Here is a 57,671-nt window from a genome sequence, read left to right as displayed (position 1 = left end):
TGTTCACGATGCGCGGCAGGGTGGACGGGACCTTCGTGTACTCCTGCACGAGCCCCGCCGGAGCGGGCTGGGCGGCGGCCAACTGGTCCGCCGTCGGCCGCACCTGGAGGCTGCTGACCTGGTACTGCGCGCCCTGGGTGGTCTGTCCGCGGTCGCCGACGAGGGTGCGCCCGACCGGCTCGAAGCGCCAGTGCCCGCCGATGTCGACCTTGGTCGCCGGGTAAGGCATCGGCAGCCAGTTCTGGGTGTACCAGCCGGCCGCCGAGACGCTCGTCCTGATCTCGGCGGTGCCGATCGCCGGGCTCAGCCCCTCGGGCTGGGGCAGCACGTCCGGTACGTCCTTGATCTTGCGCTCGGACGACTTCCAGGACGCCCCGTCGAACTGGTCGAGGGCCACGATCCGCAGATACAGGTCCTGGGTGTCCTGCGCGTTGGTGCGGTAGCGCAGCACTTCGCGGTCCTCGGGCTGGTTGAGGCTGTTCTGGAGCGAGACCAGCGGGTTGACCGCCGAGATCGTGCCGCCTCCGCCGCCCTCCCCGCTGCCGCCCCCCGTACCGCCGAGCAGTCCGGTGCCCATGGCGGGCAGCGCGGCCGGGATCACCAGGGCGATGCCGAGGGCGAGCGCCCCGATCCGGCGGCCGGTGCGGACCGGCGCGAGCGGGCCGCTCTCCGACTCGAACGGGGTCTGCGGCCGGTCGGAACGGGCCGCGCCGCCGAACACCCGCCCCCACTGGGAGAGCCGGTCGCGGCCCTCGGCGAGCAGGAGCAGCAGGTAGCCGGCGGCCGCGAGCAGGAACCACAGCCAGCTCGCCCCGCCGTTGGAGAGCCCCGCGGCCACCGAGTACAGCGCGAGCAGCGGCAGCCCGGCCGGGGCGGCGCTGCGGAAGGTCACGGCCAGCGAGTCCACCGCGAGCCCGATCACCAGCGTGCCGGACACGACCATCAGCCGGATGCCGTCGGTGGCGGGCGCCGGGATCGTGTAGCGCCCGACGTCGTCGGCGCCCTGCTGGAGCAGCCGGGAGAGCTGCTCGAAGGCCTCCGGGCCCGGCAGCAGCCCGCCGATGGCCTGTTCCCGGGCGAACACCAGGGTCAGCAGGACCAGCGTCACCACGGCCTGGGCCAGCACCGTCAGCGGCCGCGCCAGCGGCACCCGCCGGGCCAGCGCGCCCACCCCCGCCTGGAGGGCGAGCAGGAACGCGGCCTGCACGATCCAGGTCGCCCGGTCGACGAGCGGCAGCAGGGAGCACGACGCCATCACCGTGGCGCCGAAGGCGCACAGCGCCAGCCGTCCGCGCCCGCTCATGACCACGCCCCTGACATTCCCGCTATCCCCGACGTTCCCGAAGTTCCAGAAGTTCCCGACGTTCCCGAGGGCCACGAGGCGCCGCCCGAAGCGGCCCCCGCGCCCGTCCGTTCCTGCCCCGCCTGCCGCCACAGGTCCGCGAGACGCGCGCCCGGCGGCACGGCCAGCGCCGTCCACCCGGCCTCGCGCAGCAGCCGCAGCGACCGCTCGGCCGGGAGGGGGCCCCCGGGCGGCGGCGCGCCGTGCGTCCACAGGTCGCTGTCCAGTACGAAGGCGAGCGCGGCGCCGCTGCGCCGCCGCATCTTCGCCGCGACCGCGGCCTGCTCCTCGTCGAGGTCTCCGAAGAACCCGACGAGCAGCCCTTCGTTGCCGCCGCGCAGCACGTCGTACGCGCGCGAGAGGCCGCCGCCGTCGGAGTGGTCCACGACCGCGAGGGTGTCCATCATCAGTCCCGCCGAGTCCGAGGAGTCCTGGGTGGATCCGGCGAACCCGCCCGCCCCCTCGCCCGGCACCGAGCTTCCGGTGTCGGTCAGCAGCCGTACCGAATAGCCGCGCTCCAGCATGTGCACCAGCGCCGAGGCCGCGCCCGAGACCGCCCATTCGAAGGCCGAGTCGGGGCCCGCGCCCGCGTACGCGAGGTCACGGGTGTCCAGCAGAACCGTGCACCTGGCCCGCTGCGGCTGCTCCTCGCGGCGCACCATCAGCTCGCCGTAGCGCGCGGTGGAGCGCCAGTGCACCCGGCGCAGGTCGTCGCCGTGCCGGTACAGGCGCGGGATCACGTCGTCCTCACCGGCCAGTGCCAGCGAGCGCTGGCGGCCCTCGCCGTATCCGGCGGCCTCGCCGGAGAGGCGTACGGGAGGCAGCGGCTCGGTGCGCGGTATGACCGTGAGGGTGTCGTAGGCGCTGAACGCGCGCGTGAGCTCGCACATCCCGAACGGGTCGGTGAGGCGCAGCTGGAGCGGGCCGAGCGGATAGCGCCCGCGCAGGTCCGAGCGGACCCGGTAGGACACCTCGCGCTTGCCGCCCGCCTCCACCCGGTCCAGTACGAAACGGGGCCGCGGGCCCAGCACGTACGGCACCCGGTCCTGGAGCATGAGCAGGCCGGTGGGCAGCCGGGAGACGTTGTCGACGCGCAGGTGCACCCGGGCCTCGGAGCCCGAGGGCGCGCGCGCGGGGGAGAGGCGCCGGCTGCCCGCGACCTGGTAGCGCGTGCGGTACAGGACCGTCGTGCTGACCAGGGGCAGCACGGCGAGCAGCAGCCCGACCCGCAGCAGATCCTCCTGGCCCAGGACGTACGCGCAGATCGCGGCGGCGATCCCGGCGGCCAGGAACGACCGGCCGCGTGTGGTCAGCCCGGACAGGGCGGCCCGGGCACCGCCCTTCTCGGCGCTCTCCGGCCCTGCCCCGGCCGGGGGTTCGCCGGCCGCCATCACAGCCGCCGGGTGCCGGGCTGCTGCTGGCCGTAGAGCGGGCCGCCCGCCTGCGGCACGGGGGTGCGCTGGAGGATCTCCAGGACGACCTGCTCGGCGGTGCGGCGGTTCAACTGCGCCTGGGCGGTGGGCAGCAGCCGGTGCGCGAGGACCGCTACGGCGAGCGCCTGGACGTCGTCCGGCAGCGCGTACTCCCGGCCGTTCAGGGCCGCGGAGGCCTTGGCCGCGCGCAGCAGGTGCAGGGTGGCGCGCGGCGAGGCGCCGAGTCTGAGGTCGGGGTGGTTGCGGGTGGCCCCGACCAGCTGCACCGCGTACCTGCGGACCGCGTCGGCGACGTGGACCTTGCGGACCGCGTCGACGAGCTTGACGATGTCGTGCGCGTGCGCCACCGGCTGGAGGTCGTCGAGCGGCGAGACCGCGCCGTGCACGTCGAGCATCTGGAGCTCGGCCTCGGGCGACGGGTAGCCGATCGAGACGCGGGCCATGAAGCGGTCGCGCTGGGCCTCGGGCAGCGGGTAGGTGCCCTCCATCTCGACCGGGTTCTGGGTGGCCACCACCATGAAGGGGCTGGGCAGTTCGTAGGTCTGTCCATCGATGGTGACCTGACGCTCCTCCATCGACTCCAGGAGCGCGGACTGCGTCTTGGGGGAGGCGCGGTTGATCTCGTCGCCGATCACGATCTGCGCGAAGATCGCGCCCGGCTTGAACTCGAAGTCCCGCCGCTGCTGGTCGTAGATGGACACACCGGTGATGTCCGACGGCAGCAGGTCCGGCGTGAACTGGATGCGCCGGACCGAGCAGTCGATGGACCGGGCCAGCGCCTTGGCCAGCATGGTCTTGCCCACGCCGGGGACGTCCTCGATCAGGAGGTGCCCCTCGGCGAGCAGTACGGTCAGCGCGAGCCGTACGACCTCGGGCTTGCCCTCGATCACACCCTCCACCGACCTGCGGACGCGCTCCGCAGTGGCGGTCAGATCTGTGAGGCTCGCTCGCTCGTCATAGGTCGTCACCCGGCCCTCCTCGGCCCATCCCCCCGCTCATGGAGCGGGGGTTACCCCAGTTGCCTGCGGGCCGGCGCACTGGAAACGGAACGGCCCACCTCGAAATACGGACACCGCGCCCGAGGCGTTCGGACGGATGCCACACACCGCATTCTTGTTGCCGTCGCCGCGTTGTGTCACTCGCCTGTGGATAACTGGAGGGGATATGTCGGGAGTTGCCGTGTTTTTGTCCCCGAAGAGACCCCGAAGAGTCGCCGAAGAGTCTCCGAAGCGAGGCGGAAACGAGTCCAAACCCGCTCCGGAGCCACTCCGTGCGCGCTGAGGGGCCGCTCAGGCAGCCGGGTCTATTTCGCGCAGCAGGCCGGTGGTGACGTCGAAGACGAAGCCGCGTACGTCGTCGATGTGGAGCAGGAACGGCGAGGTGCGGACCCGCTGCATGGACTGGCGTACGTCCTGGTCGACGTCGCGGAAGGACTCCACCGCCCAGGCGGGGCGCTGGCCGACCTCGTCCTCCAGCTCGTGGCGGAAGTCCTCGGTGAGTGCTTCGAGGCCGCAGCCGGTGTGGTGGACGAGCATGACGCTGCGGGTGCCGAGCGCCCGCTGGCTTATGGTCAGCGACCGTATGACGTCGTCGGTGACCACACCGCCGGCGTTGCGGATGGTGTGACAGTCACCGAGTTCGAGACCCAGGGCCGCGTGGAGGTCGAGGCGGGCGTCCATACAGGCCACGACGGCGACGCGCAGGACCGGTCGGGCGTCCATGCCCGGGTCGCTGAACGCGTCCGCGTACCTGCGGTTCGCTTCGACCAGCCGGTCCGTGACGGTGCCCCGGTCGCGGACCGCCAGGTGAGGGCGGGCGGGGGGCTCTGCGGGGAGGTGCGCAGGAGTCGACATGTCTATGACGGTAGTCGCCGTAGATCGTTGAGTCTTGTCCTGGGGTCGGAAAAATCCCGTCAACTCGGTCGGTTGTGAGGTAACCCACAAGCGTGGTAATCGGCCACCCGTTCGGGTGAAAAGCGCACCCCGCGACGCGCTGGGCCGTTGATTGACCGAAAGGACCGGTGGACTAAAGTGACGCGAAGTGGGAGGGGCGACACGCTCCGGCCCCACTCGCGGGGACGGATTCCGTATCCACGGACTCTGTATCCACGGCACACGGAGCTCCGCAGCACAGAGCTCCGCGGTACACAGCAGTTGCACGAATTCCCCCCGCGTGCGCGGCGCGCGTACGGCTCGGCCTCCCCCCGCTCGCCGGTCGGCTGACGCCACTTCCCCGGCGCCGGCAGACCTTCCGAGCGGGTGGGGACCCGGCGGTATGCGCCCGGTGCCCGCCGGACCTGAGAGGGCCAAAGTGACAGGGCGCGAAGCGCTTACCGGCGAGGGCGACGGCGGGCGACCGGAGGGGCAGCAGCGACACGTCCCGGTGATGCTCCAGCGATGCCTGGACCTGCTGGCCCCGGCCCTCACCGAGCCGGGCGCGGTCGTCGTCGACTGCACCCTGGGCCTGGGCGGGCACAGCGAGGCCCTGCTCACCCGGTTCCCCGAGGCGCGCCTGATCGCCCTCGACCGGGACAAGGAGGCCCTGCGGCTCTCCGGCGAGCGCCTGGCGCCCTACGGGGAGCGCGCGACCCTGGTCCACGCCGTCTACGACGAGCTCCCCGAGGTCCTGGACCGGCTCGGCGTCCCACGCGTCCAGGGCATCCTCTTCGACCTCGGCGTCTCCTCGATGCAGCTCGACGAGGCCGACCGCGGCTTCGCCTACGCGCAGGACGCCCCGCTCGACATGCGCATGGACCAGACCACCGGTATGAGCGCCGCCGAGGTGCTGAACACGTACGCGCCGGGCGAGCTGGTGCGGATCCTGCGCCAGTACGGCGAGGAGAAGCAGGCCAAGCGGATCGTCTCGGCGATCGTCCGCGAGCGCGAGAAGGAGCCGTTCAGCAACAGCGCGCGGCTCGTCGAGCTGATCCGCGACTCTCTGCCGCAGGCCGCCAAGCGCACCGGCGGCAACCCCGCCAAGCGCACCTTCCAGGCCCTGCGCATCGAGGTCAACGGCGAGCTCTCGGTCCTGGAGCGGGCGATCCCGGCGGCCGTGGCGGCCCTGGACGTGGGCGGGCGGATCGCGGTCCTGTCGTACCACTCGCTGGAGGACCGCCTGGTCAAGCAGGTCTTCGCGGCGGGCGCCGCCAACACCGCGCCGCCGGGTCTGCCGGTCGTGCCCGAGCAGTACCAGCCGCGCCTCAAGCTCCTCACCCGCGGCGCCGAACTGCCCACGGACGAGGAGGTCGCCGAGAACCGGCGGGCGGCCCCCGCCAGGTTCCGCGGGGCCCAGCGGATCCGGGAGGACCTGCGGTGAGCGAACCGGCCAGGCAGCTGCGGGGGCGGGCCGCCCGGCTCGGCAGGCTGCTGCCCGCCGCGGGCGCCCGCGGCGCCGCCCGCACCCCCTTCGTGCTGCTGGTCGTCGTGCTCCTCGGCGGCGGTCTGATCAGCCTGCTACTGCTGAACTCCGCGCTGAACGAGGGCTCGTTCGAGCTGAGCGAGCTGCGCCGCGAGACCACCGAGCTCACCGATGAGCAGCAGGCGCTCCAGCACGACGTGGACGGCCTCTCCGCCCCCGACGCGCTCTCCCGCCGCGCCACCGAGCTCGGCATGGTCCCCGGCGGCAGCCCCCTCTTCCTCAACCCGGACGGCACGGTCAAGGGCGTGCCGTCCGCGGGCGCCGCCCAGCCGTCCCCGGCGCTCAGCCCCGAGCTGGTCCAGGGCGCGGCCGTGATCGTCCCCGCCCCGGCCACCGAGGCCCCGGCCGCCCCCGTGGCCTCCGCGGCGCCCAACGCCCAGCCGCACACCACCCCCGCGCCGGCGCCCGCGCTCACCCCCTCCGGCACGCCGCCGCGTGCCGCCGCTCCCGCCGCACCCCCGGCGCCCGCCCCCGCGAAGACCTCCCCGACCCCCGGCAGGTGACGCAGTGAGCCCCCAGGAACCGCCGCGCCGCCGGGTGCCAGGACCCGCGCGGCCGCGCCCCCAGGCCCGCCCGGGCCAGCGCCGCCCCAAGCCCCCCGCGCGCATAAGGCTCGGCAGCCCCCGGCCCCGGCTGCGCCTGGTCAGCCTGGGGCTCACCCTCGTCATGATCGCGTTCGTGGTCCGGCTGCTCCAGGTGCAGGCGGTCGACGCCAGCGCGTACTCCGCCAAGGCGGAGAGGAACCGGTACGCCAGCTATGCGCTGCCCGCCGAGCGCGGCGAGATCACCGACCGTGACGGCATCGCGCTGGCCACCAGCGTCGACGCGTACGACATCACCGCCGACCCGTCGATGTTCACGCCCGCGGCCAGCAAGACCGACGACGCCCCCGAGCAGGCCGCGGCCCTCCTGTCCCCGCTGATCGGCAAGGACCAGGACGAGATCGCCAAGAAGCTCAAGACGCCCAGGAGCCGCTATGTGGTCCTCGCCCGGCGCCAGACCCCGCAGGTCTGGAACCAGATCAAGGACCTGAAGAAGGTCTTCGCCGAGAAGGCCCGCGCCGGCCAGGCCAAGGGCGGCACCGGCGCCAATGTGCTCGGCGGCGTCTTCAACGAGTCCAGCAGCAAGCGGATCTACCCCAACGGCGACCTCGCCGCCGGGATAGTGGGCTACGTCAACGCCGAGGGACGCGGCGGCGGTGGCCTGGAGTCCCAGCTCGACAAGGTCCTGGCCGGTCAGGACGGCAAGATCACCTACGCCCAGTCCGGCGGCCGCCGGGTGCCCACGGCGGGCACCCGCGAGACCCCGGCGGTGCCGGGCTCGGGCGTGGAGCTGACCATCGACCGGGACATCCAGTGGATGGCCCAGAAGGCCATCACCGACCAGGTCCGCAAGTCCCAGGCCGACCGGGGCTATGTCGTGGTCCAGCGCCCCGACACCGGCGAGGTCCTCGCCATGGCCAACGCCCCCGGCTTCGACCCCAACGACCTCTCGCACGCCAACGCGGCGGCGCTGGGCAACGCGGCCGTCCAGGACGTGTACGAGCCCGGCTCCACCGCCAAGGTCATGTCCATGGCCGCCGTCCTGGAGGAGAACGCGGCGACCCCGCTGACCCATGTCACGGTGCCCAACCGGCTGCACCGGGGCGACCGGCTCTTCAAGGACGACATCGACCACGCGACCTGGAACCTCACCCTCAACGGCGTCCTCGCCAAGTCCAGCAACATCGGCACGATCCTCGCCGTGGAGCAGCTCGGCAAGACCGACGCCGAGGCCGACCAGGTCCTCTACTCGTATCTGCGCAAGTTCGGCCTCGGCGCGCCGACCGGCCTCGGCTACCCCGGCGAGACCCCCGGCATCCTGGCGCCGCCGCAGAAGTGGTCGACCTCCCAGCAGTACACGGTCCGCTTCGGCCAGGGCCTCTCGCTCAGCGCCATGCAGGCGGCCTCGGTGTACTCGACGATCGCCAACGGCGGCGTACGGATCGAACCGACCCTGGTGCGCGGCACCAGGGGCCCCGACGGCCGCTTCACCCCGGCCCCCGCGCCCAAGCAGTCCCGGGTGGTCAGCGAGAAGACCGCCAGGACCGTGGCGCAGATGCTGGAGTCGGTGGTCGGGGACGAGGAGGGAACCGGAGTCAAGGCCCGCATCCCCGGCTACCGGGTCGCGGGCAAGACCGGAACCGCCAACCGGGTCGACCCCAAGACCGGCCGCTACCACGGCTACACGGCGTCCTTCGCCGGTTTCGCCCCCGCCGACAAGCCGGCGATCACCGTCTACTGCGCCATCCAGAACCCGACCAAGGGGAGTTACTTCGGCGGCCAGATCTGCGGCCCGATCTACAGGCAGGTGATGGAGTTCGCGCTCAAGACCCTGCAGATCCCGCCGACCGGAGCCAAGGCGCCCAACCTGCCCGTCTCCTTCGGCAGCACCGACTGAATCCGGAACCATCGTGACAACCATCACCCCCGGTCCCGGGAACCAGGACCGCGACCACCACGCCCCGCCCCCCTCTTTTGGCGACCCGGCGGGTACGCCCGGTACGCTCACCGCCGTGCCACACGCTGATCAGTACCGAACCGCCCCGCAGGACGCCCCCGCGCATCAGCCGGGAGCGCCCCGCCCGGACCGGGTCCGCCCGACATCCCTGGGCGAACTGGCCGAGCGGCTGGGCGTCGACACCCCGGGGCCGGGAGAGGTCACCGGCATCACCCACGACTCCCGCGCGGTCCGCCCCGGCGACGTCTACGCGGCCCTGCCCGGCGCCCGCTTCCACGGAGCCGACTTCGCCGCCCAGGCCGCGGGCCTCGGCGCCGCCGCCGTCCTCACCGACCCGGCGGGCGCCGACCGCGCCGCCGCGACCGGCCTGCCGGTCCTGGTCACCGAGGACCCGCGCGGCGTCATGGGCGGGCTGGCCGCCGAGATCTACGGGCACCCCGGCCGCGACCTGCTCCAGCTGGGCATCACCGGAACCTCCGGGAAGACCACCACCGCGTACCTCGTCGAGGGCGGACTGCGCGGTGCCGGGCACCGTACGGGCCTGATCGGTACGGTCGAGATGCGCATCGGCGACGAGCGCATCAAGTCCGAGCGCACCACCCCCGAAGCCACCGACCTGCAGGCCCTGTTCGCGGTGATGCGCGAGCGCGGGGTCGAGTCGGTCGCCATGGAGGTCTCCAGCCACGCGCTGGTGCTCGGCCGGGTCGACGGCTGCGTCTTCGACGTCGCCGTCTTCAACAACCTGAGCCCGGAGCACATGGAGTTCCACTCCGACATGGAGGACTACTTCCAGGCCAAGGCGCAGCTGTTCACGCAGCGGCGGGCGCGGGTCGGCGTGGTGAACTTCGACGACGAGTACGGCCGCAGGCTGGTCGCCGAGTCGGGGATCCCCGTCACGACCTTCTCGGCCGAGGGGCACCCGGACGCCGACTGGCGCGCCGAGGACGTGGACGTACGCCAGGACGACTCGACGTTCACGGCCGTCGGCCCCAAGGGCGAGCGGATCTCCGCCACCGCCCCGCTGCCCGGCCCCTTCAACGTGGCCAACACCCTCGCCGCGATCGTCACGCTGGCCGTCGCGGGCATCGACCCGCAGACCGCCGCCGACGGCGTGGCCGCCGTGCCCGGCGTGCCCGGCCGGCTGGAACGGGTGGACGCGGGCCAGCCGTTCCTCGCGGTGGTGGACTACGCGCACAAGACGGACGCCGTCGAATCGGTTCTGCGCTCGCTGCGCAAGGTCACCCGGGGCAAGGTCCACATCGTGCTCGGCTGCGGCGGGGACCGGGACCAGACCAAGCGCGCGCCGATGGGCGCCGCCGCGGCCCGGCTCGCCGACACCGCCGTACTGACCTCCGACAACCCCCGCTCCGAGGACCCCCTCGGAATCCTCGCCGCGATGCTCGCGGGCGCCGCCGAGGTGCCCGCGCACGAGCGCGGCGACGTCCTGGTCGACGCCGACCGGGCCGCCGCCATCGCGGCGGCCGTGGCCCGCGCCGAGCCGGGCGACACCGTCCTGGTCGCGGGCAAGGGCCATGAGCAGGGCCAGGACACCAACGGGGTGATCCGCCCCTTCGACGACCGTCTGGTCCTGCGGGCCGCGATCGAACACCGCCAAGCACAGTCAGGGATGAAGCAGTGATCGCCCTCTCCCTCGCCGAGATCGCCGAAATCGTCGGCGGGCAGTCGTACGACATACCGGATCCGTCCGCCCAGGTCACCGGGTCCGTCGTCATCGACTCCCGTCTGGTGGCGCCCGGTTCCCTCTTCGCCGCCTTCGCGGGCGAGCGCGTCGACGGCCACGAGTACGCGCGCGTGGCCTACGAGGCGGGCGCGGTGGCCGTCCTGGCCACCCGGCCCGTCGGCGTGCCCGCGATCGTCGTGGACGACGTCCAGGGCGCGCTCGGGGCGCTGGCCCGCGAGGTCGTACGCCGCCTGGGCACCGACGTGGTGGCGCTCACCGGCTCGTCCGGCAAGACGTCCACCAAGGACCTGATCGCGCAGGTGCTCCAGCGGCACGCGCCGACGGTCTACACGCCGGGCTCGCTCAACAACGAGATCGGCCTGCCGCTGACCGCGCTCACGGCCACCTCCGAGACCCGGCACCTGGTCCTGGAGATGGGTGCGCGCGGCATCGGCCACATCCGCTACCTCACCGGTCTGACCCCGCCGCGGATCGGGCTCGTCCTCAACGTCGGCACCGCCCACATCGGCGAGTTCGGCGGCCGCGAGCAGATCGCCCAGGCCAAGGGCGAGCTGGTGGAGGGTCTGCCGCAGGACGGCTGCGCCGTGCTGAACGCGGACGATCCGCTGGTACGGGCCATGGCGCCGCGCACCAAGGCGCGCGTCCTGCTCTTCGGCGAGGCCGAGGACGCGGACGTCCGTGCCGAGAATGTCCGGCTCACAGCGGCCGGACAGCCCTCCTTCAGGCTTCACACACCCTCCGGGTGCAGCGTCGTGACCTTGCGCCTGTACGGTGAGCACCACGTGTCGAACGCGCTCGCCGCGGCCGCCGTCGCCCATGAGCTGGGCATGTCCGCGGAAGAGATCGCCCTCGCGCTCTCCGAGGCGGGCACCCTCTCCCGCTGGCGTATGGAGGTCACCGAGCGTCCGGACGGTGTGACAGTCGTCAACGACGCCTACAACGCGAACCCCGAGTCCATGCGAGCCGCCCTGCGCGCGCTCGCGGCCATGGGCAAGGGGCGCCGTACGTGGGCGGTGCTCGGTCCGATGGCCGAGCTCGGCGACGAATCGCTCGCCGAGCACGACGCGGTCGGACGGCTCGCCGTCCGGCTCAACGTCAGCAAGCTCGTGGCAGTCGGGGACCGGGAAGCGTCCTGGCTGCAACTGGGCGCATATAACGAGGGTTCGTGGGGTGAGGAGTCGGTGCACGTGTCCGACGCACAGGCGGCCGTCGACCTGCTGCGCAGTGAACTGCGCCCGGGAGACGTCGTGCTGGTGAAGGCATCGCGGTCGATCGGCCTGGAACGGGTGGCGCTCGCGCTGCTCGACGGTGGCGCCGAGGGCGAGGTCGCCGCCCGATGAGGCAGATCCTCTTCGCGGGAGCCATCGGTCTCTTCCTGACCCTGGTCGGCACCCCGTTGCTCATCAAGCTGCTCGCCCGCAAGGGCTACGGCCAGTTCATCCGCGACGACGGCCCGCGCGGCCACGCCGGCAAGAAGGGCACGCCCACCATGGGCGGCATCGCCTTCATCCTGGCCACGCTCATCGCGTACGCCGCCACGAAGGTGATCACCAGTGAGGACCCGACCTTCTCGGGTCTGCTGGTGCTGTTCCTGACCGCCGGCATGGGCCTGGTCGGCTTCCTGGACGACTACATCAAGATCGTCAAGCAGCGGTCGCTCGGTCTGCGGGCCAAGGCGAAGATGGCCGGACAGCTGATCGTCGGCATCGCCTTCGCGGTCCTGTCCCTCCAGTTCGAGGACAAGCGGCACCAGACCCCCGCCTCCACCAAGCTGTCCTTCATCACGGACTTCGGCTGGTCCATCGGCCCCGTCCTGTTCGTGATCTGGGCGCTGTTCATGATTCTCGCCATGTCCAACGGCGTGAACCTGACGGACGGTCTGGACGGCCTGGCCACCGGCGCGTCGGTGATGGTCTTCGGCGCGTACACCTTCATCGGGCTGTGGCAGTTCCAGGAGTCCTGCGCCAACGCGCAGACCCTGACCAACCCCAACGCCTGCTTCGAGGTACGCGATCCGCTCGACCTCGCGGTGGTCGCCTCGGCCCTGATGGGCTCCTGCTTCGGCTTCCTGTGGTGGAACACCTCGCCCGCCAAGATCTTCATGGGCGACACCGGTTCGCTCGCGCTCGGCGGCGCGCTCGCGGGTCTGGCGATCTGCTCGCGCACCGAGTTCCTGATCGCGCTGCTCGGCGGCCTCTTCGTGATGATCACCATGTCGGTGGTCATCCAGGTCGGCTCGTTCAAGATGACCGGGAAGCGCGTCTTCCGGATGGCCCCGCTCCAGCACCACTTCGAACTCAAGGGCTGGTCCGAAGTCCTTGTGGTGGTGCGGTTCTGGATCATCCAGGGCATGTGCGTCATCGTGGGTCTGGGTCTCTTCTACGCGGGATGGGCAGCCGACAAGTGAGTCAGAGCTGGCAGGGCATGCGGATCACCGTCGCCGGTCTCGGGGTGAGCGGCATCAGCGCCGCCCGCGCCCTGGCCGGTCTCGGCGCCGTGGTGACCGTCGTGGACGGCGGCGACTCCGGTACGCACCGGGAGCGCGCCGCGCAGCTGGCGGAGGAAGGTATCTCCGTCCGCCTCGGGGACGCGGAGACGCTCCCCGAGGGGACCGGCCTCGTCGTCACCTCGCCCGGCTGGAAGCCCGACTCCCCGCTGTTCGCGGCCGCCGCCGAGGCGGGCGTGGACGTGGTCGGCGATGTGGAGATCGCCTGGCAGTTGCGCGGCGAGAACGCCGCGCCCTGGCTGGCGATCACCGGCACCAACGGCAAGACCACCACCACCCAGATGCTGGCGTCGATCCTGCGCGCGGCGGGCCTGCGCACCGCCGCCGTCGGCAACATCGGCACGCCGATCATCGACGTGGTGCTCGGCGAGGAGACGTATGACGTCCTCGCCGTGGAGCTCTCCAGCTACCAGCTGCACTGGGCGCCCTCGCTGCGCGCCCACTCGGCCGCCGTGCTCAACCTGGCCCCGGACCACCTCGACTGGCACGGCTCCATGAAGGCGTACGCGGCCGACAAGGGCCGGATCTACGAGGGCAACACGGTCGCCTGCGTCTACAACGTGGCCGATCCGGCCACCGAGGACCTGGTCCGCGAGGCCGACGTGGAGGAGGGCTGCCGGGCGATCGGCTTCACCCTCGGCACCCCCGGCCCCTCCCAGCTCGGCGTCGTGGACGGCATCCTGGTCGACCGCGCCTTCGTCGCCAACCGGCAGAAGAACGCCCAGGAGCTGGCCGAGGTGGCGGACGTCGCTGCGTCTTCCCGGGGGACAACCCCCGGAGCCCCCGGGCCCGCGCCCCACAACATCGCCAACGCCCTCGCGGCGGCCGCGCTGGCCCGCGCCTTCGGCGTGGAGCCCAAGGCCGTACGGGACGGGCTGCGGGCCTTCCGCCCCGACGCCCACCGGATCGCGCACGTCGCGGACGTGGACGAGGTCGCGTACGTGGACGACTCCAAGGCGACCAACACGCACGCCGCCGAGGCCTCCCTGGCCTCCTACGAGCCGATCGTCTGGATCGCCGGGGGCCTCGCCAAGGGCGCCTCCTTCGACGAGCTCGTCCAGCGGTCGGCGAAGCGGCTGCGCGGGGTCGTCCTGATCGGCGCCGAGCGCCACCTGATCGCCGAAGCGCTGGCGCGACACGCCCCCGAGGTGCCGGTGGTCGACGTCGACCGGACCGACACTGGGGCGATGTCCGCGGCGGTCCGCGAGGCGGCCGGGCTCGCGAAGCCCGGGGACACGGTCCTGCTGGCCCCGGCCTGCGCCTCGATGGACATGTTCACCAACTACAACAAGCGCGGCGAGGCGTTCGCGGAAGCGGTCCGCGAACTCGCCGCCGAGCGCGCCTAGCCGGCCGGGACCCGTCCCGCGGACCGGCAGCGCCGGGCACGACTGGAGGGGACAGCACACATGCCGGCCGAAGCGACCCCGCCCGGGCTCGTCCTGCGCAGCCGTGCCGCCGGGTCCGTACGCCGCCCCACGGCCGGGCGCGGCGGCGGCAGCGGCACCCCCTCACGGCCCCGTGGCGGCGGCCCGCGGCGGCTGTTCGAGCAGGCCCGGCGGGCCTGGGACCGGCCGCTCACCGCGTACTACCTGATCCTCGGCAGCTCGCTGCTGATCACCGTGCTCGGTCTGGTGATGGTCTACTCGGCCTCGATGATCAAGGCCCTGGAGCTGTCGCTGCCGGCCTCGTACTTCTTCCGCAAGCAGTTCCTCGCCGCCATGATCGGCGGGGCGCTGATGTTCGCGGCCGCCCGGATGCCCGCCAAGCTGCACCGGGCGCTCTCGTACCCGATGCTCGTCGCCACCGTCTTCCTGATGGTCCTGGTGCAGATCCCCGGGATAGGGATGTCGGTCAACGGCAACCAGAACTGGATCTATCTGGGCGGCCCCTTCCAGCTCCAGCCCAGTGAGTTCGGCAAGCTGGCGCTGATCCTGTGGGGCGCGGACCTGCTCGCCCGCAAGCAGGACAAACGGTTGCTCACCCAGTGGAAGCACATGCTGGTGCCGCTGGTCCCGGTCGCGTTCCTGCTGCTCGGGCTGATCATGCTCGGCGGTGACATGGGCACCGCGATCATCCTCTCCGCCATCCTCTTCGGGCTGCTCTGGCTCGCCGGGGCGCCCACCCGGCTCTTCGGCGGCGTCCTCGCGGTGGCCGGAACCATCGCCGTGATCCTCATCAGGACCAGCCCCAACCGAATGGGCCGGCTCGCCTGCATCGGGGCCACCGACCCCGGCCCGCAGGACCAGTGCTGGCAGGCCGTCCATGGAATCTACGCCCTCGCCTCGGGCGGATGGTTCGGTTCCGGCCTGGGTGCGAGTGTGGAAAAATGGGGTCAACTCCCCGAACCGCACACCGACTTCATCTTTGCCATCACCGGTGAGGAACTGGGCCTGGCGGGCACACTGTCGGTGCTCGCCCTGTTCGCGGCTCTAGGCTATGCGGGTATCCGCGTGGCCGGACGCACGGAGGACCCCTTCGTGAGGTACGCCGCGGGAGGTGTGACCACCTGGATCGTGGCCCAGGCCGTGATCAACATCGGTGCGGTGCTCGGCCTGCTGCCGATCGCCGGGGTCCCGCTCCCGCTGTTCTCCTACGGTGGGTCCGCGCTGCTGCCGACCATGTTCGCCGTGGGGCTGCTGATCGCGTTCGCGCGGGACGACCCCGCGGCGCGGGCGGCGCTGGCCATGCGGCAGCCTCGGGTGAGTTGGAAGTCGATGAGACGGCGCGTCAAGAAGCGTCCGTCCGGAGAGCGGTGAATTTCGGTGCATGTCGTACTCGCCGGTGGGGGGACCGCCGGCCACATCGAGCCCGCGCTCGCCCTCGCGGACGCCCTGCGCAGGCAGGACCCGACCGTGGGGATCACGGCCCTCGGCACGGAGAAGGGCCTGGAGACGCGGCTGGTCCCCGAGCGGGGCTATGAACTCGCGCTCATCCCGGCCGTCCCGCTGCCCCGCAGGCCCACCCCCGAACTGATCACCGTCCCGGGGCGGCTGCGCGGCACGATCAAGGCCGCCGAGCAGATCCTGGAGCGCACCAAGGCGGACTGCGTGGTCGGCTTCGGCGGCTATGTGGCGCTGCCCGGCTATCTGGCCGCCAAGCGGCTCGGGGTGCCGATCGTCGTCCACGAGGCCAACGCCCGCCCCGGTCTCGCCAACAAGATCGGCTCGCGGTACGCGGCCGGGGTCGCCGTCGCCACCCCCGACAGCAAGCTGCGCGGTGCCCGCTACATCGGCATCCCGCTGCGGCACTCCATCGCCACCCTCGACCGCGCCCGGGTCCGCCCCGAGGCGCGCGAGGCGTTCGGCCTGGACCCCAACCTGCCGACGCTGCTGGTCTCCGGCGGCTCGCAGGGCGCCCGCCGCCTCAACGAGGTGATCCAGCAGGTCGCTCCGGTGCTCCAGCGCTCCGGCATCCAGATCCTGCACGCGGTCGGCCCGAAGAACGAAGTGCCGCGCGTCGACAACATGCCCGGAATGCCGCCGTACATCCCGGTACCGTACGTGGACCGGATGGATCTCGCGTACGCCGCGGCCGACATGATGCTCTGCCGCGCGGGCGCGATGACCGTCGCCGAACTCTCCGCCGTCGGGCTGCCCGCCGCCTACGTACCGCTGCCGATCGGCAACGGCGAACAGCGGCTCAACGCCCAGCCGGTGGTGAAGGCGGGTGGCGGTCTGCTGGTCGACGACGCCGAACTCACCCCCGGGTGGGTGCAGGACCAGGTCCTGCCCGTGCTCGCCGACCCGCACCGGCTGTACGAGATGTCCCGCGCCGCCTCCGAGTTCGGCCGCCGGGACGCCGACGACCTGCTCGTCGGCATGGTGTACGAGGCGATCGCCGCGCGCTGACGGAGCGGCAGAAGGCAGGGGACCGTGGCCGGACAGGCGACCGCTCGACGCGGAGCGGGGCAGGCGGGCAAGTCCGGCCCGTCCGGCCCCCGCCGCCCCGGCGCGGGACGGCCGCGGCTGCGGCCGCCCGCCCGGCGCCGGCTGCTGCTGATTCTGGCCACCGCCGTCGTCCTCGGCGCGGCCCTCGTCTGGGTGCTGTACGGCTCCGCCTGGCTGCGCGTCGAACGGGTGGAGATCACCGGCACGGAGGTGCTCACTCCTGCCGAGGTCGAAGCGGCGGCGGCCGTTCCGGTCGGATCGCCGCTGGTCTCGGTCGACACGGGGGCGATCGAGGCCCGGCTGCTGCGCAAGCTGCCGCGGCTGGACTCGGTGGAGGTCAGCCGTTCCTGGCCGCACGGCATCGCACTCGACGTGACCGAGCGCAAACCCGTTCTGCTGATGAAAAAAGGCGCGAACTTCACCGAAGTGGACGCCAAGGGTGTGCGGTTCGCCACGGTCGCCAAGGCGCCCGCACACGTTCCGCTGCTCGATGTGAACCCCGACAGCACAGCCTCTTTGCGCCGCTTTCCGGCCGACGCACTGGTGCGCGAGGCGGTCAAGGTGGCGGGCGAACTCCCCTCCCCCGTCGCCAAGGACACCCGCCTCGTCCGGGTCACCTCGTACGACTCCGTCTCCCTGGAGCTGAGCCGTGGGCGTACCGTCCTGTGGGGCAGTGACGAGGAGGGGGAGCTCAAGGCCCGTACCCTGGTCGCCCTCATGAAAGCGGCGCCCAGGGCGAGGTACTTCGATGTGAGCGCCCCCACCGCCCCTGCGGCATCGGGGAGTTGACGCACATATGCGCTGGCCAGCACCCTGGTTGGTCATCGCTACGGGTGATCACATAGGGTGAAAAGAAAAACGGGAGGTTCGGCGTGTTCGTTGAACGTGCGCCACTTGTCGACTTAGTGTCCTGTTCGGAAGAGTCCAAGGAACAGACACATTGGTAACCCTAAACTTCAACGTTAGGGTTCGGGTCGGCGTTCGGACCGTCCCACATCGGCATTCGTCGTCGCCGTGCGACACCCGCACGTGACGACCCGTAACTCGAGGCGAGAGGCCTTCGACGTGGCAGCACCGCAGAACTACCTCGCAGTCATCAAGGTCATCGGTGTCGGCGGCGGTGGTGTCAATGCCATCAACCGAATGATCGAGGTCGGTCTCAAGGGCGTCGAGTTCATCGCGATCAACACCGACGCACAAGCTCTGTTGATGAGCGACGCCGACGTCAAGCTCGACGTCGGCCGTGAACTCACCCGCGGCCTCGGGGCCGGAGCCAACCCGGCAGTCGGGCGCAAGGCGGCCGAGGACCACCGCGAGGAGATCGAGGAGGTCCTCAAGGGGGCCGACATGGTCTTCGTCACCGCGGGCGAGGGCGGCGGCACCGGCACCGGCGGCGCACCCGTCGTCGCCAACATCGCGCGCTCGCTCGGCGCTCTCACGATCGGTGTGGTCACCCGGCCGTTCACCTTCGAGGGCCGCCGTCGCGCCAACCAGGCGGAGGACGGCATCGCCGAGCTCCGCGAAGAGGTCGACACCCTCATCGTCATCCCCAACGACCGGCTGCTGTCCATCTCGGACCGCCAGGTCAGCGTGCTCGACGCGTTCAAGTCGGCCGACCAGGTGCTGCTCTCCGGCGTCCAGGGCATCACCGACCTGATCACCACCCCGGGCCTGATCAACCTCGACTTCGCCGACGTCAAGTCGGTCATGTCCGAGGCCGGTTCGGCGCTCATGGGCATCGGCTCGGCGCGCGGCGACGACCGGGCGGTGGCCGCCGCCGAGATGGCGATCTCCTCGCCGCTCCTGGAGGCGTCCATCGACGGCGCCCGCGGTGTGCTGCTCTCCATCTCCGGCGGCTCGGACCTCGGTCTCTTCGAGATCAACGAGGCCGCCCAGCTGGTCAGCGAGGCCGCCCACCCCGAGGCCAACATCATCTTCGGTGCGGTCATCGACGACGCCCTGGGCGACGAGGTCCGGGTCACGGTCATCGCGGCCGGGTTCGACGGCGGCCAGCCGCCCGCCCGCCGCGACACCGTGCTCGGTTCCACCACCGCCAAGCGCGAGGAGCCCGCGCCGGTCCGCGCGGCCGAGCGCCCGCTGGGCGGACTCGGCACCGTGAGCGCCCGCGAGGAGACCCCGGCCCCGGCCCCGGCCGAGACGGCCCCGGTCGGCGAGGCGAACTCGCCGCAGGTGCCGACGGCCCGTCCGTACCAGGACAGCCAGGCCGAAGAGCTGGATGTCCCGGACTTCTTGAAGTGATAGGGCAGCACTCCCTCGTGAGCGGCGCCCACTTCGCCTTCACCGACCGGTGGGGCGGAGTGAGCGCCGCTCCGTACGAGGAGCTCAACCTCGGCGGCGCGGTCGGCGACGACCCCGCCGCGGTCCGGACCAACCGCGGCCTCGGCGCGAAGGCGCTGGGACTCGACGCGGACCAGGTGGTCTGGATGAACCAGGTGCACGGGACGGACGTGGCCGTGGTGGACGGGCCGTGGGCGGCGGGGGCCGAGGTCCCCGCGGTGGACGCGGTGGTGACGGCCCGACGCGGGCTCGCACTCGCGGTCCTCACCGCCGACTGCACACCCGTTCTCCTCGCCGACCCGGTCGCCGGGGTGGCGGCCGCCGCGCACGCGGGGCGGCCCGGGATGGTCGCGGGCGTGGTGCCCGCGGCGGTACGGGCGATGATCTCGCTCGGCGCCGACCCCTCCCGTATCACCGCGCGGACCGGCCCCGCCGTCTGCGGCAAGTGCTACGAGGTCCCGGCACAGATGCGGGACGAGGTCGCCGCGGCCGAGCCGGCCGCCTGGGCACAGACGAGCTGGGGGACCCCGGCCGTCGACGTCACCGCGGGAGTGCAGGCGCAGCTGGCGGCGCTCGGGGTGACGGACCGGCGGGCGTCCGGGGTGTGCACGCTCGAATCGCACGACCACTTCTCGTACCGCCGTGACCGCACCACCGGGCGGCTCGCCGGATACGTCTGGCTGGACGCCGGGGCGGCCGAGGGAGAGGCAGGCGGACATGACGGACCGTAAGCAACAACTCGCCGCGAACCTGGCACAGGTGGAGGAACGTATCTCCGCCGCCTGTGCGGCCGCCGGGCGCAAGCGGGACGACGTGACGCTCATCGTGGTCACCAAGACCTACCCCGCGAGCGATGTCCGGCTCCTGTACGAGCTGGGGGTGCGTCAGGTCGCCGAGAACCGCGACCAGGACGCCGGGCCCAAGGCGGCGGCCTGCGCCGACCTCGCCGACCTGCGCTGGCACTTCGTGGGCCAGCTCCAGACGAACAAGGTCCGTTCCGTGGTGACTTACGCGGATCTGGTGCAGTCGGTCGACCGGCCCAAGCTGGTCGCCGCCCTCTCCGCCGCCGCCGTGAAGGCGGAGCGGGAGGTGGGGTGTCTGATCCAGGTCGCGCTCGACGCCGAGTCGGGGGAGCGGGGGGAGCGGGGCGGCACCGCACCCGATGGAATCGAGGAGTTGGCCGGACTTGTGGCGGACGCTCCCGGTCTGCGGCTGGACGGTCTGATGACCGTGGCGCCGCTGGCGGGCGAGTACGCGGACCGGCAACGTGCCGCATTCGATCGGCTGATGGATTTGTCGACTGACCTGCGCCGCGCTCATCCGGCTGCGAACATGGTGTCAGCAGGGATGAGTGCGGACCTCGAAGAGGCTGTTGCGGCCGGAGCGACACATGTACGCGTCGGAACGGCGGTACTCGGAGTCCGACCCCGGCTCGGGTAACGTCGCGAAGCAAGTCGGACCACAGCAGAAAATATGGTCATTCCCACTCTTCGGTGGGCAGACCGAGTGGATCGTGGGCACTTGGTGACACTGCGACATTTGGCGACAAGGGCGATCCACCACAGAGCGGAGGAATCGGAGCATGGCCGGCGCGATGCGCAAGATGGCGGTCTACCTCGGTCTCGTGGAGGACGATGGGTACGACGGCCCGGGGTTCGACCCCGATGACGAGTTCGAACCCGAGCCGGAGCCCGAGCGGGACCGTCGGCGGCACCAGCCCCCGCACCAGGTCGAACGGGACGAACCGGTACGAGCCGTACAGCCGCCGGCCCCCCGCGAACCGGTCTCCCATGCAGCCGTGATGCCGGCGGAATCGGGGCGTCCGGCGCGAATCGCCCCCGTGGCATCCATCACACCTGAACGTCCGAGCCTGGAGAAGAACGCACCGGTGATCATGCCCAAGGTCGTGTCCGAGCGGGAGCCCTACCGCATCACCACGCTGCACCCGCGGACCTACAACGAGGCCCGTACCATCGGGGAACACTTCCGCGAGGGCACGCCGGTGATCATGAACCTCACCGAGATGGACGACACGGATGCGAAGAGACTTGTCGACTTTGCCGCCGGACTTGTGTTTGGTTTGCACGGCAGCATTGAACGGGTGACGCAGAAGGTGTTCCTGTTGTCGCCTGCTAACGTCGATGTCACGGCGGAGGACAAGGCCCGTATCGCAGAGGGCGGTTTCTTCAACCAGAGCTGAGACACGAACCGGGAACGATCCGGCCACGGGGCCGGGGCATAGGGCAAGGGGAGAGGGAAGCGCGAGATGGGCGTCGCACTGGATGTGGTCTACATCGCGCTGATGTGCTTCCTCATCGTGCTGATCTTCCGGCTCGTCATGGACTACGTCTTGCAGTTCGCACGTTCATGGGAACCCGGCAAGGCGATGGTGGTCGTTCTTGAGGCCACCTACACTGTCACCGATCCACCGCTCAAGCTTCTGCGGCGGTTCATTCCGCCGCTGCGTCTCGGGGGCGTGGCACTCGACCTGTCCTTCTTCGTTCTGATGATCATCGTGTACATCCTGATCTCCATCGTCACCAGCGTGGGGAGATAGATGTGAGCGACACGGTCCTGCCGACTGCCGACGACTACGTAGAGGTGAAGAAGAGATGCCGCTGACCCCTGAGGACGTGCGGAACAAGCAGTTCACGACCGTCCGGCTCCGCGAAGGCTACGACGAGGACGAGGTCGATGCCTTCCTGGACGAGGTCGAAGCCGAACTGACCCGCCTGCTTCGCGAGAACGAGGACCTGCGCGCCAAGCTGGCCGCCGCGACGCGTGCCGCCGCGCAGAACCAGCAGCAGCAGGGGATGCGCAAGCCGGAGCCGCAGGACCAGCGCGGTCCGGGTGCGCCCGTGCCCGCCGCCATATCTGGACCTCCGCAGGTGCAGCAGCAGCAGCCGCAGATGGGTCCGCCCCAGCTGCCGAGCGGCGCTCCGCAGCTGCCCGCCGGTCCCGGGGGCCACGGCCCGCAGGGCCAGCACGGCCAGGGTCCGATGGGCCAGGGCCAGATGGGCCAGGGCCCCATGGGTCAGGGTCCGATGGGCCAGAACCAGCTCGGCCAGGGCCCCATGGGCCAGGGTCCGATGGGGCAGAACCAGCTGGGTCAGGGCCCCATGGGCCAGAACCAGCTCGGCCAGGGCCCCATGGGCCAGCCGATGGGCGGCCCCATGGGCGGTCACGGCCCGCAGATGCAGCAGGGTCAGGGCCCCGGCGGCGACAGCGCCGCGCGTGTCCTCTCGCTGGCCCAGCAGACCGCCGACCAGGCGATCGCCGAGGCGCGCTCCGAGGCCAACAAGATCGTCGGCGAGGCCCGGTCGCGCGCCGAGGGCCTGGAGCGGGACGCCCGCGCCAAGGCCGACGCGCTGGAGCGGGACGCCCAGGAGAAGCACCGCGTCGCGATGGGCTCGCTGGAGTCCGCCCGCGCCACGCTTGAGCGCAAGGTCGAGGACCTGCGCGGCTTCGAGCGCGAGTACCGTACGCGGCTGAAGTCCTACCTGGAGTCGCAGCTGCGCCAGCTGGAGACCCAGGCGGACGACTCGCTGGCTCCGCCGCGTACGCCGGCGACCGCGTCGCTGCCGCCGGCTCCGCAGATGAGCGGGTCGATGGCGTCGGCCGGTGCGGGCTCCATGGGCCACACGATGGGCGGGCAGCCGTCGATGGGTGGCGGGCCGTCCTACGGCGGGCAGCAGCAGATGTCGCCCGCGATGACGCAGCCGATGGCGCCGGTGCGGCCGCAGGGGCCGTCGCCGATGCAGCAGGCTCCCTCGCCGATGCGGGGCTTCCTGATCGACGAGGACGACAACTAGGCCGGGTGCGGTACGCGCGTACGCCGCGCACAGCCGTCGGCAGGCTGAAGGGCCGGGCCCCCACTTCTGTGGGGGCCCGGCCCTTTTTGCCCCCACCCCGCCCGTTCCCCCAAACCCTCCGGGGGTGGGTGGGGGCTGAGCCGGCTCTCCCCGGGGGCTATGCCCCCGGCCCCCCCGCTGCGGGGCCTGCGGCCCGCTCCGGGCTCCGCCCTGGCCCCTGTTTGTCTGCGGGCCGGTGGTGGGTTGCTCGCGCAGTTCCCCGCGCCTCTTAATGCCGCTGCGCGGCATCCCGTGGGCGCCCCGAAGGGGCGCATCCAGGGGCGCGGGGAACTGCGCGACCAGCCCCCCCACCGGCCCGCAGACGAACGAGGGGGTCCGGGGGCGAAGCCCCCGGGAAACGGGCCTCAGCCCACCCCCGGCCGCCCGCCCGAGGGCTTTCGGGAAGGGCGGGGTGGGGACAGAAAAAGCGGCCCGCCCCCCGGGTGTCTCCGGGGGACGAGCCGCTTCAGCCGCTCGGTCGCGTTACGCCTTGCGCAGGCGGAACTCCAGCGACAGCGCCGCGTCCGTGAACGGCTCGCCGTACGAACCGTCCGCCTCGCCCGACGCGAAGTCGACCGCCAGCACCTCCTCCGCGACGAGGCCCGCGTGGGCGGACAGCGCGGAGGCGACCTCCGGGTCCGTCGACCGCCACCGCACCGCGATCCGGTCCGCCACATCGAGCCCGCTGTTCTTGCGCGCCTCCTGGATCAGCCGGATCGCGTCACGGGCGAGGCCCGCGAGCCGCAGCTCCGGAGTGATCTCCAGGTCGAGCGCGACCGTCGCGCCGGAGTCGGAGGCCACGGACCACCCCTCGCGCGGCGTCTCCGTGATGATCACCTCGTCCGGGGCGAGGGAGACCGGCTCGCCGTCGACCGTCACCACGGCCGTCCCCGTGTCCCGCAGGGACGCCGATAGCGCCGCCGCGTCCGCCGCCGCGACCGCCTTGGCCACGTCCTGGACGCCCTTGCCGAACCGCTTGCCCAGCGCGCGGAAGTTGGCCTTGGCCGTCGTGTCGACCAGGGAGCCGCCGCCCGCTGGACCAGCGGAGGAATCAGCCAGCGACGCCAGCGACGAGACGTTCAGCTCCTCCGTGATCTGCGCGTGCAGCTCCGGCGAGAGCGACTCGAAGCCCGCCACGGCCACCAGCGCGCGCGACAGCGGCTGGCGCGTCTTGACGCCCGACTCCGCGCGCGTGGCGCGTCCCAGCTCCACCAGACGCCGCACCAGCAGCATCTGCTGCGACAGCGTCGGGTCGATCGCCGCCGCGTCCGCCTTCGGCCACGACGACAGGTGCACCGACTCCGGCGCGTCCGGCGTCACCGGCACCACCATGTCCTGCCACACCCGCTCGGTGATGAACGGCGTCAGCGGGGCAAGCAGTCGCGTGACCGTCTCCACCACGTCGTGCAGCGTGCGCAGCGCCGCCTTGTCGCCCTGCCAGAACCGGCGCCGCGAGCGGCGTACGTACCAGTTGGACAGGTCGTCCACGAACGCGGACAGGAGCTTGCCCGCGCGCTGCGTGTCGTACGTCTCCAGCGCCTGCGTGACCTGGTCGACCAGCGCGTTCAGCTCGCTCAGCAGCCAGCGGTCCAGGACCGTGCGGTCGGCCGGGGCCGGGTCGGCCGCGCTGGGCGCCCAGTCGGAGGTGCGCGCGTACAGGGCCTGGAAGGCCACCGTGTTCCAGTACGTGAGGAGCGTCTTGCGGACGACCTCCTGGATGGTGCCGTGGCCCACCCGGCGCGCCGCCCACGGGGAGCCGCCGGCCGCCATGAACCAGCGCACCGCGTCCGCGCCGTGCTGGTCCATGAGCGGGATCGGCTGCAGGATGTTGCCCAGGTGCTTGGACATCTTGCGGCCGTCCTCGGCGAGGATGTGGCCGAGGCAGACCACGTTCTCGTACGAGGACTTGTCGAAGACGAGCGTGCCGACCGCCATCAGCGTGTAGAACCAGCCACGGGTCTGGTCGATGGCCTCGCTGATGAACTGCGCCGGGTAGCGGCTCTCGAACAGTTCCTTGTTCTTGTACGGGTAGCCCCACTGCGCGAACGGCATCGAGCCCGAGTCGTACCACGCGTCGATCACCTCGGGCACGCGGACCGCCGGGTGCGCGCAGCCCTCGGCGGTGCAGGTGAAGGTGACGTCGTCGATGTACGGGCGGTGCGGGTCCAGGGCGGAGAGGTCCGTGCCCGTCAGCTCGCTCAGCTCGGCGCGCGAGCCCACGCACGTCAGGTGGTCGTCCTCGCAGCGCCAGATCGGCAGCGGGGTGCCCCAGTAGCGGTTGCGGGAGAGCGCCCAGTCGATGTTGTTGTTCAGCCAGTCCCCGAAGCGGCCCTGCTTGACGGAGTCCGGGAACCAGTTGGTCTTCTCGTTCTCCCGCAGCATCGCGTCCTTGACGGCGGTGGTGCGGATGTACCAGGACGGCTGCGCGTAGTAGAGCAGCGCGGTGTGGCAGCGCCAGCAGTGCGGGTAGCTGTGCTCGTACGGGACGTGGCGGAAGAGGAGGCCGCGCTCCTTGAGGTCCTCGGTCAGCTTCTCGTCGGCCTTCTTGAAGAAGACGCCGCCGACGAGCGGGACGTCCTCCTCGAAGGTGCCGTCCGGGCGGACCGGGTTCACCACCGGCAGGCCGTACGCCTTGCAGACCAGGAGGTCGTCGGCGCCGAAGGCGGGGGACTGGTGGACCAGACCCGTACCGTCCTCGGTCGTCACGTAGTCGGCGTTCACCACGTAGTGCGCGGGCTCGGGGAACTCGATCAGCTCGAAGGGGCGCTGGTAGGTCCAGCGCTCCATCTCGGCGCCCGTGAAGGTCTGCCCGGTGGCCTCCCAGCCCTCGCCGAGCGCCTTCTCCAGCAGCGGCTGGGCGACGACCAGCCTCTCCGTGTCCTCGCCGCCGGTACGGCGGGCGACGACGTACGTGACCTCGGGGTGCGCGGCCACGGCGGTGTTGGAGACCAGCGTCCAGGGCGTGGTCGTCCACACCAGGAGCGCGGCCTCGCCCGCGAGGGGGCCGCCGGTCAGCGGGAAGCGGACGAAGACCGAGGGGTCGACGACCGTCTCGTACCCCTGCGCCAGCTCGTGGTCGGACAGGCCGGTGCCGCAGCGCGGGCACCAGGGGGCGACGCGGTGGTCCTGGGTGAGCAGGCCCTTGTTGAAGATCTCCTTCAGGGACCACCAGACGGACTCCACGTACTCGGGGTCCATGGTCCGGTAGGCGTCGTCCAGGTCGACCCAGTAGCCCATCCGGGTCGTGAGCTCGGCGAAGGCGTCGGTGTGGCGGGTCACCGACTCGCGGCACTTGGCGTTGAACTCGGCGATGCCGTACGCCTCGATGTCCTTCTTGCCGTTGAAGCCGAGCTCCTTCTCCACGGCGAGCTCGACGGGCAGGCCGTGGCAGTCCCAGCCGGCCTTGCGGGCCACGTGGTAGCCCTGCATGGTCCGGAAGCGGGGGAAGACGTCCTTGAAGACGCGGGCCTCGATGTGGTGGGCACCGGGCATGCCGTTGGCGGTCGGCGGGCCCTCGTAGAAGACCCACTCGGGGCGGCCCTCGGACTGTTCGAGGCTCTTGGCGAAGACCTTCGCCTCGCGCCAGAAGTCGAGCACGGCGTGCTCCAGCGCGGGCAGGTCGACCTGGGCGGGCACCTGGCGGTACTGCGACATCCGTTCATCCTCCGGCGGATCGTCGTACGTTTCCGTCGGAGGGACGAGAGCCCCGGCCGTCCTACGGCCCCGCGCTCCCGCGGTACCACCCTCCTTGGCGGTGTGCGGAACACCGCCCCCTCATTGGGGTCGCGAAGCCGGTTCTACTCACACCCGGGGGTGCTTTCTTCCGGCGGCTCCGGGGTGATCTTCACATCGCGCTCGCCTCCGGGCTCCCACCGTCCCCGGATCGCTCTTGGCTGCGTACGACGCTACTCGTCCCATTCACGCCTCTCGCTGCGCCCAGTGTACGGGCCCGCACCGACAGCGGCCGACCGGATTTCCGCGCGGCCGGACCGGGGGCCTGCGGGGCGGCCGCCACGCGTGCGTGGATGACCCGAATGGCCATACGTGGTCCGGCGGAGTCCGGCGCCGCCCGTGTGGCGGATTACGGGCCGGAGAGCTGGGCACAACGGATGCAGGTTCGTCTCCGGGCACGTCGAGCGGGGCCGGACCGGCGGCGTGCCCCGTTGCCGCGGGCCTGGGGTCGATTTATCGTCCCAGCACGATTCGCGAGCAAGATCACAATATGTGAAGGGGCCGCGGCCATGGTGGCGAAGAAGACCGCGTTGGCGTTCAAGGACGCCGTGGAGGCCGGGGCCACGGGGGCGTCCAGGGACGCCGTGAAGGGCGCAGGCAGGGAGGAGCCGCCCGGGAAGAAGACTGCGGCCAAGAAGGCTGCGGCCAAGAAGGAGGCGGCCCCGAAGAAGGCACCGTCCAAGAAGGCACCGGCCAAGAAGGCCACGGCGAAGAAGGAGGCGGCCGGAAAGGCTGCGACCAAGGAGGCAGCTGCCCAGAAGGCTCCGGCCAAGAAGACCGCGGCCAAGAAGGCCGTAGCCAAGAAGGCCGTGGTCGAGAAGGCTGCGACCAAGAAGGCTCCGGCCAAGAAGACCGCGGCCAAGAAGGCCGTGGCCGGGAAAGGCGCTGTGGAAAAGGCGGCTTCGACCAAGAAGGCTGCTGCCAAGAAGACGGCATCTGCCAAGAAAGCGGTACCGGGCAAGGCTGCCGGCGTGGCAGCGAAGAAGGCCGCCACCGCGGCCGAGGGGGCGGCCGAGGCCGCGGAGCAGAGGGGAACCAAGAAGGTGGTTGCCAAGAACACGGCCGGCGAGGCGTCGGCCAGGAAGTCGGCCGTGCCCAAGGCCCGTACCGTCGTCGCCGGAGTGCCCGGCGAGCTGCCGGTGCGGCCCGGCGAGGACCCCTGGACGCCCGACGAGGTCGCCGAGGCGCGCTCCGAGCTGACCGGCGAGGTCCTGCGGCTGCGCGCCGAGATCGAGGCCTCGGAGACCGCCCTGAGCGGGCTGATGCGGGACTCCGGGGACGGCGCGGGCGACGACGACGCCGACACCGGGACCAAGAACATCACCCGCGAACACGAGATGGCGCTCGCCGCCAACGCGCGCGAGATGCTGGAGCAGACCGAGCGGGCCCTGGAGCGCCTGGACGCCGGTACGTACGGCTACTGCGAGGTCTGCGGCAATCCCATCGGCAAGGCGCGGATGCAGGCCTTCCCGCGCGCGACCCTCTGCGTGGAGGACAAGCAGAAGCAGGAACGCCGGGGCTGACTCCGCAGGCGTGTGTCGTACCCTCGTCCCAGTCAGATACCTAGGGTTGGTTGAGGGACTCACGTGGCAGAGGCGGAGCGCATCATCGGTACGCCGGACGTAGAAGGGCCCGAGGGGGCCGCGGCTCCCGACGAGCGGCCCAGGGGCAGGCGCAGGATCGCCGTCCTGTTCGCGGTGGCGCTCTTCGCGTACCTGCTCGACCTCGCCAGCAAGATGCTCGTGGTGGCCAGGCTGGAGCACCACGAGCCGGTCGAGCTCGTGGGCGACCTGTTGAAGCTGGAGGCGATCCGCAACCCGGGCGCCGCGTTCGGCATGGGCGAGGCCTTCACCGTGATCTTCACGGTGATCGCGGCGACGGTGATCGTGGTGATCTTCCGGCTGGCTCGCAAGCTCTACAGCCTGCCGTGGGCGATCGCGCTCGGCCTGCTGCTCGGCGGCGCGCTCGGCAATCTGACCGACCGGATCTTCCGCTCCCCGGGCGTCTTCGAGGGCGCGGTGGTCGACTTCATCGCCCCGGCCCACTTCGCGGTCTTCAACCTCGCGGACTCCTCGATCGTCTGCGGCGGCTTCCTGATCGTGATCCTCTCGTTCCGGGGTCTGGACCCGGACGGAACGGTGCACAAGGACTGAGCGCTATCCACAGGCGAGCGGGGACGTCGCCGCGACAAGGCATACTCGACGGGTGAGTACGTTTCCCGAGATCCGCACCTTGCCCGTTCCCGACGGCCTGGAGGGCGAGCGCGTCGACGCCGCCATCTCCCGTATGTTCGGGTTCTCCCGTACGAAGGCCGCTGAGCTCGCCGCGGCGGGGAAGGTCCAGGTCGACGGCTCGGTGGTGGGCAAGTCCGAGCGGGTCCGCGGGGGCGCGTGGCTGGAGGTCGAGATGCCCCAGGCGCCCGCGCCGGTGCAGATCGTGGCCGAGCCGGTCGAGGGCATGGAGATCGTGCACGACGACGACGACATCGTCGTCATCATGAAGCCGGTCGGAGTCGCCGCCCACCCGAGCCCGGGCTGGACGGGGACGACGGTCATCGGCGGCCTCGCGGCGGCCGGGTACCGGATCTCCACCTCGGGCGCCGCCGAGCGCCAGGGCATCGTCCACCGCCTCGACGTCGGCACCTCGGGCCTGATGGTCGTCGCCAAGTCGGAGCGGGCGTACACCTATCTGAAGCAGCAGTTCCGCGACCGCGTCGTGGACAAGCGCTACCACGCCCTGGTGCAGGGCCACCCGGACCCGATGAGCGGCACGATCGACGCCCCCATCGGCCGCCACCCCAACCACGACTACAAGTGGGCGGTCACGGCCGAGGGCAAGCCCTCGGTGACGCACTACGACCTGATCGAGGCGTTCCGGGCGGCCTCGCTGCTCGACATCAAGCTGGAGACGGGCCGCACCCACCAGATCCGCGTGCACATGTCCGCCCACCGCCACCCGTGCGTGGGCGACCTGACGTACGGCGCGGACCCCACCATCGCCAAGCGCCTCGGCCTGACCCGCCAGTGGCTGCACGCGGTGCGCCTCGGCTTCGAGCACCCCTCGGACGGCGGCTGGGTCCAGTTCGAGAGCGGCTACCCGGACGACCTCCAGCACGCGCTGGACGTGATCCGGGCGGAGAGCGAGTGACGGCCTCCGCCACCGCGGAGGGCTTCGGGGCCTTCACGGTCCGCGTCGCCGCCGGCCCGGCCGACCTGGAGGCCTGCTTCGCCGTGCGCAAGGAGGTCTTCGTCGTCGAGCAGGGCGTGCCGGAGGAGATCGAGTACGACGCGTACGACGCGGGGGCGGTCCATGTCCTCGCCTTCGGTGCGGCCGGGCCGCTCGGTACGGGGCGGCTGCTGCACGGTCCCGCCGCGCTCGACCGGACCGGTGGCGACGCCTCCGTGGGCTCCCTCGGACGCCTCGCCGTCACCGGTGCCGCGCGCGGGCTCGGCGTCGGTGCCGCGCTGGTCCGGGCGATCGAGGGCGAGGCCCGTCGGCTCGGGCTTGCCGCCGTGGATCTGCACGCGCAGACGCAGGCGACGGGGTTCTACGAGCGGCTCGGGTATGCGGCTTACGGGCCGGAGTTCCTGGATGCGGGGATGCCGCACGTCGCGATGCGGCGGGCTGTCTGAGCGCTGCGCCGGAGTCGGCCGACCGGTCGGTGGGGCTGAGCGCGGCGGAGCCGCGGGCGGCACGGCCCCGCGTCCCTTCTGGGCGCGTGGCACGCTTGAGGTCTTGATCGTCTCGCCGCCCGGAGGACATCCGTGGATCAGCTGGCCCTGCTGTTCGTGCTCCTGCTCGGAGCGGTGGTCACGGTTCCGGTCGGGGACCGGCTGAGGTTGCCCGCGCCGGTCCTGATGACGCTCCTCGGTGGGGTCCTCGCCCTGCTGCCGTTCGTCCCGAACGTCGCCGTGCCGCCGGACTTCATTCTTCCGCTCGTCCTGCCGCCGCTGCTCTACGCCTCCGTCCAGCGCACCTCCTGGCGGCAGTTCGCCGCCAACCTACGGCCGATCCTGCTGCTCGCGGTGGCCCTGGTGTTCGTCACCACAGCGGCCGTGGCGGCCATGGCCCACGCCATCGTGCCCGGGCTGCCGATCGCCGCCGCCGTCGCCCTCGGCGCCCTGGTGGCGCCCCCCGACCCGGTCGCCGCCACCGCCGTCGCGGGCTCGCTCGGGCTGCCCCGCCGGCTGGTGTCGATCCTGGAGGGCGAGGGGCTGTTCAACGACGTCACCGCGATCGTGCTCTACCACGTGGCGATCGCGGCGGCGGTCAGCGGCGACTTCTCCTGGCCGCACGCGGTGGGCGAGCTGGTGCTCTCCGCCGTGGTGGCGGTCGTGGTCGGGCTCGTCCTCGGCTGGAGCGCCAACAAGCTGATGGGCCTGCTCGACGACTCCACGCTCCAGATCGGCCTCACCCTCCTCGTGCCGTTCGTCGGCTATGTGCTGGCCGAGGAGTTCGGCGGCTCCGGGGTGCTCGCCGTGCTCACCCTCGCGCTGTTCCTGGCCGAGCACGCGGTGGACGCCGACGACGTCCAGGGGCGCCTCGCCGGGGCCACGTTCTGGCAGGTCGTCGACACCCTGGTGACGGGCATCGCGTTCGGGCTCATCGGCCTCGAACTGCACCACGTGTTCGGCACCGCGAGCGGCCGCGTCGGCGAGATGGCGGGGTGGGGCGCGGTCGTGGTCGCGGTCGTGGTGGGCGTACGGCTGGTGTGGCTGCTGCCCGCGACCTGGCTCGCCAAGCGGCTGCACACGCGCCGGGACTACGACGAGGAGATCCCCACGACCTGGCGGGAGACGATCGTCATGTGGTGGGCGGGGATGCGCGGGGTGGCCTCGGTCGCGCTCGCCCTCGCGATCCCGTTCAGGACCGACGACGGCTCGCCGTTCCCCGCGCGCGACGAGATCGTCTTCCTCGCCTTCTGCGTGATCATGGCGACGCTGGTGGTCCAGGGCCTGACCCTGCCGTCCCTGGTGCGCCGGCTCGGTGTCCAGGCCGACACCGACGCCGAGCGGGCGCTGGAGCGGGAGCTCGCGATCCGAGCGGCGAAGGCGGCGAAGCGGCGGCTGCGGGAGATCGAGGACGTGGAGGAGCTGCCCGAGGAGGTCATGGAGCAGCTCCTGCGGCGGGCATACGACGTGGGGGCGCGCCTCAGCCCCGACATGGTCGACGAGGAGCGGCGGGAGGCGTACGCGAAGCGGGTGGAGCGGCTGCGGACGATCCAGCGGATCCAGCGGGAGATGATGTCCGCCGCGCGCCACGAGGTGCTGTCGGCCCGCAGCGAGGCGGGGGCGGACCCGGAGATCGTGGACCGGGTCCTGCGCCAGCTGGACGTACGCAGCTTGCGATGACCGATGCCCCCACCCCGCCCCTTCCCTCAACCCTCCAGGGGGTGGGTGGGGGTTGAGAGGGTCCGGGGGCTTCGCCCCCGGACCCCCTTGCGGGGCCTGCGGCCCCTGCACCCCGCTTCTTTCGTCTGCGGATCGTGCTGGGTCGCTCGCGCGGTTCCCCGCGCCCCTTAATGGCCCCGCGTGCGCGGCTCGCCGTCGTCCCAGTCCGTATTGATCCGCGGCAGCGCCTCGGGATGGTTGTCGTGGAGCCATGTCACCATCTGTTCGCGGACCGTGCAGCGGACCGTCCAGATGTCGCCCGCGTCCTTCGCGGTGACCACCGCGCGCACCACGATCGTCGACGGGGTCGTGTCGGTGACCGCCAGCGCGCTGTCACGGCCGTCCCAGGCCGGGCACTCGCGCAGGATGTCGTCGAGCTTCTCGCGCATCAGGGCGACCGGGGCCGCGTGGTCGAGGTGGAAGAAGACCGTGCCGGTCATCTGCGTACCGCCGCGCGACCAGTTCTCGAACGGCTTGCCGGTGAAGTACGACACCGGCATCGTCAGACGCCGCTCGTCCCAGGTGCGTACCGCGAGATAGGTCAGCGTGATCTCCTCGACCACGCCCCACTCGCCGTCCACCACCACCGTGTCCCCGATCCGCACCATGTCGCCGAACGCGATCTGCAGCCCCGCGAAGAGGTTGCCGAGCGTCGACTGGGCGGCCACACCGGCCACGATGCCGATGATGCCCGCGGAGGCGAGGATCGAGGTCCCCGCCGTCCGCATCGCCGGGAACGTCAGCAGCATCGACGCCACCGCGACGACGCCGACGACGGCCGTGACCACGCGCTGGATGAGCGTCACCTGCGTACGGACCCTGCGCACCCGCGCCGGGTCGAGCGCCGAGGCCGCGTACCGCGCGTACGACGCCTCGACGATCGCCGCCGCGATCCGCACCACCAGCCAGGCGCTCGCCCCGATGAGGACGAGGGAGAGGAGCTGGCCGAGGCCCGCCTCGTGGTCCTGGACCGGGCCCCACTTGATCTGGAGGTAGGTGCCTCTCAGCAGCGCGGTGAGCACGACGACCTGCAACGGGAAGCGGCAGCGGCGCAACAGACCCCACAGCGGGGTCTCGTGGTGGCGGGCATCGGTCTGGCGGAGCAGTCGGTCGGCCAGCCACACGAGGGCCAGCGTGAGCACGACCGAGCCGCCGATGACGATCAACGGGCGCAGTACGTTCTCCATGCCCCCGACCGTAACTGGCACCATGGCCTCATGAACATCATGCTTTTCCATTCGGCTTACGGCCTGCGGCCCGCCGTGCACGAGGCGGCCGAGCGGCTGCGCGCCGCCGGACACGTCGTGTACGTGCCCGACCTCTACGACGGCCGTACCGCCGACACGTTGGAGGAGGGCATGACGATCCGCGACGGGATCGGCAACGACGAGCTGCTCAAGCGCGCGATCCTGGCCGCCGCCCCGCACTCCGACGAGGGCCTGGTGTACGCCGGGTTCTCGCTCGGTGGCTCGCTCGCCCAGACCCTCGCGCTCGGCGACGAGAAGGCGCGCGGGCTCCTCCTCCTGCACGGCACCGCCGACATCGCCGAGGGAGCCTCGGTGGACGAGCTGCCCGTACAGCTGCACGTGGCGGACCCGGACCCGTTCGAGACGCACGACTGGCTGAACACCTGGTACCTGCGCATGGGCCGGATCGGCGCCGACGCGGAGGTGTACAGGTACCCGGGCGCCGGGCACCTGTACACCGATCCGCAGCTGCCGGACTACGACGAGGCGGCCGCCGAGCAGAGCTGGACGACCGCGCTCGGCTTCCTCGACTCGCTGTAGCGCCCGGGGCCGGATCGGGGTCAGACGACCGGCGAGTAGACCCGCTCGGCCTTCTGCGTGCCGTTGAGCGTCCGGTACGAGCGGGTCCACGAGGACGTGGCGTCCTGCTTCCGCTTGTCGGACACCACGTAGTAGTCCATCTGCGAGCGCTGGGCGTCGACGTCGAGGACGCCGTAGCCGTGCGAGTCCATGTCGACCCACTTCACATGGCGGTTGGCGGCCTTGATCGCGGCCGCCGCGACCAGCGACACCGTGTGCGGGGCGACGTGGAGCATCTCGTCGAGGTTGTCGGAGGTCACCGACGTGACCACGAACTCGGTGCCCGCCGACTTCGACAGCGGATAGGTGCCCGCCTTCACCGGTACGTCGTTGGCCCACGCCATGTGGATGTCGCCGGTGAGGAAGACGGTGTTCTTGATGCCCTTGTCCACCAGGTGGCCCAGGAGTTCACGGCGGTCGTCCGTGTAGCCGTCCCACTGGTCGACGTTGATGGCGATGCCCTCCTTGGGCAGGCCGAGCAACTCCGCCAGCGGCGCGGTCAGTTCGGCCGGCAGCGCGCCGAAGGCGACCGGCGAGATCATCACCGAGGTGCCGACCAGCTGCCAGGCGGCGTCGGAGGCGGACAGTCCGGCCTTGAGCCAGTCCAGCTGGGCGCGGCCGGTGATGGTGCGCTCCGGGTCGTCCACCTTGCCGCTGCCCACGCTCGCCTGCTGCGAGCGGAAGGAGCGCAGGTCGAGCAGGTGCAGATCGGCCAGCTTGCCGTAGCGGATGCGCCGGTAGGTGGTGCCCGCGATGGAGGGGCGGACCGGCATCCACTCGAAGTACGCCTGCTTGGCGGCCGACACGCGCGCCGCCCAGTCGCCCTCGGTGCCGGGCGTGTGGTTCTCGGCCCCGCCCGACCAGGCGTCGTTGGCGAACTCGTGGTCGTCCCAGATCGCGATCACCGGGTGGGCGTGGTGCATCGCCTGGAGGTCCACGTCCGTCTTGTACTTGCCGTGCCGGGTGCGGTAGTCGGCCAGGTCGAGGATCTCGTGGGCGGGCTCGTGCTGTCGTACGACGTACTTCGCCTCCGGGTAGGCGCCCGACGCGTACTCGTAGATGTAGTCGCCCAGGTGCAGCACCGCGTCCAGGTCGGCGCGGGCGGCGAGATGACGGTAGGGGGAGAAGTAGCCGGACTCCCAGTTGGAGCAGGAGACCACGCCGAAGCGGACGTTGGCGGCCGCCGCGTCCGTGGCGGGGGCGGTCAGGGTGCGCCCGACGGGGGAGAGTACGGTGCCCGCGGCGAACCGGTACCAGTACGCGGTCGCCGGGCGCAGGCCGCGCACATCGGCCTTGACGGTGTGGTCGGACGCGGCGCTCGCGGTGGTGCGGCCCCGGGCCACGATCCGCGAGAAGCCCTTGTCCTCGGCTATCTCCCAGCTGACTTCGGTGTCCTGGCCCTTGCCGGAGCCCGGCACGGCGTCGGGAGCGGGGGTGACCCGGGTCCACAGCAGGATGCCGTCGGGCAGCGGATCGCCGGAGGCGACGCCGTGCAGGAAGGCCGGGGCCGAGGCGGAGTCCGCGACGGCGGCGGTCGCGCCGGCCACCAGGGGCGCGGCGACGACGGCGGTGGCGGCAGCGGCCTTGACGACCGTGCGGCGCGTGGGGGTTGAGGTGAATCGACTGGTCACAGCCGCACACCTTACTGATGGGTAGCGCGAACGGGCAGACTCACGGCGAATGTTTGTCTGCCCGTTCGCCCGCGGTCATCTGAGACCGCGTCACTTCTGGGGGGCTACATCAGGCTACGTCAGCCTTTGAGCGCCTTGTCGATGGCGGCGGTGAACGCCGCCGGGTCCTGCGGGGCGTTTTCGCTGCCCGCGGCCGTGATCTTCTTGCCGTCCATCTTGAGTGTGGGCGTGGCGGTCACACCGCTGTCGTCGAACTTCTTCGACATGGTGAGCGCCCACTTGTCGAACGTGCCGTCCTGCACGTCCTTCTGGAACTTGGCGTTGCCCTTGAGCGCCGGAACCGAGTCGGCGACCTGGAGCAGGTAGTCGTCGTTCTTGAACTTGTCGGTGGTCTCGGCCGGGTGCCACTTCGCCGAGTAGAGCTGCGCCTTGTACTCCATGAACGCCTCGGGGCTCACGTTGAGCGCGGCGCCCAGGGCGCTGAGCGCGTTCTTGGAGCCGGTGCCCGGGCTGCCGTTGTCGATGAAGGTGGCGCCGATGAACTGGATCTTGTACTTGCCGGCGTCGACGTCCTTCTTGACCGTGGCGCCGACCTGCTGCTCGAAGACCGAGCAGACGGGGCAGCGCGGGTCCTCGTACATCTCCAGGGTCTTCTTGGCGGTGGGCTTGCCGATGACGACGGTGGTGCCGTCGGTGCCCGTGGTGTTGGCGGGCTTGACCAGCGCCTTGTCCTTGGCCGCGTCCCACTCGCCGGGCTTGTTGGCCTGCATGACCGCGTAGCCGACGCCGCCGGCTATCGCGAGGACGCCGACGATCGAGGCGCCGACGACCACCTGGCGGCGCACCTTGTCCTTCTTGGCCTGGCGCTCGCGCTCCAGTCGCAGCCGCTCACGGGCGGCTGCCTTGTTGGCCTGGCTGTTGCGCTTGCTCATGATCGTTTTCTCCGTGTGGCAGGTAGGTCAGGTGTGAAGAAGTGCTGGGGGTGACCCTTGTGCTCGGGCCGCCGCGCTCGGGAGGGCCGTCGCTCAGACGGCGGTGAGCAGCGCGGGGCGAGGAGGTCCCCGCCGTCCCACGGAGTGCACCAGCAGCCGGGCGCGCGACGGCGGCCCCGCGCGCCGGACCGGCCGCACCCGCGCCCGTACCGGACGGATCGCGCCGCCCACCACGGCGACCGCGAGCAGCAGCGGCCGGAACGCCAGCACCCCGACCGTCCGCACGAGCCGCGCGAGGGCGGCCTCGCCGCGCCGCAGCCAGGCCGCGGCGAGCAGCCCGACCGTCACGTGCGCGGCGAGCAGCAGCCACGGCACGGCGGGGCCCGGCCCGCCGAGCAGTACGGCCGCGCTCGCCCGGGACTCGGCGACGCCGGGCAGCTCGGTGCCCACGCTCCCGCCGCACAGCACGTCCACGCCCACCGACCGCAGCGCGCCCGCGACCGGGCCGCCGGAGGGCCCGTAACAGACGTGCTGGCCGGTCGAGAAGACGGTGTCGGCGGCCAGCTCCAGCGGCACGAGCAGCCCGGCGATCGACCAGAAGCCGCGCTCGCGGCCCGCCAGCGCGTACGCGATCAGGAACACCGCACAGGCCGCGCCGGCCACCAGGGGGGCCGGCAGCGGGACGCGGGAGAGCAGGACGTGGGACGCGCTGGAGAGCGCCACGACGAGCGCCGTGAAAAGCGCCGCGCGTGCCGCTCTGAGCCGCGTCCCTGATACGTCCATCGCTGCCGAAGTCTGCCACGGCCCGCTGTTGGCGGGACCTAAGAATTCCCTGAGACTAGAGACCCGGAATCCGACCGTTACGGAACAGGTCGACGAAGATCTGGTGGTCCGCCCGGGCCCGTGCCCCGTAGCTGTGCGCGAAGTCCACCAGCAGGTGCGCGAAGCCCTCCTCGTCGGCCGCTATCGCCGCGTCGATGGCCCGCTCGGTGGAGAACGGCACCAGCTCCGAGTGGCCGCTCTCGTCGTCCGCCGCCGCGTGCATGGTGGCGGTGGCCCGGCCCAGGTCCGCGACGACAGCCGCGATCTGCTCCGACTCGTCGATGTCCGACCAGTCCAGGTCCACCGCGTACGGCGACACCTCGGCGACCAGCTGGCCCGCCCCGTCCAGCTCGGTCCAGCCCAGCCACGGGTCGGCCGCGGCCTGGAGGGCGCGCTGCGAGATCACCGTGCGGTGGCCCTCGTGCTGGAAGTAGCCGCGCACCGCCGGGTCGGTGACATGGCGGGAGACCGCCGGGGTCTGCGCCTGCTTCATGTAGATCACGACGTCGTTCTCCAGCGCGTCGCTGTGGCCCTCCAGGAGGATGTTGTACGAGGGCAGACCGGCCGAGCCGATGCCGATGCCGCGCCGCCCGACGACGTCCTTGACCCGGTAGGAGTCGGGGCGCAGCAGGCTGGAGTCCGGCAGCGTCTCCAGGTAGCCGTCGAAGGCGGCCAGCACCTTGTAGCGGGTCGCCGCGTCCAGCTCGATCGAGCCGTCGTCCTCGGAGAAGCGGCGCTCGTGCTCGCGGATCTCGGTCATCGAGTCGAGCAGCGAGAAGCGCGTACGCGCGCGTGCCGAGCGCAGCGCCCCGAGGAGCGGCCCCTCGGCCGTGTCCAGGGTGAACGAGAGCACCTCGGCCGAGTCGGGGCCCTTGGCGCCGGTGGCGAGCGCGTGGATCCGCTCGCGGTAGGCGGCGGCGTAGATCCGCACCAGCTCGGTGATCTGGTCGTCGCTGAGCGCCTTGGCGTGGCCGATCAGGGCCAGGGAGGCGGCGAAGCGCTTGAGGTCCCAGGTGAAGGGGCCCACGTACGCCTCGTCGAAATCGTTCACGTTGAAGATCAGACGGCCGTTGGCGTCCATGTACGTGCCGAAGTTCTCGGCGTGCAGATCGCCGTGGATCCACACCCGGCCGGTCTGCTCGTCCAGGAACGGCCCGCTGTGTATGTTCCCGTCGCCCCGCCCGGCGTTCTCCGCGTCCAGGTCCGCGTAGAACAGGCAGGCCGTGCCTCGGTAGAAGGCGAACGCGGAGGCCGCCATCTTGCGGAACTTGACCCGGAAGGCGGCCGGGTCGGCGGCCAGGAGCTCGCCGAAGGCGGTGCCGAAGACGGAGAGGATCTGCTCGCCGCGCTCATCGGCGGTGTGCTGCGGGACCGACATCGCCGGGTGCCTCCTGGTGCGTACGTACGGGTTGTGCGGGTGGTGACGCGCAACAATTGGGACGGGTGATTCCGCCCCTTCCAACGCGTGACCGTACCCCGGAGTGCCCGCGGGTTGTCAGTCGGCCGACGTAGACTTCCCGGTTGTCCCCTCTCCCCGAGATCCTGCTGCCGCTGGAGGCCCACGCCGTGTCGAAGCCGCCGTTCACGCACCTTCACGTCCACACCCAGTACTCGCTGCTGGACGGTGCCGCGCGGCTCAAGGACATGTTCGACGCGTGCAACGAGATGGGCATGACGCACATCGCGATGTCCGACCACGGCAACCTGCACGGGGCGTACGACTTCTTCCACTCGGCGAAGAAGGCGGGGGTCACGCCGATCATCGGCATCGAGGCGTACGTGGCCCCCGAGTCCCGCCGCAACAAGCGCAAGATCCAGTGGGGCCAGCCGCACCAGAAGCGCGACGACGTGTCCGGTTCGGGTGGTTATACGCACAAGACGATCTGGGCGGCCAACGCGACGGGCCTGCACAACCTCTTCCGCCTCTCCTCCGACGCGTACGCGGAGGGCTGGCTCCAGAAGTGGCCCCGGATGGACAAGGAGACCATCTCCCAGTGGTCGGAGGGCCTGATCGCCTCCACCGGCTGCCCCTCCGGCGAGCTCCAGACCCGGCTGCGCCTGGGGCAGTACGAGGAGGCCCGCCAGGCCGCCTCCGACTACCAGGACATCTTCGGCAAGGACCGGTACTTCCTGGAGCTGATGGACCACGGCATCGACATCGAGCGCCGGGTCCGCGACGACCTGTTGAAGATCGGCAAGGAGCTGGGCATCCCGCCGTTGGTCACCAACGACTCGCACTACACGTACGCGCACGAGGCCACCGCGCACGACGCGCTGCTGTGCATCCAGACCGGCAAGAACCTCTCGGACCCCGACCGCTTCAAGTTCGACGGCACCGGCTACTACCTGAAGTCGACCGACGAGATGTACGCGATCGACGCCTCGGACGCCTGGCAGCAGGGCTGCGCCAACACGGCCCTGGTCGCCGAGCAGATCGACGTCAGCGGCATGTTCGAGGCGAAGAACCTCATGCCGAAGTTCGACATCCCCGAGGGCTACACCGAGGTCACCTGGTTCCGCGAGGAGACCATGCGCGGGATGCACCGCCGCTTCCCGGACGGCATCCCGGACGACCGCATGAAGCAGGTCGAGTACGAGATGGACACCATCATCTCGATGGGCTTCCCGGGCTACTTCCTGGTGGTCGCCGACTTCATCATGTGGGCGAAGAAGCAGGGCATCGCGGTGGGTCCGGGCCGTGGCTCCGCGGCCGGCTCGATCGTGGCGTACGCGATGGGCATCACCGACCTCGACCCGATCCCGCACGGTCTGATCTTCGAGCGGTTCCTCAACCCCGAGCGCGTCTCCATGCCCGATGTCGACATCGACTTCGACGAGCGCAGGCGCGTCGAGGTGATCAGGTACGTGACCGAGAAGTACGGCGCCGACAAGGTCGCCATGATCGGTACGTACGGCAAGATCAAGGCGAAGAACGCGATCAAGGACTCGGCCCGCGTCCTCGGTTACCCGTACGCGATGGGCGACCGCCTCACCAAGGCGATGCCCGCCGACGTCCTCGGCAAGGGCATCGACCTCAACGGCATCACCGACCCCAAGCACCCGCGCTACAGCGAGGCGGGCGAGATCCGGTCGATGTACGAGAACGAGCCGGACGTGAAGAAGGTCATCGACACCGCCAAGGGCGTCGAGGGCCTGGTCCGGCAGATGGGTGTGCACGCGGCCGGCGTGATCATGTCCAGCGAGACCATTACCGAGCACGTCCCGGTGTGGGTGCGCCACACCGACGGCGTGACCATTACCCAGTGGGACTATCCGAGCTGTGAGTCGCTCGGCCTGCTGAAGATGGACTTCCTGGGTCTGCGCAACCTGACGATCATGGACGACGCCGTCAAGATGGTGAAGTCCAACAAGGGGATCGACATCGATCTCCTCAGCCTGCCGCTGGACGACCCCACGACCTTCGAGCTGCTCCAGCGCGGCGACACCCTCGGCGTCTTCCAGTTCGACGGTGGGCCCATGCGGTCCCTGCTGCGGCTGATGAAGCCCGACAACTTCGAAGACATCTCCGCCGTGTCCGCGCTCTACCGGCCGGGCCCGATGGGCATGAACTCGCACACGAACTACGCGCTGCGCAAGAACAAGCAGCAGGAGATCACCCCGATCCACCCCGAGCTGGAGGAGCCGCTCGAAGAGGTCCTGGCGGTCACCTACGGCCTGATCGTCTACCAGGAGCAGGTCCAGAAGGCCGCCCAGATCATCGCCGGGTACTCGCTCGGCGAGGCCGACATCCTCCGTCGCGTCATGGGCAAGAAGAAGCCCGAGGAGCTGGCGAAGAACTTCGTCATCTTCGAGGCCGGCGCCAAGAAGAAGGGCTTCAGCGACGAGGCCATCAAGGCGCTCTGGGACGTCCTGGTGCCCTTCGCCGGATACGCGTTCAACAAGGCGCACTCCGCCGCGTACGGCCTCGTCTCGTACTGGACCGCCTACCTCAAGGCGAACTACCCCGCCGAGTACATGGCGGCGCTGCTGACCTCGGTCAAGGACGACAAGGACAAGTCGGCGGTCTACCTCAACGAGTGCCGCCGCATGGGCATCAAGGTGCTGCCGCCCAACGTCAACGAGTCCGAGTCCAACTTCTCGGCGCAGGGCGACGACGTGATCCTCTTCGGCCTGACCGCGGTGCGCAACGTCGGTCAGAACGTGGTGGACTCGATCATCAAGTCCCGCAAGGCGAAGGGGAAGTACACCTCGTTCCCCGACTTCCTCGACAAGGTCGAGGCGGTCGTCTGCAACAAGCGGACCGTCGAATCGCTGATCAAGGCCGGCGCCTTCGACGAGATGAAGCACACCCGCAAGGGCCTCACCGCGCAGTTCGAGCCGATGATCGACAACGTGGTGCAGGTCAAGCGCAAGGAGGCCGAGGGCCAGTTCGACCTCTTCGGGGGGATGGGCGACCCCGACGACGACTCCTCCGAGCCGGGCTTCGGCCTGGACGTCGAGTTCTCCGACGTCGAGTGGGAGAAGTCCTACCTGCTCGCCCAGGAGCGGGAGATGCTCGGTCTGTACGTGTCGGACCACCCGCTCTTCGGTCTGGAGCACGTGCTCTCCGACAAGACCGACTCCTCCATCCAGCAGCTCACCGGAGGTGAGCACGCGGACGGCGCGGTGGTGACGATCGGCGGCATCATCTCCGGCCTGCAGCGCAAGATGACCAAGCAGGGCAACGCCTGGGCGATCGCCACGGTGGAGGACCTGGCGGGCTCCATCGAGTGCATGTTCTTCCCGGCGACCTACCAGCTGGTCTCCACCCAGCTCGTCGAGGACGCGGTGGTGTTCGTCAAGGGCCGGCTCGACAAGCGCGAGGACATCCCGCGCCTGGTCGCCATGGAGCTGCAGGTGCCGGACCTGTCCTCGGCGGGCACCAACGCACCGGTGGTGCTCACCATCCCGACGGTGAAGGTGACCCCCCCGATGATCAGCCGGCTGGGCGAGATTCTCGGCCACCACAAGGGCAACACCGAAGTGCGGATCAAGCTCCAGGGGCCGCGCAAGACCACGGTGCTGCGGCTCGACCGGCACCGGGTCCAGCCGGACCCGGCTCTCTTCGGCGATCTTAAGGTGCTGCTCGGTCCGTCCTGTCTGGCGGGCTGACCGGCGGCGGACTGACCGACTGCGGAATTTCTCTTTCATACGGAAGGGGCGCGTCCAATAGGGCGCGCCCCTTCCGCATTTGTGTGCCTGGTGTGCGGCGAATTATCAGTTGTGACCGAAGCGACGCTGGTGCTTACGGGCAACATCGGCCGGGCTGCCCTGCGCCTGGGTCTGGGGCATGCCCTGCGACTCCATCGCCGACTTCTGCGCTTCCTGCTGACCGCGCTCAGCCTGCGAAGGGGCCTGCTGCTTACGGCCGGACTTGTTCTTGGCCATGGTGATGCCTCCTGGGGGGACTAGGGTCCAGGGCCGCTGCCAGCCTCACACGTCATGACAAAGAGCGCATTTCAGACGATTACCATGCGTAGTTGTCCGTAAGGGATGCGGATGTAAGGGTTCGCCACGCCGATGATCGAGTTCCGGCCGTTAACCCTTGCAGGGTCGGGCAGACTCGAAGGAAACCCGAAGTCCGTTCCCTGATCTCTCGATCTCCTGCACTCTTATCTCCCTGATCTCCTTTGCCTCTGATCTTTTGATTTTTCAAGGTTCTGAAAGAGGGTGGAACGCGTGGACCGCTGCGTCGTCCTTGTGGATGCGGGTTACTTGTTGGGCGCGGCCGCGAGCCTTCTGGCCGGAGAGCCTGCCCGTTCACGGATCACCGTCGACCACGCCGCCCTGATCCAGGCGCTGCGCGAGCGGGCGGAGGCCGACACCGAGCAGCCGCTGCTGCGGATCTACTGGTTCGACGGCGCCCCCGACCGGGTGCCCCAGCCGGAACACCGCAGGCTGCGGGTGATGTCCCGGGTGACGGTCCGGCTGGGCGCACTGACCCGCAGCGACGGGCGGTGGGCTCAGAAGGGCGTCGACGCGGCGATGCACGCCGAGCTCACCGAGCTGGCCAGAAATCGCGCCTGCTCGGACGTCGTGCTGGTGACCGGCGACGGCGATCTGCTGCCCGGTCTGATGTCGGCCAAGGAGCACGGCGTCGCCGTGCACCTGTGGGCCGTGCAGGCCGCCGACGGCGACTACAACCAGTCCGAGGACCTGGTGGCCGAGGCCGACGAACGGCGGGTGCTCGACCGCGCCTGGATCACCCAGGCGGTCCGGGTCAAGGAACTCAGCACCATGTACGCCCCGGCCGCGGCCCCCCGCCCGGAGATCGCCGCCATCCTCTCCGCCCCGCTGCCCGAGTCCGCGCTCGCCGCCTCCGCCGAGCGGGCCGCCGAGGCCCAGGCCGCGGCCGTACGCAACGGGACGGCGCAGCCCGCGGCGGCGGCCGTCGCCAACGGCACGGCGGTCGCCCCCGCCCCCGGCACCCCGGTCAAGGGCGTGCCCACCCCCAAGGACCTGGCGAGCCTGCGCGGGCCCGGCGCCACCGCCCAGGCCCCCTCGCCGCACGCCCCGCACGCGACCCTGCGCTGGTCCTCCGACAAAGGGTGGGTCGAGCGCCCCGGCTCCGCGCTCGGCGAGTCCCCGGAGACCGCCTCGCTGCCCACCCTCGCCCAGCTGACCAGCGCCGAGCAGCGCTGGGCGGACCGCGAGGAGGACATCACCACGGTCGGCGGCGACCCGTACGAGGTGGGGCAGGTCTTCGCGCGCCGCTGGATGGAGCGCCTGCCGGAGACCGCCCACGTCCAGAAGCTGTCCACCATGTACCCGCGCATTCCGCACCGCATCGACGGCGAACTCCTGCGGTACGCGGCGCGGTTCGGGCTGCTCGCCCACAAGGACGACCAGATCGACGAGCACGACCGGTACGCGATCCGGGCGGGCTTCTGGCGGGAGATCGACGTCAGGGCGGCGGCGGAGCGGGCGCCGGTGGGGGAGTAGGACGCGGCGGGGCAGGGCGGCGGGCAGCGCCCCGCGCCCCTCGCCCCGGACGCCCGGGGCGAACCGGACTGTTCGGCTCCTCGGTGCCGGTCGTTCGGCGAAGGGAACTAACGGGGGTCCGGGGGCGGAGCCGCCCGGCCGACCCCGTAGGCTCGTTGTCCGTGAGTACCGGCACAGCAGCGGCGCGGGCCGGCACCGTTTGCGCGGTGCGGGGCCTCACCAAGACGTACCCAGCCGCGCGCGGACGACGCGGCTCGGCCGGTACGCCCGAGATCAGGGCCACCGACGGGATCGACCTCGACGTGGGACGCGGCGAGATCTTCGGCCTGCTCGGGCCCAACGGCGCGGGCAAGTCGACCCTGGTACGCCAGCTCACCGGGCTGATGCGGCCGGACTCCGGCACCGTCGACGTCCTCGGCCACGACCTGGTGCGCCACCCCGAACGGGCCGCCCGGCTGATCGGCTACCTCGGGCAGGAGTCCACCGCCCTGGACGAGCTGACCGTGTCGCTCGCCGCCGAGACCACCGGCCGGCTGCGCGGGCTCACCGCCCGTGACGCACGCGCCGAGCGCGACGCCGTACTGGAGGAGCTCGGGCTGACCGCGCTCGCCGGGCGGCCGCTCAAGAAGCTCTCCGGCGGACAGCGGCGGCTCGCCTGCTTCGCCGCCGTGCTCGTCGGCGACCGGCCCGTGCTGGTCCTCGACGAGCCGACCACCGGCATGGACCCGATCGCCCGGCGGGCCGTCTGGGCCGCCGTCGACCGCCGCCGGGCCGAGCGCGGCGCGACCGTGCTGCTGGTCACCCACAACGTCATCGAGGCCGAGACCGTGCTCGACCGGGTCGCCGTCCTCGACCGTGGCAAGGTCATCGCCTGCGACACCCCGGCGGGCCTCAAGGAACGGGTCGCCTCCGAGGTCCGGGTCGAGCTGGTGTGGCGCGAGCGGGCGCCCGTCGAGCTGCCCGAGGTCGCGGCGCTGCGCGCGGACGCGCAGGAATCCGGGCGGCGCTGGGTGCTGCGGCTCGGCCCCGACGCCGCGCGCGCCGCCGTCGCGGCGGTCACCGGCGGGCCCGCGTTCGCCGCCCTCGACGACTTCACCCTGGCCACGCCGAGCCTGGAAGACGTCTACCTCGCCCTCGGCGGCCGTATGGAAGGTCTGGTGAAGGCGTGAGCGCGATTCCCCTGGAGGTTTCCGTGGAGGCTCCCCCGGAGGCGGTCGCCGCCCCGGCGGCGGACCGGGCCGGGACCGCCGCGCCGCTCGCGCCCCGGGCGCGGCTGCTGCCCGCCCTCGCGGCCGTCTACCGGGCCCAGCTCTCCCGGGCCAAGGTGGCCCGTATCCCGCTGCTGTTCGTGGCGACCTTCCAGTCGATCGGGATCATGGTCCTGATGCGGGGGGTCGTGGACGGCGGGAGCGAGGCGCGGGCCGTGGTCGCCGGGTCGAGCGTGCTCGTGGTCGCCTTCGTCGCGCTCAACCTGCTCGCGCAGTACTTCGGGCAGCTGCGGGCGGGCGGCGGGCTCGACCACTACGCGACGCTGCCGGTGCCGCCCGCGTCCGTGGTGCTCGGGACGGCCGCCGCGTACGCGTCGTTCACGGTGCCGGGGACGCTGGTGACGGCGGTCACCGGCTGCGTGCTCTTCGGACTTCCGCTCGCTCACCTGTGGGTCCTGGCGGCGGTCATCCCGCTGGCGGGCGCCGCGCTCTCCGGGCTCGGCGCGGCCCTCGGGCTGCTGGCCCCGCGCCAGGAACTGGCCACCCTGCTCGGCCAGTTGGGCATGTCGGCGGCGCTGCTGCTCGGCGTCCTGCCGGCCGACCGGCTGCCCGGACCGATCGCGTACGCACGTGATCTGCTGCCTTCCACCTACGGGGTGGAGGCCTTCGCGCACAGCTTCGGCGGGCACCCCGACTGGGCCGTCATCGGGCTCGACCTCGCGGTCTGCGCGGGCGTCGGGGTCGCCTCGCTGCTCGTGGCCACCTGGGCGTACCGTCGGGCGGCGGTCTCCCGGTGAGGCGCCGTACAGGAGCGCCTGGCACGATGGCGTGGTGACCGCACCTCTGACGCCGCCTCACCAGCAGCCACCGGACGACAACGCCTGGCAGAACTCCGCACACCCCGGTTCCGGGCCGGGTGTCCCCGTACGGGAGGAGGGCCCCGCGATGAAGACGGAGCTGCGGGATGCCGTGATCGCGGCGGTCGCGGTAACGGTCATGGGCGTGCTGCTCGGGCTGCTGTGGGTGTGGCTGGCGCCGCGGGTGCCGCTCGTCTCCGACGACAAGGCCGTGTTCCTCAAGGACACGGAGGGCGAGGAGGCGATCGGGGCGGACGGAACGTTCATCCTGCTCGCGCTGGGGTTCGGGGTGGTGTGCGCGGCCGCCGTCTTCCTGCTGCGCAGACGCGGCGGCATTCCGCTGGTGGCCGGGCTCGCCGTGGGCGGGCTCCTCGGGTCCTGGCTGGCCTGGCGGGTCGGGGTGTGGCTGGGGCCCACGCAGGACGTGGTGGCGGCGGCGCGGGCGGCGGGCAAGGGGGTCGTGTTCGACGCGCCCCTGAAGCTGAACGCGAAGGGGGCGCTGCTGGCGTGGCCGGTGGCGGCGATGGGTACGCACCTGGCCCTGACAGCGCTGTTCGCTCCGCGAGACCCGGAGCCGTGGCCTCCCACGGAGCTGTAGGCCCCACTGAGGTGGCGTTCCCGGGGGCTTCGCCCCCGGACCCCGGGGTCTGCGTTCGTCTGTGGGCCCGCCCCCAACTGGTCGCGCCCACGCGGCGGAGCCGCACATGTCACAGCCCCGCGCCCCTAAATGCGCCCCTTCGGGGCGCCCTCCAGGGGCGCGGGGAACTGCGCGAGCAACCCAGCACGGTCCGCAGCCGAAGCACCCAGCCGCCCGGCCAGGGCTTCAGGGAAGGGGCGGGGTGGGGAAAAACTACGCCGGCCGGCGGCCGTGGTTCGCTCGGCCTTTCCTGACGCGCCACTTCCGCTTGCGGGTTCGTTTCGACATGGGGGCAACGTGCTCGCCCATGAGCGATGTGTCCAGGGCGGTTACCGGACAACAGCAGAGTCAGCCGCGCGCCACCGGCGCCAGCACCGCGTCCGTCAGCGCCACCAGATCCCCGGGGGACAGCTCGACCTCCAGCCCCCGCCGCCCCGCCGAGACACAGATCGTGGCGTGCGAGGACGCCGACGCGTCCACGACCGTGCGCAGGCGGCGCCGCTGGCCCAGCGGCGAGATGCCGCCCCGGACGTACCCCGTGGTCCGCTCCGCCGCCGCCGGATCCGCCATCGCCGCCCGCTTGCCCCCGACCGCCGCCGCCAGCGCCTTCAGGTCGAGAGAGCCCGCGACCGGGACCACCGCCACGGTCAGCTCGCCGTCGACGTCCGCCACCAGCGTCTTGAAGACGCGGTCGGGGGAGACGCCGAGCGCCGCCGCCGCCTCCTCGCCGTAGGACGGGGTCGACGGGTCGTGCTCGTAGGCGTGCACCGTGAACTCCGTGCCCGCCGCCGTCAGCGCCACCGTCGCCGGGGTGCCGCCTGCCGACTTCTTCTTCGCCAACGAACCGTTCCCTTACCTCAGTTGGGGCTCGTGGGGGAGCGCGTCAGGTCCACCGCGGGGAGCGACGGGAGATGGCGGATCACCGCCGTCTCCGCGCGCAGCAGCTTCAGCTCCTCACGCAGCCGCGTCGCCGTGTCCGGCGCCTGCAGCAGCCGCTGCTTCGCCGGGACGTCGAGCACCGCGGCCGCCGCCACCAGGTACGACACCACCGACGGCTCGTCGGGGAGTTCGGCCGAGCCGGTCACCGACCGCTCGCGGGCGCCCGCCAGCCGCTTCTGGTACGCGCGGAACGCCCGCAGCACGCCCTCCGCCAGCGCCCCCGCCTCCTCGCCCGGCTCCTCGGGCAGCTCCTCCAGCTCGGCCGTCAGATACGGGCCGCTCGCATCCACCGAGAGGAGCTTCACCCGGGCCGTGCCCGTGGCCAGGACCTCGAAGCTGCCGTCCGCGCGCTCCCGGATCGTCGCCGCGTCCGCGATGCACCCCACCTGGTGGAACGCCTGGATCGGGTCGGGGCCGAACCCGGCCGCTGGGCCCTTCTCCGGAACCGCCGTCTGGTCGGGCATCCCGGGGCCGGTCGGCGCGACCTCCCGGCCGTCACGGATCGCGACCACGGCGAACCGGCGCGGCTCGTCGGAGTCGGAGCCGGCGCCGGAGTCCGGGCCGGACTTCAGCAGATCGCGCATCATGGCGCGATAACGCTCCTCGAACACGTTCAGCGGCAGGACGAGCCCGGGGAACAGGACCGAGTTGAGCGGAAAGAGGGGGAGGCGAGCGGTGGTCACAACGCTCAAGCGTAATGGTCGCCGGACCCGCTGCGTCCGGGCTTCCCCAGCGCACCCGCGCCCGGCAGCCCGGCGGCCCGTCCGGAGGCCTTCTGCGGGGCCCGGCCCGGGGGCTGCCCGGGGGCGCCGACGGGCCCGGCCGGGATGCCGGCCGGGCCGCGTTCGCGCCCCGGCGGCGTCCGCGCCGCCACCTGCCGGCGCACCCCGTCGCGCAGCTCCGTGAACCGGCCCAGCGGGTCGTCGTCGAGCCGCGCCCACGGGAAGGCCGTGGCATAGGGCCCGATACGGCGGAACTGCTCCAGCGCCTCCTCCCACCGCTCCCGTACGACCAGGACGTACGCCAGCAGATTGCGCACCTCGGCGGGCCACGGGTCGCCCGGCTCGTACGCCGCGGAGAGCGCGATGGCGAGGTCCGCCGCCGCGTCGATCCGGTCGCGGAACAACTCCCGCGGGCTCTGGCGGCCGGTCGGCGCCCCGCCCCCGTCGGCGGCCAGGCAGGCGAACGCCGCCCGCACCGGCAGCGCCTGGACGAGGGAGCCGGGCAGCGCGTCCGCCGCGGCCTCCTCGGCGAAGCCGAAGCACTCCCGGTGCGAGCCGTACCACTGCGCCGAGAGGTACTGGAGCGCGGCCACATGGCAGCCGTAGTGGTGCGAGGAGCGGCCGACCGCCTCCGCCCACAGCGACTCGAAGGCGGTGTGCGGCGCATGGGTGCCGCGCGCGTGGTCGAGCGCGATGCGCCACGGCACCGGGTCGGCGGGCTCGGCCGAGGCCGCCGCGTCGATCAGCGGCGCGATCTCGCGCAGCAGCTCGGCGCGGGCGGGCGAGCCCCACGCCCGTACGATCGCCAGCTCCGCCTTGACCAGCAGGGCGTCCGGGTCCCTGGGCGCGGCGGCCAGCCAGTCGGCGAGCCAGTCGGGGCGGCTGACCGCGAAGGCGGCGAGCCGCATCGTGTAGCGGTCGCGGTTCTCCCACTCGGCCGACTCGCGGGTGGTGGCGAGGAGCTCGGCCGCCCCCGCGTACTCGCCCCGGGCGGCGGCGACGAGCGCGGGGCCGAGCCGTCCGTCGGGCGCGTCGAGGAGCAGTTCCTCGTCGCCCGGGAGGTCGGTGGCGAGGTGCGGGGTGTGCCTGACCGCGCGGACGGCACGGAGCAGGGCGCGTACGAATGACATGGTGCGAACCATTCAAAACCGCAGGTCGGAGCTCCGCCAGTGGTGTGCGGTGAAGAGTGTGTGGCGGCCGTGACGGTTGTACGGGGGCGGGTCAAGGACCGGCAAATTTCAGCCACGTCGCAGCAGCCGCGAGGCCCCTGCCGCCACCGTCGTCGCCAGGATCCAGCCGAGCACGATGAGCACCGCCGAGACCCACTGCCAGCCGCCGTGCAGCTTCCAGTAGCCGTCCTGGCCGAGATTGATCACCGGTACGAGCAGATCCAGGGCGTAGAGGGAGGCGTTCCAGTCCGGGTGCTCGTCCGCCTTGATCGGCTGCGGGTCGTAGTGCGAGAACGCCAGCGCGCCCATCGCCCAGAGCACCGCCATCCACAGCGCCGCCCGGCCCGGCCGGTAGCCGTAGGCCACGGTCACGTCCTGGAGCACGCCCCACAGCTTCCCCGCGGGCGGCAGCGTCTCGCGGCGCCGGCGCTGCTTGGCGAGCAGCACCTCGCGCGCGTCCGCGTCCTCGCCGCTGTTGCGCAGCACGGTGGCGAGCCGCTCGTACGGCTCCGGTGCGTACTCCGGAGTCGCCGCCGTCACCCACTCCAGCCGTCTGGCCAGCGGGAACAGGCCGCGCGGAATCAGGTTGTCGTAGCTGAAGCCGCCCATCGCGAGCCCGCCGGGCCCCGGCCAGCTCGTCGACATGTCGACCAGGTTCACCACCCGCGCACCCGACAGCACCACCCGGCCCCGCTCCGGCCGCTCGCCGAGGAAGCGCAGCTCTGGCGTCTGCACCCGGCGCAGCGACAGCTCCTGGTAGTCCCGCATCACGAAGCGCGCGCTCTGGAAGTCGACGGCGTCCCCGAACCGGCCGTCGTCCAGGCGCAGCCCGCCCTCGCAGACGAACGGCTGGACCCGGGTGCCCCGGGCGGGCGTGCCCGCGTTGTAGTTCGTCCCGTACGGCGGAGTCGTGGTCTCGGTGGTGCCGGGCGAGACGGCCGCCGCCGTCATGTAGAGCGTCCGCTCCACGGTCAGCTGGGGCGCGTTCAGCGCGCGCCGCCCCTCCGGGTTGACCAGACGGCTGCCGCGCAGGCTCAGCGTCACCCCGACCGTCGCCGCGCGCAGGCTCACCTCCCCGTACGACTCGATCAACTCGGCCTGGAGGTCCTGGGCGACCGAGAGGCCGTCCGCCGCGATCGAGCGGCCCTTGCGGTCGGCGCGGATCACCGCCTCGTTGAGCAGCAGATCGGTGCCGATGTGGGCGTCGGTGAGCCGGATGCCGCGGGCGATCCGGCAGCGCGGCAGATGCAGATCGCCCTCGGTCTGGAGCCGGGCCGCCTCGACGCGCGGGATCGAGCAGTTGACCATCCGCACGGTGGTCACCCGGCACTCCGGCAGCAGCACCTCGCCCTCGAAGCGGCAGTTGTTCAGCTCCACGTACGGGGTGACCGTGCCGCCCGACAGATTGAGGGTGCCGATGATCTGCACGCCGTTCAGCTTCAGCGCCGCGACCCGGCCGGGCAGCGCGGGCGGCCCGTTGAGCAGCAGCAGCGCCACCGCTCGTGCCTTCACATGGCGCTCGGGCCCCCAGACGCGCCCGGAGAACGGGTCGTCCCGCACCCGGTTGCGGGTGCGCAGGTCGTAGCTGCCGCCGTTGCGGAAGGCCTCCCACATCCCCAGCTCCACCGGACTGAACCAGTCCGGCGCCACGCTGGCCTCCGGCGCGTCGGTCACTGCCGTCCCCCTGTCCCCTGCTCGCCCCGCGCGGTCCGCGTGCCGATGTACGTGCGTGTGTAACGCAGTGAACGCTAGTGGTCACGGGCGGGGTGCGGGGCGGGCGGGACACGTATCAGCCAGTGATACGGGCGACCAGTGGCGCGAAGCCGTCTGAGAGAATTGGTTCCGTGATCTCTCGAATCGATCTGCGCGGCAACGCCCTCCCCGAGGGTGGCGCCCTGCGCGACCTGCTGCCCCGTGCCGAGTTCGACGTGGAAGCCGCCCTGGCGAAGGTGCGGCCCATCTGCGAGGACGTGCATCATCGCGGCACGGCGGCGCTGATCGAGTACGCGGAGAAGTTCGACGGAGTGACCCTGGAGCGGATCCGGGTGCCCGCCGAGGCGCTCGCCGAGGCCCTGGAGCAGCTCGACCCGCGGGTCAGGGCGGCCCTTGAGGAGTCCATCCGGCGCGCCAGGACCGTCCACCGCGCCCAGCGCCGCAGCGAGCACACCGTCCAGGTGGTGCCCGGCGGCACGGTCACCGAGAAGTGGGTGCCGGTCGAGCGCGTGGGGCTCTACGCGCCGGGCGGCCGGTCGGTGTACCCGTCGTCCGTGGTCATGAACGTGGTCCCGGCCCAGGAGGCGGGCGTCGAGTCCATCGCGCTGGCCTCCCCGCCGCAGAAACCCCGCTTTGAAGGAGACACAGCCGGCGGACTGCCGCACCCGACGATCCTCGCCGCGTGCGCGCTGCTCGGCGTCGACGAGGTGTACGCGGTGGGCGGCGCCCAGGCCGTCGCGATGTTCGCGTACGGCACCTCCGGACCCGACGCGTGTGCGCCCGCGAACATGGTGACCGGCCCCGGCAACATCTGGGTCGCCGCCGCCAAGCGCTACTTCGCGGGCCGTATCGGCATCGACACCGAGGCCGGACCGACCGAGATCGCCGTGCTCGCGGACGAGACCGCCGACCCGGCGCACGTCGCCGCCGACCTGATCAGCCAGGCCGAGCACGACCCGATGGCGGCCGCCGTCCTGGTCACCGACTCCGTGGCGCTCGCCGAGGCCGTCGAGCGAGAGCTGGAGCCGCAGGTCGCGGCCACCAAGCACGTCGAGGACCGGATCAAGCCCGCGCTGGCCGGCAAGCAGTCCGCGATCGTCCTGGTGGACAGCCTGGAGGAGGGCCTCAAGGTGGTCGACGCGTACGGCGCCGAGCACCTGGAGATCCAGACCGCCGACGCCGCCGCCGTGGCCGGCCGGGTCCGCAACGCCGGCGCGATCTTCGTCGGCCCGTGGGCGCCGGTCTCGCTCGGCGACTACTGCGCGGGCTCCAACCACGTGCTGCCCACCGGCGGCTGCGCCTGCCACTCCTCGGGCCTGTCGGTCCAGTCCTTCCTCAAGGGCATCCACATCGTCGACTACAGCCGGGACGCCCTCGCCGAGGTCACCCACCACGTGGTCACGCTCGCCGAGGCCGAGGACCTGCCCGCGCACGGGGCCGCGCTCAAGGCGAGGTTCGGATGGAAGGTGCCGGGCCAGTGACCGAGAACCAGCGCTTCACCCTGGACGACCTGCCCGTCCGCGACGAACTGCGCGGCAAGTCCCCCTACGGCGCGCCGCAGCTCGACGTGCCCGTCCAGCTCAACACCAACGAGAACCCGTACCCGCTGCCCGAGCCGCTGGTCGCGCGGATCGCGGAGCGCGTGGCCGAGGCCGCGCGCGGGCTCAACCGCTACCCCGACCGGGACGCGGTGGAGCTGCGCACCGAGCTCGCCCGCTACCTCACCCGCACCGGCGGCCACACCGTCGGCGTCGAGAACGTATGGGCGGCCAACGGCTCCAACGAGGTCATCCAGCAGCTGCTCCAGACCTTCGGGGGGCCCGGCCGCACCGCCATCGGCTTCGAGCCCTCGTACTCGATGCACGGCCTCATCGCGCGCGGCACCGGCACCGGCTGGATCTCCGGGCCGCGGGGCGAGGACTTCACGATCGACGTGGCGGCCGCCGAGAAGGCGATCGCCGAGAACCGGCCGGACGTCGTCTTCATCACCTCGCCCAACAACCCCACCGGCACGGCGGTCGGGGCCGAAACCGTCCTCGCGCTGTACGAGGCCGCGCAGGCCGCCAAGCCGTCCCTGGTGGTCGTCGACGAGGCGTACGTCGAGTTCAGCCACCGCGCCTCGCTGCTGCCGCTCATCGAGGGCCGCCCCCACCTGGTCGTCTCGCGGACCATGTCCAAGGCCTTCGGCGCGGCCGGGCTGCGCCTCGGCTACCTCGCCGCGCACCCGGCGGTGGTCGACGCGGTCCAGCTGGTGCGCCTGCCGTACCACCTCTCCGCCGTCACCCAGGCGACCGCGCTCGCGGCCCTGGAGCACACCGACACGCTGCTCGGCTACGTCCAGCAGCTCAAGCGGGAGCGGGACCGGCTGGTCACCGAGTTGCGGACGGCCGGGTACGAGGTGACCGACTCGGACGCCAACTTCGTCCAGTTCGGCCGCTTCGAGGACTCGCACACCGCCTGGCAGCGGATCCTCGACCAGGGGGTCCTGGTCCGTGACAACGGAGTGCCCGGGTGGCTGCGCGTCACCGCCGGCACCCCGCCCGAGAACGACGCGTTCCTGGACGCGGTCCGCCAACTCAAGAAGGAGCAGAGCGCATGAGCCGCGTCGGCCGTGTCGAACGCACCACCAAGGAGACGTCCGTCCTCGTCGAGATCAACCTTGACGGGACCGGGAAGGTCGACGTGTCGACGGGAGTCGGGTTCTACGACCACATGCTCGACCAGCTCGGCCGCCACGGCCTCTTCGACCTCACGGTCAAGACCGACGGCGACCTGCACATCGACTCGCACCACACCATCGAGGACACCGCCCTCGCGCTCGGCGCCGCCTTCAAGCAGGCGCTCGGCGACAAGGTCGGCATCTATCGCTTCGGCAACTGCACGGTCCCTCTCGACGAGTCCCTCGCCCAGGTGACCGTGGACCTCTCCGGCCGTCCGTACCTGGTGCACACCGAGCCCGAGAACATGGCGCCGATGATCGGCGAGTACGACACCACGATGACCCGGCACATCCTGGAGTCCTTCGTGGCGCAGGCGCAGATCGCCCTGCACGTCCACGTCCCGTACGGACGCAACGCGCACCACATCGTGGAGTGCCAGTTCAAGGCGCTGGCCCGGGCCCTGCGCTACGCGTCCGAGCACGACCCGCGTGCCGCGGGCATTCTTCCTTCGACCAAGGGCGCGCTGTGAACGGCCTCAACTCCATCCTGATCGTCCTCGGGCTCTTCCTCGCGGGCGGTGTCTACTCCTTCGTCAAGCAGGACATGTCCAAGAGCCTGATCACGCTCCTGGCGATCAGCTCGGCGCTCTGCCTGGCCGCGGGCGTCCTCCGGCTGGAGGTGTGGAATTGAGCACGGGCGCTTCCGGTAAGAAGGTCGTGGTCTTCGACTACGGCTTCGGTAACGTGCGCTCCGCCGAGCGCGCCCTCGCCCACGTCGGCGCGGACGTCGAGATCACCCGCGACTACGACACGGCCATGAACGCCGACGGGCTGCTCGTCCCCGGCGTCGGCGCCTTCTCGGCCTGTATGCGGGGGCTGCGCGAGGCGCGCGGCCACTGGATCGTGGGCCGGCGCCTGTCGGGCGGGCGCCCGGTGATGGGCATCTGCGTCGGCATGCAGATCCTCTTCACCAACGGCATCGAGCACGGTGTGGAGACCGAGGGCCTGGACGAGTGGCCCGGCACGGTCGGCCCGCTCAAGGCGCCGGTCGTCCCGCACATGGGCTGGAACACGGTCAAGGCCCCCGAGGACAGCGAGCTGTTCGCGGGCCTGGACGAGGAGGCCCGGTTCTACTTCGTGCACTCGTACGCCGTGCACGACTGGAGCCTGGAGGTCACCAACCCCAAGATCCGCGCCCCCAGGGTCACCTGGGCCACCCACGGCGAGCCGTTCGTGGCCGCGGTGGAGAACGGCGCGCTGTGGGCGACCCAGTTCCACCCCGAGAAGTCCGGCGACGCCGGCGCCCAGCTGCTGACCAACTGGATCGGAACCCTGTGATGTCTTCCGCGAAGCCCTCCGCGCCCACCGCGAAGCTCGAACTGCTTCCCGCCGTCGACGTCCGCGACGGCCAGGCCGTCCGCCTCGTCCACGGCGAGTCCGGCTCGGAGACCTCCTACGGCTCCCCGCTCCAGGCGGCGCTCGCCTGGCAGGCCTCCGGCGCCGAGTGGCTGCACCTGGTGGACCTCGACGCGGCCTTCGGCACCGGTGACAACCGCGCGCTGATCGCCGAGGTCGCGGGCGCGATGGACATCAAGGTGGAGCTGTCCGGCGGCATCCGCGACGACGCCTCCCTGGAGGCCGCGCTCGCCACCGGCTGCCGCCGCGTCAACCTGGGCACCGCGGCCCTGGAGACCCCTCAGTGGGTCGCCAAGGTCATCGCCGAGTACGGCGACAGGATCGCGGTCGGTCTCGACGTACGGGGCACGACCCTGCGCGGCCGCGGCTGGACCCGCGACGGCGGCGACCTCTACGAGACGCTCGCGCGCCTCGACTCCGAGGGCTGCGCGCGGTACGTGGTGACCGACATCGCCAAGGACGGTACGCTCACCGGCCCCAACCTGGAGCTGCTGCGCAACGTCTGCGCCGCCACCGACAAGCCGGTGGTGGCCTCGGGCGGCGTCTCCTCGCTCGACGACCTGCGGGCGATCGCGCAGCTCGTGGGGCAGGGTGTGGAGGGCGCCATCGTGGGCAAGGCCCTGTACGCGAAGGCGTTCACCCTCGAAGAAGCCCTGGAGGCTGTGTCCCGATGAGCGATGTACGGCGTGTGCAGAGTGACGTTCCCAGCCCCTGGGAGGACTCGATCGGCTTCGCGCGCGCCGTCGCCGCGGGCGACCATGTGCACGTCGCCGGCACCACGCCGTTCAGGGGCACGGTGCTGTACGGCGAGGGCGACCCGTACGAGCAGGCCAAGGTGGCCTTCTCGAACGCCCTCGCCGCGCTCGCGGAGTTCGGGCTCGGGGCCGAGTCCGTGGTCCGCACCCGGATGTACCTGACCCACGCACGGGACATCGACGAGGCGGGCAGGGCCCACAAGGAGCTCTTCGGCACCGTCCGTCCGGCGGCCACGCTGGTCATCGTGGCCGGTCTGGTCGACCCGCGCATGCTGGTCGAGGTGGAAGTAGACGCTTACCGAGGCGCCCCGGGCGGCGCCCCCGAAGGAGCCCCCGCATGACCCTCGCGGTCCGAGTCATCCCCTGCCTGGACGTCGACAACGGCCGGGTGGTGAAGGGTGTCAACTTCCAGAACCTGCGCGACGCGGGTGACCCGGTCGAGATGGCCAAGCTGTACGACGCCGAGGGCGCGGACGAGCTGACGTTCCTGGACATCACGGCGTCCTCGGGCAACCGCGAGACGACGTACGACGTGGTGCGGCGCACCGCCGAGCAGGTGTTCATCCCGCTGACGGTGGGCGGCGGGGTCCGCTCGGCGCAGGACGTGGACAAGCTGCTGCGGGCCGGGGCGGACAAGGTGGGCGTCAACACGGCGGCGATCGAGCGGCCCGAGCTGATCCGCGAGATCGCGGAGCGCTTCGGCCGCCAGGTGCTCGTGCTGTCGGTCGACGCACGCCGTACCCCGTCCGGCTCCTTCGAGGTGACGACCCACGGCGGGCGCCGGGGGACCGGCCTCGACGCGGTGGAGTGGGCGCACCGGGCCGCGGAGCTGGGGGCGGGGGAGATCCTGCTGAACTCGATGGACGCGGACGGGACGAAGGACGGGTACGACGTCGAAATGATCTCGGCGGTGCGCCGCGAGGTGTCGGTGCCGGTGATCGCGTCCGGTGGCGCGGGGCGGCTCGCGGACTTCGCGCCGGCGGTGGCGGCGGGGGCGGACGCGGTTCTGGCGGCGTCGGTGTTCCACTTCGGGGACTTGCGGATCGGGGATGTGAAGGGGGCGCTGCGGGCCGCGGGGCACCCGGTGCGCTAGCCCTCCGGGGGGGGGTGAGGTGGGTTTCCCGGGGGCTGCGCCCCCGGCCCCCGTGGCGGGGCCTGCGGCCCCTGCACCCCGCTCCCGGGGCTCCGCCCCCGGCCCCCGTTTGTCTGCGGACCGTGCTGGGCTGGTCGCGCAGTTCCCCGCGCCCCTAAAGATGCGGCGTGCGGCGACCCGCAACCCCCAGACCCGGGCCCCCCGTTTGTCTGCGGACCGTGCTGGGCTGGTCGCGCAGTTCCCCGCGCCCCTAAAGGGTGCGGGGTGCGGCGACCGCAACCCCCCCAGGGGCG

General features: G+C 71.6%; 50 protein-coding genes (1 of these 50 running past the window's edge). 35 read left to right on the top strand and 15 right to left on the bottom strand.

Annotation, left to right across the window (positions count from 1 at the left end; all coding sequences use genetic code 11):
- The 4 genes from AB0G17_RS31980 to AB0G17_RS31965 all read right to left on the bottom strand — a co-directional run.
- A protein-coding gene (locus AB0G17_RS31980) for a DUF3488 and transglutaminase-like domain-containing protein (RefSeq protein ID WP_361390240.1) crosses the window boundary here: on the bottom strand, positions 1-1,303 show its 5' portion. Its footprint begins 1,109 nt before the window's first position; the window shows 1,303 of its 2,412 coding nt (coding positions 1-1,303); it begins with the start codon at positions 1,301-1,303; its stop codon lies beyond the left edge, outside the window.
- On the bottom strand, positions 1,300-2,733 hold the full coding sequence (locus tag AB0G17_RS31975) for a DUF58 domain-containing protein (RefSeq protein WP_361390238.1): 1,434 nt from the start codon (positions 2,731-2,733) through the stop codon (positions 1,300-1,302). The genes AB0G17_RS31980 and AB0G17_RS31975 overlap by 4 nt, the downstream gene beginning before the upstream one ends.
- Positions 2,733-3,743: a MoxR family ATPase gene (locus tag AB0G17_RS31970; RefSeq protein ID WP_361390236.1), complete on the bottom strand. Its 1,011-nt coding sequence runs from the start codon at positions 3,741-3,743 to the stop codon at positions 2,733-2,735. The genes AB0G17_RS31975 and AB0G17_RS31970 overlap by 1 nt, the downstream gene beginning before the upstream one ends.
- A 321-nt stretch (positions 3,744-4,064) precedes the next feature.
- A complete protein-coding gene (locus tag AB0G17_RS31965; RefSeq protein WP_361390234.1) occupies positions 4,065-4,628 on the bottom strand; it encodes a carbonic anhydrase in 564 nt (187 codons plus the stop codon).
- A 457-nt stretch (positions 4,629-5,085) separates the two neighbouring features.
- Between AB0G17_RS31965 and rsmH the strand changes: the two genes are divergently transcribed.
- The 16 genes from rsmH (at position 5,086) to AB0G17_RS31885 (ending at position 22,896) form a co-directional block, all read left to right on the top strand.
- On the top strand, positions 5,086-6,090 hold the full coding sequence (gene rsmH, locus AB0G17_RS31960) for a 16S rRNA (cytosine(1402)-N(4))-methyltransferase RsmH (RefSeq protein ID WP_361390232.1): 1,005 nt from the start codon (positions 5,086-5,088) through the stop codon (positions 6,088-6,090).
- Complete coding sequence (locus tag AB0G17_RS31955) at positions 6,087-6,695, top strand: septum formation initiator (protein WP_361390230.1); 609 nt, start codon at positions 6,087-6,089, stop codon at positions 6,693-6,695. The genes rsmH and AB0G17_RS31955 overlap by 4 nt, the downstream gene beginning before the upstream one ends.
- 4 nt (positions 6,696-6,699) lie before the next feature.
- Positions 6,700-8,631, top strand: a complete 1,932-nt coding sequence (locus AB0G17_RS31950; RefSeq protein WP_361390228.1) for a penicillin-binding protein 2 — start codon at positions 6,700-6,702, stop codon at positions 8,629-8,631.
- Positions 8,632-8,644: 13 nt separating this feature from the next.
- Entirely contained in the window at positions 8,645-10,330 is a 1,686-nt protein-coding gene (locus AB0G17_RS31945; RefSeq protein ID WP_361390226.1) for a UDP-N-acetylmuramoyl-L-alanyl-D-glutamate--2,6-diaminopimelate ligase, read from the top strand.
- Positions 10,327-11,733 (top strand): UDP-N-acetylmuramoyl-tripeptide--D-alanyl-D-alanine ligase, encoded by a 1,407-nt coding sequence (murF, locus tag AB0G17_RS31940; RefSeq protein ID WP_361390224.1) that lies wholly within the window; start codon positions 10,327-10,329, stop codon positions 11,731-11,733. Before AB0G17_RS31945 ends, murF begins: the two co-directional genes overlap by 4 nt.
- A complete protein-coding gene (gene mraY / locus AB0G17_RS31935) occupies positions 11,730-12,800 on the top strand; it encodes a phospho-N-acetylmuramoyl-pentapeptide-transferase (RefSeq protein WP_283143831.1) in 1,071 nt (356 codons plus the stop codon). Before murF ends, mraY begins: the two co-directional genes overlap by 4 nt.
- 17 nt (positions 12,801-12,817) lie before the next feature.
- Positions 12,818-14,245 (top strand): UDP-N-acetylmuramoyl-L-alanine--D-glutamate ligase, encoded by a 1,428-nt coding sequence (murD, locus tag AB0G17_RS31930; protein WP_361390260.1) that lies wholly within the window; start codon positions 12,818-12,820, stop codon positions 14,243-14,245.
- Between the two features lie 60 nt (positions 14,246-14,305).
- Positions 14,306-15,655, top strand: a complete 1,350-nt coding sequence (ftsW, locus tag AB0G17_RS31925) for a putative lipid II flippase FtsW (RefSeq protein ID WP_361390222.1) — start codon at positions 14,306-14,308, stop codon at positions 15,653-15,655.
- A 6-nt stretch (positions 15,656-15,661) separates the two neighbouring features.
- Positions 15,662-16,747, top strand: coding sequence for an undecaprenyldiphospho-muramoylpentapeptide beta-N-acetylglucosaminyltransferase (murG, locus tag AB0G17_RS31920; RefSeq protein WP_361390220.1), 1,086 nt, complete (start codon positions 15,662-15,664; stop codon positions 16,745-16,747).
- 24 nt (positions 16,748-16,771) lie between these two features.
- On the top strand, positions 16,772-17,575 hold the full coding sequence (locus tag AB0G17_RS31915; protein WP_361390218.1) for an FtsQ-type POTRA domain-containing protein: 804 nt from the start codon (positions 16,772-16,774) through the stop codon (positions 17,573-17,575).
- A gap of 276 nt (positions 17,576-17,851) precedes the next feature.
- Positions 17,852-19,045 (top strand): cell division protein FtsZ, encoded by a 1,194-nt coding sequence (gene ftsZ, locus AB0G17_RS31910; protein ID WP_361390216.1) that lies wholly within the window; start codon positions 17,852-17,854, stop codon positions 19,043-19,045.
- Positions 19,042-19,815, top strand: coding sequence for a peptidoglycan editing factor PgeF (pgeF, locus tag AB0G17_RS31905; RefSeq protein ID WP_361390214.1), 774 nt, complete (start codon positions 19,042-19,044; stop codon positions 19,813-19,815). Before ftsZ ends, pgeF begins: the two co-directional genes overlap by 4 nt.
- Entirely contained in the window at positions 19,802-20,524 is a 723-nt protein-coding gene (locus AB0G17_RS31900; protein WP_361390212.1) for a YggS family pyridoxal phosphate-dependent enzyme, read from the top strand. The genes pgeF and AB0G17_RS31900 overlap by 14 nt, the downstream gene beginning before the upstream one ends.
- Before the next feature lie 142 nt (positions 20,525-20,666).
- On the top strand, positions 20,667-21,284 hold the full coding sequence (sepF, locus tag AB0G17_RS31895; protein WP_067158125.1) for a cell division protein SepF: 618 nt from the start codon (positions 20,667-20,669) through the stop codon (positions 21,282-21,284).
- Positions 21,285-21,350: 66 nt separating this feature from the next.
- Positions 21,351-21,641: a YggT family protein gene (locus tag AB0G17_RS31890; RefSeq protein ID WP_067158122.1), complete on the top strand. Its 291-nt coding sequence runs from the start codon at positions 21,351-21,353 to the stop codon at positions 21,639-21,641.
- Positions 21,642-21,696: 55 nt separating this feature from the next.
- Positions 21,697-22,896, top strand: coding sequence for a DivIVA domain-containing protein (locus AB0G17_RS31885; RefSeq protein ID WP_361390209.1), 1,200 nt, complete (start codon positions 21,697-21,699; stop codon positions 22,894-22,896).
- A 522-nt stretch (positions 22,897-23,418) separates the two neighbouring features.
- Here the strand turns inward: AB0G17_RS31885 and ileS are convergent.
- Positions 23,419-26,589 carry an isoleucine--tRNA ligase gene (gene ileS / locus AB0G17_RS31880; protein WP_361390207.1) on the bottom strand — a complete coding sequence of 1,057 codons (3,171 nt, stop codon included), beginning with the start codon at positions 26,587-26,589 and terminating at the stop codon, positions 23,419-23,421.
- Positions 26,590-27,176: 587 nt separating this feature from the next.
- Between ileS and AB0G17_RS31875 the strand changes: the two genes are divergently transcribed.
- The 5 genes from AB0G17_RS31875 to AB0G17_RS31855 all read left to right on the top strand — a co-directional run bounded on the left by AB0G17_RS31875 (position 27,177) and on the right by AB0G17_RS31855 (position 32,018).
- On the top strand, positions 27,177-28,190 hold the full coding sequence (locus tag AB0G17_RS31875) for a TraR/DksA C4-type zinc finger protein (RefSeq protein WP_361390205.1): 1,014 nt from the start codon (positions 27,177-27,179) through the stop codon (positions 28,188-28,190).
- Between the two features lie 63 nt (positions 28,191-28,253).
- Positions 28,254-28,820 (top strand): signal peptidase II, encoded by a 567-nt coding sequence (lspA, locus tag AB0G17_RS31870; protein ID WP_361390203.1) that lies wholly within the window; start codon positions 28,254-28,256, stop codon positions 28,818-28,820.
- A 52-nt stretch (positions 28,821-28,872) separates the two neighbouring features.
- Positions 28,873-29,814 carry an RluA family pseudouridine synthase gene (locus AB0G17_RS31865; protein ID WP_361390201.1) on the top strand — a complete coding sequence of 314 codons (942 nt, stop codon included), beginning with the start codon at positions 28,873-28,875 and terminating at the stop codon, positions 29,812-29,814.
- A complete protein-coding gene (locus AB0G17_RS31860) occupies positions 29,811-30,299 on the top strand; it encodes a GNAT family N-acetyltransferase (protein ID WP_361390199.1) in 489 nt (162 codons plus the stop codon). The genes AB0G17_RS31865 and AB0G17_RS31860 overlap by 4 nt, the downstream gene beginning before the upstream one ends.
- Positions 30,300-30,431: 132 nt before the next feature.
- Positions 30,432-32,018 carry a Na+/H+ antiporter gene (locus AB0G17_RS31855; protein ID WP_361390197.1) on the top strand — a complete coding sequence of 529 codons (1,587 nt, stop codon included), beginning with the start codon at positions 30,432-30,434 and terminating at the stop codon, positions 32,016-32,018.
- A 167-nt stretch (positions 32,019-32,185) separates the two neighbouring features.
- Here AB0G17_RS31855 and AB0G17_RS31850 read toward each other — a convergent pair whose 3' ends face one another.
- Positions 32,186-33,244: a mechanosensitive ion channel domain-containing protein gene (locus AB0G17_RS31850; protein WP_361390195.1), complete on the bottom strand. Its 1,059-nt coding sequence runs from the start codon at positions 33,242-33,244 to the stop codon at positions 32,186-32,188.
- Positions 33,245-33,274: 30 nt separating this feature from the next.
- Between AB0G17_RS31850 and AB0G17_RS31845 the strand changes: the two genes are divergently transcribed.
- Positions 33,275-33,844: a dienelactone hydrolase family protein gene (locus tag AB0G17_RS31845; protein ID WP_361390193.1), complete on the top strand. Its 570-nt coding sequence runs from the start codon at positions 33,275-33,277 to the stop codon at positions 33,842-33,844.
- 20 nt (positions 33,845-33,864) lie between these two features.
- Here the strand turns inward: AB0G17_RS31845 and AB0G17_RS31840 are convergent, their stop codons facing one another.
- The 4 genes from AB0G17_RS31840 to AB0G17_RS31825 all read right to left on the bottom strand — a co-directional run bounded on the left by AB0G17_RS31840 (position 33,865) and on the right by AB0G17_RS31825 (position 38,646).
- Positions 33,865-35,514 (bottom strand): alkaline phosphatase D family protein, encoded by a 1,650-nt coding sequence (locus AB0G17_RS31840; RefSeq protein ID WP_361390191.1) that lies wholly within the window; start codon positions 35,512-35,514, stop codon positions 33,865-33,867.
- Between the two features lie 119 nt (positions 35,515-35,633).
- Positions 35,634-36,446 (bottom strand): thioredoxin domain-containing protein, encoded by an 813-nt coding sequence (locus AB0G17_RS31835; RefSeq protein WP_361390189.1) that lies wholly within the window; start codon positions 36,444-36,446, stop codon positions 35,634-35,636.
- Positions 36,447-36,539: 93 nt separating this feature from the next.
- Positions 36,540-37,229, bottom strand: coding sequence for a hypothetical protein (locus tag AB0G17_RS31830; protein ID WP_361390187.1), 690 nt, complete (start codon positions 37,227-37,229; stop codon positions 36,540-36,542).
- Between the two features lie 55 nt (positions 37,230-37,284).
- Positions 37,285-38,646, bottom strand: coding sequence for a DUF2252 domain-containing protein (locus tag AB0G17_RS31825; protein ID WP_361390185.1), 1,362 nt, complete (start codon positions 38,644-38,646; stop codon positions 37,285-37,287).
- A gap of 188 nt (positions 38,647-38,834) precedes the next feature.
- On the opposite strand from AB0G17_RS31825, the gene dnaE reads away from it, so the two are divergent.
- Entirely contained in the window at positions 38,835-42,380 is a 3,546-nt protein-coding gene (dnaE, locus tag AB0G17_RS31820) for a DNA polymerase III subunit alpha (protein ID WP_361390258.1), read from the top strand.
- A gap of 105 nt (positions 42,381-42,485) precedes the next feature.
- Here the strand turns inward: dnaE and AB0G17_RS31815 are convergent, their stop codons facing one another.
- Entirely contained in the window at positions 42,486-42,656 is a 171-nt protein-coding gene (locus AB0G17_RS31815; protein WP_361390183.1) for a hypothetical protein, read from the bottom strand.
- Between the two features lie 282 nt (positions 42,657-42,938).
- Here AB0G17_RS31815 and AB0G17_RS31810 point away from each other — a divergent pair, with 282 nt between their 5' ends.
- From AB0G17_RS31810 to AB0G17_RS31795, 4 genes are all read left to right on the top strand, one after another.
- Positions 42,939-44,210 (top strand): NYN domain-containing protein, encoded by a 1,272-nt coding sequence (locus tag AB0G17_RS31810; RefSeq protein ID WP_361390181.1) that lies wholly within the window; start codon positions 42,939-42,941, stop codon positions 44,208-44,210.
- Between the two features lie 161 nt (positions 44,211-44,371).
- Complete coding sequence (locus tag AB0G17_RS31805; RefSeq protein WP_361390179.1) at positions 44,372-45,379, top strand: ABC transporter ATP-binding protein; 1,008 nt, start codon at positions 44,372-44,374, stop codon at positions 45,377-45,379.
- A 23-nt stretch (positions 45,380-45,402) separates the two neighbouring features.
- Complete coding sequence (locus tag AB0G17_RS31800; RefSeq protein ID WP_361390256.1) at positions 45,403-46,215, top strand: ABC transporter permease; 813 nt, start codon at positions 45,403-45,405, stop codon at positions 46,213-46,215.
- A gap of 34 nt (positions 46,216-46,249) precedes the next feature.
- A complete protein-coding gene (locus tag AB0G17_RS31795; RefSeq protein ID WP_361390177.1) occupies positions 46,250-46,873 on the top strand; it encodes a DUF2567 domain-containing protein in 624 nt (207 codons plus the stop codon).
- 387 nt (positions 46,874-47,260) lie between these two features.
- Here AB0G17_RS31795 and ybaK read toward each other — a convergent pair whose 3' ends face one another.
- The 4 genes from ybaK to AB0G17_RS31775 all read right to left on the bottom strand — a co-directional run bounded on the left by ybaK (position 47,261) and on the right by AB0G17_RS31775 (position 51,356).
- Positions 47,261-47,752: a Cys-tRNA(Pro) deacylase gene (ybaK, locus tag AB0G17_RS31790; protein ID WP_361390175.1), complete on the bottom strand. Its 492-nt coding sequence runs from the start codon at positions 47,750-47,752 to the stop codon at positions 47,261-47,263.
- Positions 47,753-47,769: 17 nt separating this feature from the next.
- Positions 47,770-48,534, bottom strand: a complete 765-nt coding sequence (locus AB0G17_RS31785; protein WP_361390173.1) for an LON peptidase substrate-binding domain-containing protein — start codon at positions 48,532-48,534, stop codon at positions 47,770-47,772.
- A 5-nt stretch (positions 48,535-48,539) separates the two neighbouring features.
- Positions 48,540-49,715, bottom strand: coding sequence for a hypothetical protein (locus tag AB0G17_RS31780; RefSeq protein ID WP_361390171.1), 1,176 nt, complete (start codon positions 49,713-49,715; stop codon positions 48,540-48,542).
- A 96-nt stretch (positions 49,716-49,811) separates the two neighbouring features.
- On the bottom strand, positions 49,812-51,356 hold the full coding sequence (locus tag AB0G17_RS31775) for an oxidoreductase (RefSeq protein WP_361390254.1): 1,545 nt from the start codon (positions 51,354-51,356) through the stop codon (positions 49,812-49,814).
- A 230-nt stretch (positions 51,357-51,586) separates the two neighbouring features.
- Between AB0G17_RS31775 and hisD the strand changes: the two genes are divergently transcribed.
- The 8 genes from hisD to hisF are packed head-to-tail and all read left to right on the top strand — an operon-like array spanning position 51,587 to position 57,378.
- Positions 51,587-52,936 carry a histidinol dehydrogenase gene (gene hisD / locus AB0G17_RS31770; protein WP_361390169.1) on the top strand — a complete coding sequence of 450 codons (1,350 nt, stop codon included), beginning with the start codon at positions 51,587-51,589 and terminating at the stop codon, positions 52,934-52,936.
- Positions 52,933-54,054 carry a histidinol-phosphate transaminase gene (locus tag AB0G17_RS31765; RefSeq protein WP_361390167.1) on the top strand — a complete coding sequence of 374 codons (1,122 nt, stop codon included), beginning with the start codon at positions 52,933-52,935 and terminating at the stop codon, positions 54,052-54,054. The genes hisD and AB0G17_RS31765 overlap by 4 nt, the downstream gene beginning before the upstream one ends.
- A complete protein-coding gene (gene hisB / locus AB0G17_RS31760) occupies positions 54,051-54,644 on the top strand; it encodes an imidazoleglycerol-phosphate dehydratase HisB (protein WP_361390165.1) in 594 nt (197 codons plus the stop codon). Before AB0G17_RS31765 ends, hisB begins: the two co-directional genes overlap by 4 nt.
- The gene (locus tag AB0G17_RS31755) at positions 54,641-54,805 is read left to right on the top strand and encodes a hypothetical protein (RefSeq protein ID WP_358834508.1); all 165 of its coding nucleotides are present in this window, start codon (positions 54,641-54,643) and stop codon (positions 54,803-54,805) included. Before hisB ends, AB0G17_RS31755 begins: the two co-directional genes overlap by 4 nt.
- Positions 54,796-55,452, top strand: coding sequence for an imidazole glycerol phosphate synthase subunit HisH (gene hisH, locus AB0G17_RS31750; protein ID WP_361390163.1), 657 nt, complete (start codon positions 54,796-54,798; stop codon positions 55,450-55,452). Before AB0G17_RS31755 ends, hisH begins: the two co-directional genes overlap by 10 nt.
- Positions 55,452-56,204, top strand: coding sequence for a bifunctional 1-(5-phosphoribosyl)-5-((5-phosphoribosylamino)methylideneamino)imidazole-4-carboxamide isomerase/phosphoribosylanthranilate isomerase PriA (gene priA / locus AB0G17_RS31745; protein ID WP_361390161.1), 753 nt, complete (start codon positions 55,452-55,454; stop codon positions 56,202-56,204). The genes hisH and priA overlap by 1 nt, the downstream gene beginning before the upstream one ends.
- Positions 56,201-56,626: a RidA family protein gene (locus AB0G17_RS31740; protein WP_361390159.1), complete on the top strand. Its 426-nt coding sequence runs from the start codon at positions 56,201-56,203 to the stop codon at positions 56,624-56,626. The genes priA and AB0G17_RS31740 overlap by 4 nt, the downstream gene beginning before the upstream one ends.
- On the top strand, positions 56,623-57,378 hold the full coding sequence (hisF, locus tag AB0G17_RS31735) for an imidazole glycerol phosphate synthase subunit HisF (RefSeq protein ID WP_361390157.1): 756 nt from the start codon (positions 56,623-56,625) through the stop codon (positions 57,376-57,378). Before AB0G17_RS31740 ends, hisF begins: the two co-directional genes overlap by 4 nt.
- Positions 57,379-57,671: the final 293 nt, after the last annotated feature.

It is taken from the genome of Streptomyces sp. NPDC023838 (assembly GCF_040639555.1).
Classification (GTDB): Bacteria; Actinomycetota; Actinomycetes; order Streptomycetales; family Streptomycetaceae; genus Streptomyces.
Note: the sequence above shows the minus strand (reverse complement) of the source record. Positions and strands in the feature narration are given on the sequence as shown.

What these genes read in the sequence shown, in the direction of transcription:
- AB0G17_RS31975 (WP_361390238.1), bottom strand. Translation starts at nt 2,733, where the DNA reads ATGGCGGCCGGCGAACCCCCGGCCGGGGCAGGGCCGGAGAGCGCCGAG.
- AB0G17_RS31965 (WP_361390234.1), bottom strand. Translation starts at nt 4,628, where the DNA reads ATGTCGACTCCTGCGCACCTCCCCGCAGAGCCCCCCGCCCGCCCTCAC.
- mraY (WP_283143831.1), top strand. Translation starts at nt 11,730, where the DNA reads ATGAGGCAGATCCTCTTCGCGGGAGCCATCGGTCTCTTCCTGACCCTG.
- murD (WP_361390260.1), top strand. Translation starts at nt 12,818, where the DNA reads ATGCGGATCACCGTCGCCGGTCTCGGGGTGAGCGGCATCAGCGCCGCC.
- ftsW (WP_361390222.1), top strand. Translation starts at nt 14,306, where the DNA reads ATGCCGGCCGAAGCGACCCCGCCCGGGCTCGTCCTGCGCAGCCGTGCC.
- AB0G17_RS31900 (WP_361390212.1), top strand. Translation starts at nt 19,802, where the DNA reads ATGACGGACCGTAAGCAACAACTCGCCGCGAACCTGGCACAGGTGGAG.
- sepF (WP_067158125.1), top strand. Translation starts at nt 20,667, where the DNA reads ATGGCCGGCGCGATGCGCAAGATGGCGGTCTACCTCGGTCTCGTGGAG.
- AB0G17_RS31890 (WP_067158122.1), top strand. Translation starts at nt 21,351, where the DNA reads ATGGGCGTCGCACTGGATGTGGTCTACATCGCGCTGATGTGCTTCCTC.
- AB0G17_RS31885 (WP_361390209.1), top strand. Translation starts at nt 21,697, where the DNA reads ATGCCGCTGACCCCTGAGGACGTGCGGAACAAGCAGTTCACGACCGTC.
- ileS (WP_361390207.1), bottom strand. Translation starts at nt 26,589, where the DNA reads ATGTCGCAGTACCGCCAGGTGCCCGCCCAGGTCGACCTGCCCGCGCTG.
- AB0G17_RS31875 (WP_361390205.1), top strand. Translation starts at nt 27,177, where the DNA reads ATGGTGGCGAAGAAGACCGCGTTGGCGTTCAAGGACGCCGTGGAGGCC.
- AB0G17_RS31850 (WP_361390195.1), bottom strand. Translation starts at nt 33,244, where the DNA reads ATGGAGAACGTACTGCGCCCGTTGATCGTCATCGGCGGCTCGGTCGTG.
- AB0G17_RS31845 (WP_361390193.1), top strand. Translation starts at nt 33,275, where the DNA reads ATGAACATCATGCTTTTCCATTCGGCTTACGGCCTGCGGCCCGCCGTG.
- AB0G17_RS31835 (WP_361390189.1), bottom strand. Translation starts at nt 36,446, where the DNA reads ATGAGCAAGCGCAACAGCCAGGCCAACAAGGCAGCCGCCCGTGAGCGG.
- AB0G17_RS31830 (WP_361390187.1), bottom strand. Translation starts at nt 37,229, where the DNA reads ATGGACGTATCAGGGACGCGGCTCAGAGCGGCACGCGCGGCGCTTTTC.
- AB0G17_RS31825 (WP_361390185.1), bottom strand. Translation starts at nt 38,646, where the DNA reads ATGTCGGTCCCGCAGCACACCGCCGATGAGCGCGGCGAGCAGATCCTC.
- AB0G17_RS31815 (WP_361390183.1), bottom strand. Translation starts at nt 42,656, where the DNA reads ATGGCCAAGAACAAGTCCGGCCGTAAGCAGCAGGCCCCTTCGCAGGCT.
- AB0G17_RS31780 (WP_361390171.1), bottom strand. Translation starts at nt 49,715, where the DNA reads ATGGTTCGCACCATGTCATTCGTACGCGCCCTGCTCCGTGCCGTCCGC.
- AB0G17_RS31775 (WP_361390254.1), bottom strand. Translation starts at nt 51,356, where the DNA reads ATGTGGGAGGCCTTCCGCAACGGCGGCAGCTACGACCTGCGCACCCGC.
- hisB (WP_361390165.1), top strand. Translation starts at nt 54,051, where the DNA reads ATGAGCCGCGTCGGCCGTGTCGAACGCACCACCAAGGAGACGTCCGTC.
- priA (WP_361390161.1), top strand. Translation starts at nt 55,452, where the DNA reads ATGTCTTCCGCGAAGCCCTCCGCGCCCACCGCGAAGCTCGAACTGCTT.
- AB0G17_RS31740 (WP_361390159.1), top strand. Translation starts at nt 56,201, where the DNA reads ATGAGCGATGTACGGCGTGTGCAGAGTGACGTTCCCAGCCCCTGGGAG.
- hisF (WP_361390157.1), top strand. Translation starts at nt 56,623, where the DNA reads ATGACCCTCGCGGTCCGAGTCATCCCCTGCCTGGACGTCGACAACGGC.